General features: G+C 65.6%; 61 protein-coding genes and 1 tRNA gene (2 of these 62 only partly in view). 40 read left to right on the forward strand and 22 right to left on the reverse strand.

Annotation, left to right across the window (positions count from 1 at the left end; all coding sequences use genetic code 11):
- The 6 genes from AZKH_RS03550 to AZKH_RS03580 form a co-directional block, all read right to left on the reverse strand.
- A protein-coding gene (locus AZKH_RS03550) for an error-prone DNA polymerase (RefSeq protein ID WP_015434369.1) crosses the window boundary here: on the reverse strand, positions 1 to 2,088 show its 5' portion. 1,059 nt of this gene lie to the left of the window's left edge; the window shows 2,088 of its 3,147 coding nt (coding positions 1-2,088); the start codon lies at positions 2,086 to 2,088; the stop codon falls past the left edge of the window.
- Positions 2,089 to 2,109: 21 nt separating this feature from the next.
- Positions 2,110 to 3,537 (reverse strand): DNA polymerase Y family protein, encoded by a 1,428-nt coding sequence (locus AZKH_RS03555; RefSeq protein ID WP_015434370.1) that lies wholly within the window; start codon positions 3,535 to 3,537, stop codon positions 2,110 to 2,112.
- 2 nt (positions 3,538 to 3,539) lie between these two features.
- A complete protein-coding gene (gene imuA / locus AZKH_RS03560) occupies positions 3,540 to 4,235 on the reverse strand; it encodes a translesion DNA synthesis-associated protein ImuA (RefSeq protein ID WP_015434371.1) in 696 nt (231 codons plus the stop codon).
- A gap of 105 nt (positions 4,236 to 4,340) precedes the next feature.
- The gene (gene def, locus AZKH_RS03565; protein ID WP_015434372.1) at positions 4,341 to 4,877 is read right to left on the reverse strand and encodes a peptide deformylase; all 537 of its coding nucleotides are present in this window, start codon (positions 4,875 to 4,877) and stop codon (positions 4,341 to 4,343) included.
- A 90-nt stretch (positions 4,878 to 4,967) separates the two neighbouring features.
- Positions 4,968 to 6,167 (reverse strand): CaiB/BaiF CoA-transferase family protein, encoded by a 1,200-nt coding sequence (locus AZKH_RS03570; RefSeq protein ID WP_015434373.1) that lies wholly within the window; start codon positions 6,165 to 6,167, stop codon positions 4,968 to 4,970.
- A gap of 261 nt (positions 6,168 to 6,428) precedes the next feature.
- A tRNA-Met gene (locus tag AZKH_RS03580) sits at positions 6,429 to 6,505 on the reverse strand.
- A 52-nt stretch (positions 6,506 to 6,557) separates the two neighbouring features.
- On the opposite strand from AZKH_RS03580, the gene miaB reads away from it, so the two are divergent.
- From miaB to AZKH_RS03635, 11 genes are all read left to right on the forward strand, one after another.
- Complete coding sequence (gene miaB, locus AZKH_RS03585) at positions 6,558 to 7,895, forward strand: tRNA (N6-isopentenyl adenosine(37)-C2)-methylthiotransferase MiaB (protein ID WP_015434374.1); 1,338 nt, start codon at positions 6,558 to 6,560, stop codon at positions 7,893 to 7,895.
- Positions 7,896 to 8,879 (forward strand): PhoH family protein, encoded by a 984-nt coding sequence (locus tag AZKH_RS03590; protein WP_015434375.1) that lies wholly within the window; start codon positions 7,896 to 7,898, stop codon positions 8,877 to 8,879.
- Complete coding sequence (gene ybeY, locus AZKH_RS03595) at positions 8,876 to 9,352, forward strand: rRNA maturation RNase YbeY (protein ID WP_015434376.1); 477 nt, start codon at positions 8,876 to 8,878, stop codon at positions 9,350 to 9,352. Before AZKH_RS03590 ends, ybeY begins: the two co-directional genes overlap by 4 nt.
- 27 nt (positions 9,353 to 9,379) lie before the next feature.
- Positions 9,380 to 10,225: an HlyC/CorC family transporter gene (locus AZKH_RS03600; protein ID WP_015434377.1), complete on the forward strand. Its 846-nt coding sequence runs from the start codon at positions 9,380 to 9,382 to the stop codon at positions 10,223 to 10,225.
- 74 nt (positions 10,226 to 10,299) lie between these two features.
- Positions 10,300 to 11,757, forward strand: a complete 1,458-nt coding sequence (gene lnt / locus AZKH_RS03605; RefSeq protein ID WP_041656794.1) for an apolipoprotein N-acyltransferase — start codon at positions 10,300 to 10,302, stop codon at positions 11,755 to 11,757.
- A 135-nt stretch (positions 11,758 to 11,892) separates the two neighbouring features.
- Complete coding sequence (gene glyQ / locus AZKH_RS03610; RefSeq protein ID WP_015434379.1) at positions 11,893 to 12,816, forward strand: glycine--tRNA ligase subunit alpha; 924 nt, start codon at positions 11,893 to 11,895, stop codon at positions 12,814 to 12,816.
- Positions 12,813 to 14,903, forward strand: coding sequence for a glycine--tRNA ligase subunit beta (gene glyS, locus AZKH_RS03615; RefSeq protein ID WP_015434380.1), 2,091 nt, complete (start codon positions 12,813 to 12,815; stop codon positions 14,901 to 14,903). The genes glyQ and glyS overlap by 4 nt, the downstream gene beginning before the upstream one ends.
- Positions 14,904 to 14,916: 13 nt before the next feature.
- A complete protein-coding gene (gene gmhB, locus AZKH_RS03620) occupies positions 14,917 to 15,456 on the forward strand; it encodes a D-glycero-beta-D-manno-heptose 1,7-bisphosphate 7-phosphatase (RefSeq protein ID WP_015434381.1) in 540 nt (179 codons plus the stop codon).
- Between the two features lie 8 nt (positions 15,457 to 15,464).
- A complete protein-coding gene (locus AZKH_RS03625; protein WP_015434382.1) occupies positions 15,465 to 16,232 on the forward strand; it encodes a 1-acyl-sn-glycerol-3-phosphate acyltransferase in 768 nt (255 codons plus the stop codon).
- A gap of 54 nt (positions 16,233 to 16,286) precedes the next feature.
- Positions 16,287 to 17,975, forward strand: coding sequence for a sensor histidine kinase (locus tag AZKH_RS03630; RefSeq protein ID WP_015434383.1), 1,689 nt, complete (start codon positions 16,287 to 16,289; stop codon positions 17,973 to 17,975).
- 110 nt (positions 17,976 to 18,085) lie between these two features.
- A complete protein-coding gene (locus tag AZKH_RS03635) occupies positions 18,086 to 19,285 on the forward strand; it encodes a PilT/PilU family type 4a pilus ATPase (RefSeq protein ID WP_015434384.1) in 1,200 nt (399 codons plus the stop codon).
- Between the two features lie 147 nt (positions 19,286 to 19,432).
- Here the strand turns inward: AZKH_RS03635 and AZKH_RS03640 are convergent, their stop codons facing one another.
- From AZKH_RS03640 to AZKH_RS03660, 5 genes are all read right to left on the reverse strand, one after another.
- Positions 19,433 to 19,996, reverse strand: a complete 564-nt coding sequence (locus AZKH_RS03640) for a phasin family protein (RefSeq protein ID WP_015434385.1) — start codon at positions 19,994 to 19,996, stop codon at positions 19,433 to 19,435.
- Between the two features lie 410 nt (positions 19,997 to 20,406).
- Complete coding sequence (locus AZKH_RS03645) at positions 20,407 to 21,183, reverse strand: enoyl-CoA hydratase (protein WP_015434386.1); 777 nt, start codon at positions 21,181 to 21,183, stop codon at positions 20,407 to 20,409.
- 24 nt (positions 21,184 to 21,207) lie between these two features.
- Positions 21,208 to 21,801, reverse strand: coding sequence for a lipopolysaccharide transport periplasmic protein LptA (gene lptA / locus AZKH_RS03650; protein ID WP_015434387.1), 594 nt, complete (start codon positions 21,799 to 21,801; stop codon positions 21,208 to 21,210).
- Positions 21,798 to 22,379, reverse strand: coding sequence for an LPS export ABC transporter periplasmic protein LptC (lptC, locus tag AZKH_RS03655; protein WP_015434388.1), 582 nt, complete (start codon positions 22,377 to 22,379; stop codon positions 21,798 to 21,800). Before lptC ends, lptA begins: the two co-directional genes overlap by 4 nt.
- Positions 22,380 to 22,458: 79 nt before the next feature.
- Positions 22,459 to 23,454, reverse strand: coding sequence for an SIS domain-containing protein (locus AZKH_RS03660; protein ID WP_041655882.1), 996 nt, complete (start codon positions 23,452 to 23,454; stop codon positions 22,459 to 22,461).
- A gap of 152 nt (positions 23,455 to 23,606) precedes the next feature.
- Here AZKH_RS03660 and AZKH_RS03665 point away from each other — a divergent pair, with 152 nt between their 5' ends.
- The 13 genes from AZKH_RS03665 to hisD all read left to right on the forward strand — a co-directional run bounded on the left by AZKH_RS03665 (position 23,607) and on the right by hisD (position 34,784).
- Positions 23,607 to 25,574 carry a monovalent cation:proton antiporter-2 (CPA2) family protein gene (locus tag AZKH_RS03665; RefSeq protein ID WP_015434390.1) on the forward strand — a complete coding sequence of 656 codons (1,968 nt, stop codon included), beginning with the start codon at positions 23,607 to 23,609 and terminating at the stop codon, positions 25,572 to 25,574.
- 96 nt (positions 25,575 to 25,670) lie between these two features.
- The gene (locus tag AZKH_RS03670) at positions 25,671 to 26,522 is read left to right on the forward strand and encodes an ABC transporter ATP-binding protein (RefSeq protein ID WP_051071637.1); all 852 of its coding nucleotides are present in this window, start codon (positions 25,671 to 25,673) and stop codon (positions 26,520 to 26,522) included.
- Entirely contained in the window at positions 26,519 to 27,313 is a 795-nt protein-coding gene (mlaE, locus tag AZKH_RS03675) for a lipid asymmetry maintenance ABC transporter permease subunit MlaE (RefSeq protein ID WP_015434392.1), read from the forward strand. Before AZKH_RS03670 ends, mlaE begins: the two co-directional genes overlap by 4 nt.
- The gene (gene mlaD, locus AZKH_RS03680) at positions 27,310 to 27,792 is read left to right on the forward strand and encodes an outer membrane lipid asymmetry maintenance protein MlaD (protein WP_015434393.1); all 483 of its coding nucleotides are present in this window, start codon (positions 27,310 to 27,312) and stop codon (positions 27,790 to 27,792) included. The genes mlaE and mlaD overlap by 4 nt, the downstream gene beginning before the upstream one ends.
- 9 nt (positions 27,793 to 27,801) lie before the next feature.
- Complete coding sequence (locus AZKH_RS03685) at positions 27,802 to 28,623, forward strand: VacJ family lipoprotein (RefSeq protein WP_015434394.1); 822 nt, start codon at positions 27,802 to 27,804, stop codon at positions 28,621 to 28,623.
- A gap of 28 nt (positions 28,624 to 28,651) precedes the next feature.
- Complete coding sequence (locus AZKH_RS03690) at positions 28,652 to 29,275, forward strand: phospholipid-binding protein MlaC (protein ID WP_015434395.1); 624 nt, start codon at positions 28,652 to 28,654, stop codon at positions 29,273 to 29,275.
- Positions 29,272 to 29,556 (forward strand): lipid asymmetry maintenance protein MlaB, encoded by a 285-nt coding sequence (locus tag AZKH_RS03695; protein ID WP_015434396.1) that lies wholly within the window; start codon positions 29,272 to 29,274, stop codon positions 29,554 to 29,556. The genes AZKH_RS03690 and AZKH_RS03695 overlap by 4 nt, the downstream gene beginning before the upstream one ends.
- Before the next feature lie 15 nt (positions 29,557 to 29,571).
- Positions 29,572 to 30,468 carry an ABC transporter ATP-binding protein gene (locus tag AZKH_RS03700; RefSeq protein ID WP_015434397.1) on the forward strand — a complete coding sequence of 299 codons (897 nt, stop codon included), beginning with the start codon at positions 29,572 to 29,574 and terminating at the stop codon, positions 30,466 to 30,468.
- Positions 30,461 to 31,231: an ABC transporter permease gene (locus tag AZKH_RS03705; RefSeq protein WP_015434398.1), complete on the forward strand. Its 771-nt coding sequence runs from the start codon at positions 30,461 to 30,463 to the stop codon at positions 31,229 to 31,231. Before AZKH_RS03700 ends, AZKH_RS03705 begins: the two co-directional genes overlap by 8 nt.
- Before the next feature lie 10 nt (positions 31,232 to 31,241).
- Positions 31,242 to 31,499: a BolA family protein gene (locus AZKH_RS03710; RefSeq protein WP_015434399.1), complete on the forward strand. Its 258-nt coding sequence runs from the start codon at positions 31,242 to 31,244 to the stop codon at positions 31,497 to 31,499.
- A 10-nt stretch (positions 31,500 to 31,509) separates the two neighbouring features.
- Positions 31,510 to 32,760: a UDP-N-acetylglucosamine 1-carboxyvinyltransferase gene (gene murA / locus AZKH_RS03715; RefSeq protein ID WP_015434400.1), complete on the forward strand. Its 1,251-nt coding sequence runs from the start codon at positions 31,510 to 31,512 to the stop codon at positions 32,758 to 32,760.
- Positions 32,761 to 32,835: 75 nt separating this feature from the next.
- Positions 32,836 to 33,477 (forward strand): ATP phosphoribosyltransferase, encoded by a 642-nt coding sequence (gene hisG, locus AZKH_RS03720; protein WP_015434401.1) that lies wholly within the window; start codon positions 32,836 to 32,838, stop codon positions 33,475 to 33,477.
- Positions 33,474 to 34,784, forward strand: coding sequence for a histidinol dehydrogenase (hisD, locus tag AZKH_RS03725; RefSeq protein ID WP_015434402.1), 1,311 nt, complete (start codon positions 33,474 to 33,476; stop codon positions 34,782 to 34,784). The genes hisG and hisD overlap by 4 nt, the downstream gene beginning before the upstream one ends.
- A 319-nt stretch (positions 34,785 to 35,103) precedes the next feature.
- Here hisD and hisC read toward each other — a convergent pair whose 3' ends face one another.
- Complete coding sequence (gene hisC, locus AZKH_RS03730; protein WP_015434403.1) at positions 35,104 to 36,174, reverse strand: histidinol-phosphate transaminase; 1,071 nt, start codon at positions 36,172 to 36,174, stop codon at positions 35,104 to 35,106.
- A 159-nt stretch (positions 36,175 to 36,333) separates the two neighbouring features.
- On the opposite strand from hisC, the gene hisB reads away from it, so the two are divergent.
- The 10 genes from hisB (at position 36,334) to tatC (ending at position 41,911) form a co-directional block, all read left to right on the forward strand.
- The gene (gene hisB / locus AZKH_RS03735) at positions 36,334 to 36,921 is read left to right on the forward strand and encodes an imidazoleglycerol-phosphate dehydratase HisB (protein WP_015434404.1); all 588 of its coding nucleotides are present in this window, start codon (positions 36,334 to 36,336) and stop codon (positions 36,919 to 36,921) included.
- A gap of 42 nt (positions 36,922 to 36,963) precedes the next feature.
- Complete coding sequence (gene hisH / locus AZKH_RS03740; RefSeq protein WP_015434405.1) at positions 36,964 to 37,602, forward strand: imidazole glycerol phosphate synthase subunit HisH; 639 nt, start codon at positions 36,964 to 36,966, stop codon at positions 37,600 to 37,602.
- Positions 37,603 to 37,666: 64 nt separating this feature from the next.
- Complete coding sequence (hisA, locus tag AZKH_RS03745; RefSeq protein WP_015434406.1) at positions 37,667 to 38,416, forward strand: 1-(5-phosphoribosyl)-5-[(5-phosphoribosylamino)methylideneamino]imidazole-4-carboxamide isomerase; 750 nt, start codon at positions 37,667 to 37,669, stop codon at positions 38,414 to 38,416.
- Positions 38,413 to 39,174, forward strand: coding sequence for an imidazole glycerol phosphate synthase subunit HisF (gene hisF, locus AZKH_RS03750; protein WP_369795111.1), 762 nt, complete (start codon positions 38,413 to 38,415; stop codon positions 39,172 to 39,174). The genes hisA and hisF overlap by 4 nt, the downstream gene beginning before the upstream one ends.
- The gene (gene hisI, locus AZKH_RS03755; protein ID WP_015434408.1) at positions 39,171 to 39,572 is read left to right on the forward strand and encodes a phosphoribosyl-AMP cyclohydrolase; all 402 of its coding nucleotides are present in this window, start codon (positions 39,171 to 39,173) and stop codon (positions 39,570 to 39,572) included. Before hisF ends, hisI begins: the two co-directional genes overlap by 4 nt.
- Complete coding sequence (locus AZKH_RS03760) at positions 39,569 to 39,895, forward strand: phosphoribosyl-ATP diphosphatase (protein ID WP_015434409.1); 327 nt, start codon at positions 39,569 to 39,571, stop codon at positions 39,893 to 39,895. Before hisI ends, AZKH_RS03760 begins: the two co-directional genes overlap by 4 nt.
- A 9-nt stretch (positions 39,896 to 39,904) precedes the next feature.
- Entirely contained in the window at positions 39,905 to 40,252 is a 348-nt protein-coding gene (locus AZKH_RS03765; RefSeq protein WP_015434410.1) for a histidine triad nucleotide-binding protein, read from the forward strand.
- 9 nt (positions 40,253 to 40,261) lie between these two features.
- Positions 40,262 to 40,492, forward strand: coding sequence for a Sec-independent protein translocase subunit TatA (gene tatA / locus AZKH_RS03770; RefSeq protein ID WP_015434411.1), 231 nt, complete (start codon positions 40,262 to 40,264; stop codon positions 40,490 to 40,492).
- 103 nt (positions 40,493 to 40,595) lie between these two features.
- Positions 40,596 to 41,129: a Sec-independent protein translocase protein TatB gene (gene tatB, locus AZKH_RS26135; RefSeq protein ID WP_015434412.1), complete on the forward strand. Its 534-nt coding sequence runs from the start codon at positions 40,596 to 40,598 to the stop codon at positions 41,127 to 41,129.
- Positions 41,126 to 41,911: a twin-arginine translocase subunit TatC gene (gene tatC / locus AZKH_RS03780; protein WP_015434413.1), complete on the forward strand. Its 786-nt coding sequence runs from the start codon at positions 41,126 to 41,128 to the stop codon at positions 41,909 to 41,911. Before tatB ends, tatC begins: the two co-directional genes overlap by 4 nt.
- A gap of 7 nt (positions 41,912 to 41,918) precedes the next feature.
- Here tatC and AZKH_RS03785 read toward each other — a convergent pair whose 3' ends face one another.
- Entirely contained in the window at positions 41,919 to 43,094 is a 1,176-nt protein-coding gene (locus tag AZKH_RS03785) for a Do family serine endopeptidase (protein ID WP_015434414.1), read from the reverse strand.
- Positions 43,095 to 43,167: 73 nt separating this feature from the next.
- Between AZKH_RS03785 and AZKH_RS03790 the strand changes: the two genes are divergently transcribed.
- On the forward strand, positions 43,168 to 43,914 hold the full coding sequence (locus tag AZKH_RS03790) for a Nif3-like dinuclear metal center hexameric protein (RefSeq protein WP_015434415.1): 747 nt from the start codon (positions 43,168 to 43,170) through the stop codon (positions 43,912 to 43,914).
- A 43-nt stretch (positions 43,915 to 43,957) separates the two neighbouring features.
- On the opposite strand, the gene AZKH_RS03795 is transcribed toward AZKH_RS03790, so the two are convergent.
- Entirely contained in the window at positions 43,958 to 45,751 is a 1,794-nt protein-coding gene (locus AZKH_RS03795; RefSeq protein WP_015434416.1) for a FimV family protein, read from the reverse strand.
- 246 nt (positions 45,752 to 45,997) lie between these two features.
- Here AZKH_RS03795 and AZKH_RS03800 point away from each other — a divergent pair, with 246 nt between their 5' ends.
- The 5 genes from AZKH_RS03800 to nifW all read left to right on the forward strand — a co-directional run bounded on the left by AZKH_RS03800 (position 45,998) and on the right by nifW (position 50,598).
- Positions 45,998 to 46,552, forward strand: a complete 555-nt coding sequence (locus AZKH_RS03800) for a DUF2889 domain-containing protein (protein ID WP_041656800.1) — start codon at positions 45,998 to 46,000, stop codon at positions 46,550 to 46,552.
- 262 nt (positions 46,553 to 46,814) lie between these two features.
- Positions 46,815 to 47,975 carry an ADP-forming succinate--CoA ligase subunit beta gene (gene sucC, locus AZKH_RS03805; protein ID WP_015434418.1) on the forward strand — a complete coding sequence of 387 codons (1,161 nt, stop codon included), beginning with the start codon at positions 46,815 to 46,817 and terminating at the stop codon, positions 47,973 to 47,975.
- Between the two features lie 11 nt (positions 47,976 to 47,986).
- Complete coding sequence (sucD, locus tag AZKH_RS03810) at positions 47,987 to 48,880, forward strand: succinate--CoA ligase subunit alpha (protein WP_015434419.1); 894 nt, start codon at positions 47,987 to 47,989, stop codon at positions 48,878 to 48,880.
- 261 nt (positions 48,881 to 49,141) lie between these two features.
- A complete protein-coding gene (gene nifV / locus AZKH_RS03815; protein WP_015434420.1) occupies positions 49,142 to 50,278 on the forward strand; it encodes a homocitrate synthase in 1,137 nt (378 codons plus the stop codon).
- Entirely contained in the window at positions 50,275 to 50,598 is a 324-nt protein-coding gene (gene nifW, locus AZKH_RS03820; RefSeq protein ID WP_015434421.1) for a nitrogenase stabilizing/protective protein NifW, read from the forward strand. The genes nifV and nifW overlap by 4 nt, the downstream gene beginning before the upstream one ends.
- Positions 50,599 to 50,613: 15 nt before the next feature.
- Here nifW and AZKH_RS03825 read toward each other — a convergent pair whose 3' ends face one another.
- From AZKH_RS03825 to nifN, 8 genes are all read right to left on the reverse strand, one after another.
- Positions 50,614 to 51,267, reverse strand: coding sequence for a protocatechuate 3,4-dioxygenase (locus AZKH_RS03825; RefSeq protein ID WP_015434422.1), 654 nt, complete (start codon positions 51,265 to 51,267; stop codon positions 50,614 to 50,616).
- An 81-nt stretch (positions 51,268 to 51,348) separates the two neighbouring features.
- Positions 51,349 to 51,732, reverse strand: a complete 384-nt coding sequence (locus tag AZKH_RS03830) for a NifB/NifX family molybdenum-iron cluster-binding protein (protein ID WP_015434423.1) — start codon at positions 51,730 to 51,732, stop codon at positions 51,349 to 51,351.
- Between the two features lie 37 nt (positions 51,733 to 51,769).
- Positions 51,770 to 52,207, reverse strand: a complete 438-nt coding sequence (locus tag AZKH_RS03835; protein WP_015434424.1) for a nitrogen fixation protein NifQ — start codon at positions 52,205 to 52,207, stop codon at positions 51,770 to 51,772.
- A 1-nt stretch (position 52,208) separates the two neighbouring features.
- Positions 52,209 to 52,508, reverse strand: coding sequence for a ferredoxin III, nif-specific (fdxB, locus tag AZKH_RS03840; protein WP_015434425.1), 300 nt, complete (start codon positions 52,506 to 52,508; stop codon positions 52,209 to 52,211).
- A 29-nt stretch (positions 52,509 to 52,537) separates the two neighbouring features.
- Entirely contained in the window at positions 52,538 to 52,729 is a 192-nt protein-coding gene (locus AZKH_RS03845; RefSeq protein WP_015434426.1) for a CCE_0567 family metalloprotein, read from the reverse strand.
- 8 nt (positions 52,730 to 52,737) lie between these two features.
- On the reverse strand, positions 52,738 to 53,211 hold the full coding sequence (locus tag AZKH_RS03850) for a NifX-associated nitrogen fixation protein (RefSeq protein ID WP_015434427.1): 474 nt from the start codon (positions 53,209 to 53,211) through the stop codon (positions 52,738 to 52,740).
- Positions 53,204 to 53,620 carry a nitrogen fixation protein NifX gene (gene nifX / locus AZKH_RS03855; RefSeq protein ID WP_015434428.1) on the reverse strand — a complete coding sequence of 139 codons (417 nt, stop codon included), beginning with the start codon at positions 53,618 to 53,620 and terminating at the stop codon, positions 53,204 to 53,206. The genes AZKH_RS03850 and nifX overlap by 8 nt, the downstream gene beginning before the upstream one ends.
- A 22-nt stretch (positions 53,621 to 53,642) precedes the next feature.
- A protein-coding gene (gene nifN, locus AZKH_RS03860) for a nitrogenase iron-molybdenum cofactor biosynthesis protein NifN (RefSeq protein ID WP_015434429.1) crosses the window boundary here: on the reverse strand, positions 53,643 to 54,220 show its 3' portion. 805 nt of this gene lie beyond the right edge of the window; 578 of the gene's 1,383 nt are visible here — the last part of the coding sequence; its start codon lies beyond the right edge, outside the window; it ends in the stop codon at positions 53,643 to 53,645.

Below are 54,220 nucleotides of genomic sequence, written 5' to 3' on the forward strand. Positions count from 1 at the left end.
CCGCCACGAGGCCATCGCCCGGCGCAGCTGGTCAGCCTCGCCGGGCGTGAAGCCGGCCGCGGCGACGGCGAGCGCCATCACCTGCTCCTGGAAGATCGGCACGCCCTCGGTGCGTTCGAGCACGGCGCGGATCTCCGGGGGCATGCGGGCCATCTCGCGCCGGGCCCCTTCCGGGTCGGCGCGGCGGGCGAGGTAGGGATGGACCATGTCGCCCTGGATCGGGCCGGGGCGGACGATCGCGACCTGCACGACGAGGTCGTAGAAGCGGCGCGGCTGCAGGCGCGGCAGCATCGCCATCTGGGCGCGCGATTCGACCTGGAACACCCCGATCGAGTCGGCGCAGCACAGGGCCTCGAAGGTGGCTTCGTCCTTCGCGGGGATGTCCGGCAGACCGAAGGGGTTGCCGCGGCGCTGACTGACGAGCTCCAGGCTGCGGCGGATCACGCTCAGCATGCCCAGCGCCAGCACATCCACCTTCAGGAGTCCGAGGATCTCGATGTCCTCCTTGTCCCACTGGATCACCGAGCGCTCGGCCATCGCGGCGTTTTCGACCGGCACGAGGCGCCCCAGCGCCCCGCGCGAAATCACGAAGCCGCCGATGTGCTGCGAAAGGTGGCGGGGGAAGCCGACGAGCATCTCGGTCAGCGCGATCCACTTCGCGACGCGCGGGCTCTCCGGGGCGAGGCCGATCTCGCGCAATCGCTGCGGCAGCGCCTCGCGCTTGTCCCACCACGCGAGCGAGCCGGCGAGCGCGTCGATCTCCTCCCGGCCGAAACCGAGCGCCCGTCCGACGTCGCGCAGCGCGCCCCGGGTGCGATAGCGGATCACTGTCGCGGCAAGCGCGGCGCGTTCGCGCGTGTACTTTGCGTAGATGTACTGGATGACGGTTTCGCGCCGTTCGTGTTCGAAATCGACGTCGATGTCCGGGGGCTCGTTGCGCTCCTTCGAGAGGAAGCGCTCGAAGAGCAGGCTCGCTCGCATCGGGTCGACCTCGGTGATCCCGAGCGCGTAGCACACCGTCGAATTCGCCGCCGAGCCGCGGCCTTGGCACAGGATGCCTTCGCTGCGGGCGAAGCAGACGATGTCGTACACCGTGAGGAAAAAGGGTTCGTAGTCGAGCTCGGCGATCAGCGTGAGCTCCTTCTCGACGCCGGCAAGGATGCCGTCCGGGGCGCCCGCCGGATAGCGTCTGGCGAGTCCGGCGAAGGTTTCCTGGCGCAGGTAGGAGGCGGCGGTAAAGCCCGGCGGGACGATCTCCTCCGGGTACTCGTAGCGCAGTTCCGCCAGCGAAAACTCGCAGCGCCGGGCGATCTCCAGCGTCTCGGCGAGAAGTTCCGGCGGGTAGAGGCGGGCGAGGCGCAGCGGATGGCGCAGGTGTCGCTCGCCGTTCGGGAAGAACGCGTGGCCGGCATCGAACACGGTTGTCCCGAGACGCAGCGCGGTCAGCATGTCCTGCAGCGGACGGCGGCCGCGCGAATGCATATGGACGTCGCCGCTTGCGACAGGAGGCAGGCCGCAGTCCGCCGCGAGTTCGAGCAGCCGATCCAGACGCGTAGCGTCGTCGGGGCCGGCGTGCAGCTCCACCGCGAGCCATGCCCGCCCGGGGAAGCGCGCCGCGATCCAGCGTCCGTCTTCGGCGTCGGAGGCCTCGTCCGGTAGCCACAGCGCGAGGCAGTCCGGCACGGCGCCGCCGGGCGAGGGGGATTCGAGGTCCCCGCGCAGCAGCCGGTAGCTGCCTTTTTCCGAGCGCCGCCGCGCCAACGTGATCAGCGCCGAGAGGTTGCCGTAGCCTGCACGGTTGCAAGCGAGCAGCACCAGGCGCGCGCCGCAGGCAAGGCGAAACTCGGAGCCGTGGATCAGCTTCAGCGTGAAGTCAGAGCCGCTCTGCCGCGCCGCCTCGTCGAGCTGACGCCACGCATCGAAAGCCCGTACAGCGCCGGCCATCGAGCACTCGTCGGTCAGCGCGAGCGCGGCATAACCCAGCTCATGGGCCTGGGCAACCAGTTCCTCGGGGTGCGACGCGCCGCGCAGGAAGCTGTAGTTCGAAAGGCAATGCAGTTCCGCGTAGGCGGGCAGGGGGTGGGCCATGGCGAATTCCGTCGCATGCCTTCAGGCGAAAAGCCCATGCAGCCACCACGACTGTCCGTCGCGGAAGATCCACAGCCATTCGCCCTGCGGGCTCAGCGCGACGAAGTAGTCCCGTTGCACGTCGCCGAGGCCTTCGCCGCCGTCCCACCAGCCGCTTTCGATCCGTTCGGCGCGTGTCAGCAGGCGCAGCCGACCACCGTGGCAGGGAGCGCCGTTCTCCTCCGTGAGCGGTCGTGGCTGGGGTAGCAGCCACAGCGGGCGGGGACCGGCGGGTGGTTCGCCGGGCCGTGCGGCGGCGGGTTCCGCGACTGGACGGCTCGCCTGCTCGGGTCGATGGTCGGCGACCGCCGTGAGTCCATGCACGGCCTCAGGGCCGAGTCGTGCGCGCAGGCGTTCGACGATCGGCGCGAGGCTTGCCGTGCCCCCCTGGCCGAAGAGCACGGCATTCGTGCCGGGCAGGGGATGGGGTTCGGGTGCCTCCAGCCCCAGGCCGACCACCGGGGCGGCGAGCTCCAGTCGCTCGATGCGTTCGCGCAGCACCCGCTGCAGGCGTTCCGGGTCGCGCGTGGGGCTCGCGAAGCCGAGTTCGAGCCGCGACGGCGGCTGTCCTTCGTGGACCAGGATCAGGTGGCAGTACTGGATGCCGGCGCAGCGCACCGCGAGCCATCCCGCCAGGGCGGCGAGCAGGCGGCTCGCGGCGAACAGCAGGCGGGCCGCGTCCTCGACGCGCGCAGGCAATTCCAGTCCGTCCCGGAAGTGCTCGGGAAAGACGAAGGGCGGGCGCAGGTCGGGGACTTCTCCGAGGGCCTGGGCCAGCAGACCGGGCAGCTCGGGGCCGAAGCGGTGGGCGAGGCCCGCGCGGGGCAGCACCATCAGATCCGCGAGCCGCCGCACGCCGAGCGTGGTGAGCCGGCCGGCAGTGCGCTCCGGCACGGCCAGCACGCCGATCGGCAGGGGGGCGATGGTGGCGCGCAGCTTGGTGTCATCGACGAGCGTGGGCGGCATGCCGTCCACCGGCGCACAGCGGGCGAGCCACTGCGCCGCGAGCGGCGTGGGCGCGAGTCCCCACTGGCGGGCGAAGCCCTGCTCGGCGTAGCTCGCGGCGATCCGCGTGAGCAGGGGCGGCAGTCCACCGAAGAGGCGCAGGCAGCCGCCGATCTCGAGCAGCAGTTCGTCCGGCGGGGCGAGGCTCACCTGGGGCGTGAATTCCCCGGCCGCGCAGGCAAGGCGGTTCAGCGCGGCGGCTTCCCCGGCGAGATCGCGTTCGCGTCCGATCAAGCCGGGGACGAGGCCCAGCGCACCCGCGAGCCGCATCCCTTGACGCACGCCGGCGGCGACCGCGGCCTCGTCCGCCACGGCCACCCGGCCGCGCTGCAGGGCGACGGCCGGCGGCGGCAGGGAGAGGGTTTCCACCGCCAGGCGGGGAAAGCGCAGGGCGAGCCAGAGCATGGTCACGAGACCGGCGTGGGGTGGAGGACGGTCGGCGTCATCCGGCGCACCGCGCGCCGTATCGTTCTCACCGGCCGCTTCACCGTCAGGATCAGCGGCGCGGCCAAAGGTGGGCCGCGCCGCTTGAACAGCGTGACGGCGAGCCCGCCGGGAGCAGCGTCGAGGGCGAGGCGCAACGGCGCTGGCGACGCCGTGCCGGCCTGAGCCGCCGGGCGGAACAGGTAGACCGGCCCGGGGTGGGATTCGCTCGCGAGCTGCAGACGCCGCAGTTGTCGGGTGTCGACCTCGGGCAGCCAAGCGAGCAGCCCCGCTAGCGCGCCGCTCGCAAGGAGTTGCTCGCAGGCCCATGCCGCCTCCTGGCCCTCGGCCCGGACTACCAGCAGGCGCTCCAGCGGCAGCCCGGCCGCCTGCCAGGCCGGTGCATGCAGCGGCCAGGGCGGCGACACCGCCGCGACCCAGCCATCCTCCGCGACCAGCCCTGCCAGTGCGGGCAGCAGCAGCGTGAGCTCGCCGATGCCCTGGCGGGCCTGGAAAACCTCGGTCAGCTCACCCCGGGGCCATCCGCCTCCGGGCAGCACCGCGTCCAGTGCTGGAAAACCGCTCGCCACGCCCGACACTGAAGACGTGGCCAGCCGCGCGCCCGACCAGAGGTCCGAGCGCTGAAGACTTTGCAGCAGGGTGGAGGCGGGCAGGGACATGCCGGGAGGCGAAGCGGGTGGTTAATAACTGTAATTTTATACAGTCTTTAAGTCCGCGCAAGACGAATCCGAGGGAGTGAGTTGATGTTGATGTCATTTCTCTGCTCAGTCGTCGCCCTGATCTGCCATCTCCGGAAAGAGCACGTCCGTGAAACCGAAGCGCGTGAAGTCCCGCACCCGCATCGGGAAGAGCACGCCGTTCAGGTGATCGCACTCATGCTGCACGACCCGTGCGTGAAAGCCTTCCGCTTCGCGATCGATCGGATTGCCTGCCGGGTCGAAGCCCTGATAACGAATCCGGCGATGACGGGGCACGACGCCACGCAGCCCCGGGACCGAGAGGCAGCCCTCCCAGCCTTCCTCCTCCGTTTCGTCGAGCACGGTGATGACCGGATTGACGAGGATGGTGCGTGGCACCGGCGGCGCATCCGGGTAGCGCTCGCTGCGCTCGAAGCCGAAGATCACGACCTGCAGCCCCACACCGATCTGCGGCGCGGCGAGCCCCACGCCACCTGCCGCGGCCATCGTGTCGAACATGTCCCCGATCAGCGCGTCGAGGTCCGCCGTGCCGAATTCAACGACCGGCGACGCCGCTTGCAGAAGACGCGAATCGCCCATCTTGAGCAGTGGTCTGACGGCCATCCCCGCTTTCCTCATATGGATCGAACTGAAGATTATCCCGTCTTCCGCGGCTCCGTGTCGGCTGTCCGCGTGTCGGGAGTCACTTGCGTTTCAGATCGCCCCACCCTCCCTGAGCGCCTGGATCGCCGTCGCGTCGTAGCCGAGCGTACCGAGTACCGCGTCGGTGTGCTCGCCCAAGGCCGGGCCGAGTGACTCCGCCGCGCCCGGCGTCACCGAGAGCTTGGGCACGATGCCCGGCATGCGGCACGAGCGCCCGTCGGGCAAGGTCACCGTCTGCAACATCTCGCGCGCGAGGAATTGCGGATCCGCGAACATGTCCGCGACCGAATAGATGCGTGACGCCGGCACCCCGGCCGCGGCGAGCGCCTCCAGCACGGCGGCCTCGTCGTGATCGGCAACCCAGGCATCGATCAGCGCGTAGATCTCCTCGCGCCGCGCGTCCCGCCCCGCGTTGTCCGCAAGCGCGGGGTCTTCGGCGAGATCGTCGCGGCCCATGGTCTGCATCAGCCGGCGGAAGATCGCATCGCCGTTTGCGCCGATCGCCACGTGCTTGCCGTCCTTCGTGGTGTGGGTATTCGACGGCGTGATGCCGGGCATGATGTTGCCGGTGCGCTCGCGCACGAAGCCGAACACGTCGAACTCCGGCACCAGCGACTCCATCATCGCGAACACCGCCTCGTACAACGCCACGTCCACCACCTGCCCGCGGCCGCCATTCACCTCCTTGTGGCGCAGCGCCATCAGCGCACCGAGCGCCCCCCACAGCGCGGCAATCGAATCGCCGATCGAGATGCCGGTCTTGACCGGCGGCCGGTCCGGAAAACCCGTCACATAGCGCAGCCCGCCCATCGACTCTCCGATCGCGCCGAACCCCGGTTGCTGCGCCATCGGCCCGGTCTGACCGAAACCCGACAAGCGCAGCATGACGAGGCCCGGATTGATCGCCGACAGCGCCTCCCAGCCGAGGCCGAGCTTCTCCAGCACGCCGGGGCGAAAATTCTCGACCACGATGTCAGCCCTGGCCACCAGCTTGCGCACCACCTCCACGCCGTCGGGGTGCTTGAGGTTCACCGTCACCGACTTCTTGTTGCGCGACTGCAGGAACCACCACAGCGAGGTCCCTTCGTAGAGCTTGCGCCACTTGCGCAGTGGATCGCCACCGTCGGGCGATTCGATCTTGATCACCTCTGCGCCGAACTCGCCGAGAATTCGCGCCGCGAAGGGGCCGGCGATCAGCGTGCCGAGCTCGACGACCTTGATGCCGGCGAGAGGTTTGGGGGTGGTGCTCATTGCGTGGCGTTCCTCGTTCGTTGGCGGACGGACTTGGCCGGGAGCACGAAGGGTACCGCCATTTCTGGCTTGGCGTGGTGTCCCGCGAAGTGGGGGATGCTGGCCCACGCCGAGGTGTCGGCGAGTGTGGTGCCGAAATCATCGTCGTAGGTGTAATCGTCGTACCAATGCAACGCCGGCGAGTAGAATCGCCCGGTGGCCAGACCTCGACCGAAAAGCAAAAAGCCCAGCCGGTGAGGGCTGGGCTTTCGCTGGAAATCGTGGTGGTGATGGGCAGAATCGAACTGCCGACCTATGGGTTATGAATCCATCGCTCTAACCGTCTGAGCTACATCACCGCCTGAGCCTGCTAATATAGCGGTTCAGGAAACTCTGCGTCAACATGCAACGATGAAGAAACTTTACATCCGCACTTTCGGTTGCCAGATGAACGAGTACGATTCCGACAAGATGGCGGACGTGCTCGGGGCGACCGAGGAACTGGTCAAGACCGACAACCCGGAAGAAGCGGACGTGATCCTCTTCAATACCTGCTCGGTGCGCGAGAAGGCGCAGGAGCGGGTGTTTCACGACCTCGGCCGGGTCAAGCACCTCAAGCAGGCGAATCCGAACCTGATCATCGGCGTTGGAGGCTGTGTCGCGAGCCAGGAGGGTGCGGCGATCGTCGCACGCGCGCCCTACGTCGACGTCGTGTTCGGACCGCAGACCCTGCATCGCCTGCCGCAGTTGATCGCCGAGCGCCGCTACAGCGGCAAGTCGCAGGTCGACATCTCCTTCCCCGAGATCGAAAAATTCGACAACCTGCCACCCGCCCGCGTCGAAGGCTCGAGTGCCTTCGTGTCGATCATGGAAGGCTGCTCGAAGTACTGCACCTACTGCGTCGTGCCCTATACGCGCGGCGAGGAAGTGTCGCGCCCGCTGGAGGATGTCCTGACCGAGGTCGCCGGACTCGCGGACCAGGGCGTCAAGGAAGTCACGCTGCTCGGGCAGAACGTCAATGCCTGGCGCGGGCCCTACACGCGCGACGGTTCGGACATCGGCGACTTCGCCTTCCTGCTCGAATGCGTCTCCGAGATCCCCGGCATCGAGCGCATCCGCTACACGACCTCGCACCCGCGCGAGATGACGCCGCGCATGTTCGAAGCCTACGCGAAGCTCCCGAAGCTCGTGAGCCACCTGCACCTGCCGGTCCAGTCCGGCTCGGACCGCATCCTCGCGGCGATGAAGCGCGGCTATTCGATCCTCGAATTCAAGTCGGTGGTGCGGAAGCTCCGCGCCGCGCGGCCCGATCTGTCGCTGTCCTCGGACTTCATCGTCGGCTTCCCCGGCGAGACCGAGGAGGATTTCGAGAAGACGATGAAGCTGATCGAGGAGGTCGGTTTCGACGCTTCCTTCAGCTTCGTCTTCAGCCCGCGCCCGGGTACGCCAGCGGCCGATCTGGAAGATCCGGTGCCGCAGGAAACCAAGCTGCGCTGGCTCGCGCGCCTGCAGAAGCGCATCGACGAGCAGGCGCAGGCGATCAGCCGCGCGATGGTCGGGCGCGTCGAGCGCGTGCTGGTCGAAGGCACGTCGCGCAAGGACGAGAACGAGCTCGCCGGCCGCACCGACAACAACCGCGTCGTCAATTTCGCCGGCAATCCGCGCCTGATCGGGCAGTTTGTCGACGTGGCGATCACCGCCGCGCTGCCGCATAGCCTGCGCGGTGAGATCGTCACGCGGGAGATCTGAATGGGGCGTCCCCTTGAAGTGGTGCTCGAGCCGCTCGACAACGAGCGCCTGGCGAATCTGTGCGGCGCGCTCGACGACAATCTGCGTCAGATCGAGACCGCCTACGACGTGACCATTGCCCGCCGCGGCGAACGTTTCACGCTGCAGGGCGGGGCGGCGCAGACCCAGCTCGCGGCGAAGGCCTTGCACGAGTTCTACGAACAGGCCGACGAGCACCTGAGCGTGGACGACATCCAGCTCGGCCTGATCGAGCTCGCCAACCGCCGCGCGTCCGACGCGCGCGCGCCTGCGCTGATGACACGCAAGACGGAACTCCACGGCCGCACGCCGCGCCAGGTCGACTACCTGAAGAACATCCAGGCGCACGACATCACCTTCGGCATCGGCCCGGCGGGCACCGGCAAGACCTACCTCGCCGTCGCCAGCGCCGTCGATGCCTTCGAGCGCCAACTCGTCGAGCGCATCATCCTGACGCGCCCCGCGGTCGAAGCGGGCGAACGGCTCGGCTTCCTGCCGGGCGACCTCGCGCAGAAGGTCGACCCCTACCTGCGCCCGCTCTACGACGCGCTCTACGACCTGATGGGCTTCGACCGCGTCGCCAAGCTCTTTGAGCGCGGCAGCATCGAGATCGCGCCGCTCGCCTTCATGCGCGGGCGCACGCTCAACCACGCCTTCATCATCCTCGACGAGGCGCAGAACACGACGCCCGAGCAGATGAAGATGTTCCTCACGCGTATCGGCATCGGCGCGAAGGCGGTCGTCACCGGCGACCTCACGCAGGTCGACCTGCCGCGCGGCCACCGCAGCGGGCTCCTCGAAGCGCGCGAAGTGCTCGCCGCGGTGCGCGGCATCGCCTTCACCGAATTCCAGAAGGAAGACGTCGTGCGCCACCCGCTCGTCGCGCGCATCGTCGAAGCCTACGACAACCAGGCGGCCCGCGCCGCGCAAGCCGCCCTTGCGGCGAAGAAGGAGCAGGGCGCTTGACCTCCGCTACACCGCAGCTCGACCTCACGATCCAGAAAGCCATCGGCAAGGCCAATCGCGACAGCGCACCGTCGTCACACGACATTCGCCGCTGGGCGCTCGCCGCGCTGCAGGGCGACGCCGAAGTCACGGTACGCCTCGTCGGCGCTGTCGAAGGGCGCGAGCTCAACCGCGATTTCCGCGGCAAGGATTACGCCACCAACGTGCTGACCTTCGTCTATGGTGAGGGTGAGGCCCTGCTGCAGGAAGTGGAAATGCCGCTCACCGGCGACCTCGTGCTGTGCGTACCGGTGGTGGTGCGCGAGGCCGCCGAGCAAGGCAAGCCGCTGGAAGCCCACTTTGCCCATCTGGTCGTGCACGGGATGTTGCACCTTCAAGGCTATGATCACGAGGTCGCCGGCGAGGCCGAAGAGATGGAAGCGCTCGAAACCCGTATCCTGGCCACGCTCGGCTATCCTGACCCTTACGCCTGACCGCCGCATTTCCACGCCATCGAATCCATGGACGCCTCGTCACCCCGACCTAGCCTGCTCGAACGCCTTTCCGCCCTGCTGACGCGCGCCCCCGAAGACCGCGAGGAACTCGTCGCGCTGCTGCATTCCGCCTTCGAGCGCGAAGTGCTCGACGCCGATGCGCTGTCGATCATCGAAGGGGCGTTGCAGATGTCCGAACTGCAGGTCGGCGACGTGATGATCCCGCGTTCGCAGATGGACGTGATCCGGATCGACGATCCGATCGAAAGCATCGTCCGTCACGTGATCGACACCGGTCATTCGCGCTTTCCCGTGATCGGCGAAGGCAAGGACGACATCGTCGGCATCTTTCTCGCGAAGGACCTGCTGCGCTACTTCGCCGGCCGCTCCTTCGACCTGCGCGCGGCGCTGCGGCCCGCGGTATTCGTGCCCGAGACCAAGCGCCTGAACGTGCTGCTGCGCGAATTCCGCATCAGTCGCAACCACATGGCGATCGTCGTCGATGAATACGGCAGCATCGCCGGGCTCGCCACCATCGAGGACGTCCTCGAACAGATCGTCGGCGACATCGAGGACGAATACGACGAGTTCGAACCCAGCGGCAACATCGAGCTCGACCAGGACGGCCGCTACCGCGTGCAGGCCGTCACCGAAATTTCCGAATTCAATGCCGCTTTCGGCACCGTGTTCAGCGATGCCGAGGTCGACACCGTGGGCGGGCTCGTCATCCGTGAGCTCGGCCGCGTACCACACCGTGGCGAGGTCGTCCTGCTCGACGGACTGCGCGTCACGGCGCTGCGCGTCGACGGCCGGCGCCTGCAGACCTTGCTCGTGCAGCCGGTCGGGCAGCAGTACGAGGCGGTCGAGGAGTGAGCGGGCCGGCGGTGTTGTCGTCCGGCGAGGCCGGCGTGTCGTCGCGTCCCGGCCTGCTGTACTTCGTCGCCGCGATGCTCGCGGGGGCCGTAGCTACGTTCGCCTTTGCCCCGTTCGACGTCTACGTCCTCGCGCCCGTCGCCCTCGCAGTCCTGGCTGCGATGTCGCGTCGCGTGCAGGGCGCCCGCGCGACGGCCGCGCTCGGCTTCGCGTGGGGGCTCGGCACCTTTCTCGTGGGCGTGTCCTGGCTCTACGTCGCGCTCAACCGTTACGGCGGAATGCCGATGCCCTTCGCGGCGCTGGCGATCCTGCTCCTCTGCGCCTATCTGGCCCTCTTCCCGGCATTGGCACTCGGCCTCTTCGGGCGATTCGCCTCGGGCGGCACCGCGCGCCGCGCCGCGCTGTTCGCGGGGTTGTGGGCCGCGTCGGAGATCCTGCGCGGCTGGCTTTTCACTGGTTTCCCGTGGCTTGCGATCGGGTATTCGCAGACCCCACCGAGTCCGTTTGCGGGCTTCCTGCCCGTCCTCGGCGTATACGGCGTCGGCGCGCTGCTGGCCTTTTGCGCGGCGATGGCCGGGCTCTCCGAGTGGCGCAATGGCCGTTCCGCGGGGCTGACGCTGGCGGTCCTCACGCTGATCGTCGGTGCCGGGACGGGGCTGAGATCCGTCGGGTGGACAGCGCCGACAGGCGAGCCGATCCAGGTCGCGCTCGTGCAGACCAACGTCGAGCAAGGCCTCAAGTGGCGGCCCGAAACCCTCGCCGAGCAACTCGATAGCAACGCACGCCTCGCATTGGCGAAGCGCGCCGACTTGGTCGTGCTGCCCGAGACGACGGTGCCGATGCTCGCCGACCGGCTGCCCCGGGGCTACGTCGAGGAGCTCGCAGCCCAGATCCGTTCCCGCGGCGGTGACCTCGTCCTTGGCGTGTTCCTGCGCGACGCCGGCGAGCACATCTACAACGCCGCCCTCAGCCTTGGCCGCTCCCCTTCGCAGACCTACGCCAAGCAGCACCTCGTACCCTTCGGCGAATACTCCCCGCCCCTCTTCGGCTGGTTCTATCGCCTCGCCGACATCCCGATGTCCGACCAGACTCGCGGCGCGCCGAACCAACCGCCGCTGCGCCTCGGCGATCAGCGCGTCGCGGTCAATATCTGCTACGAGGACCTCTTCGGGCGAGAGCTGATCCGCAGCCTTCCCGAGGCGACGCTGATGCTCAACATGTCGAACCTCGCGTGGTACGGCGACTCCTTCGCGCAGCCGCAGCACCTGCAGATCGCCCGCGTGCGCGCGCTCGAAACGGGGCGTCCGATGCTGCGTTCGACCAACACCGGCATGACTGCCGTCGTGCAACCCGATGGCCGCGTCACCGAAGTCCTGCCCGCGTTCGAGCAAGGCATCCTGAGTGCCTCCGTGCGCGGGTACCAGGGGCTCACGCCCTACGGCCGCTGGGGCGACGCCGCCGCGCTGCTGCTGGCCCTCGCTGCAATTTCCGCGTCGGTGCTGCCGGCGCTGCGTCGGCGCAAAAAGGGGTAGAGCGGGGGTAGGACTCACCCGTTTTCGTCGCAATTTCCGGCGCAAACTTCGCGCCTCCCGAGAATGCCAGTAAAATCGACGCTTTGCGTTCGCCGCGCGGCGCCCTAGTCGTCGCCTCAAGCTGTCCGAGAGACCATGTCCCTGCACAAACCCACCTTCCAGCAAGTCATCCTGACGCTCCAGCAATTCTGGGGCGATCGCGGCTGCGTGCTGCTGCAGCCCTACGACCTCGAAGTCGGCGCCGGCACTTCGCACACCGCGACCTTCCTGCGCGCGATCGGCCCCGAGCCATGGAACGCCGCCTACGTCCAGCCCTCGCGCCGCCCCAAGGACGGCCGCTACGGCGAGAACCCGAACCGCCTGCAGCACTACTACCAGTTCCAGGTCGTCCTGAAGCCCTCGCCGCTGAATATCCAGGAGCTCTACCTCGACTCGCTGCGCGCGCTCGGCATCGACACCAACGCGCACGACATCCGCTTCGTCGAGGACGACTGGGAGAACCCGACACTCGGCGCCTGGGGGCTCGGCTGGGAAGTGTGGCTCGACGGCATGGAAGTCACGCAGTTCACCTACTTCCAACAGGTCGGCGGCCTCGACTGCAAGCCGGTGCTGGGCGAGATCACCTACGGTCTCGAGCGCCTCGCGATGTACCTGCAAGGGGTCGAGAACGTCTATGACCTCATCTGGGCGGTCTATCCGGACGGTCGCAAAGTCACCTACGGCGACGTCTACCACCAGAACGAAGTCGAGCAATCGACCTACAACTTCGAGCACGCCAACGTCGAGTTCTTCTTCTCGCTGTTCAGCAACTACGAATCCGAAGCCAAACGCATGATCGGACTCGGCCTCGCGCTGCCCGCCTACGAACTGGTCCTCAAGGCCGGGCACAGCTTCAACATGCTCGACGCGCGCGGTGCGATCTCGGTCACCGAGCGCGCCGCCTACATCGGGCGCATCCGCAACCTGTCGCGCGCCGTCGCGCAGGCCTATTACGACTCCCGCGAGAGCCTGGGATTCCCGATGCTCAACACCGCCGCAAACAAGACGGAGGCCGCATGATGAACGCCTCCCTGCTCGTTGAACTGCTGACCGAAGAACTCCCGCCGAAGGCGCTGCCGCGACTGGGTGAAACCTTCGCCGCGAAGATCTTTGAAGGCCTCAAGGCGCGTGACCTCCTCGCCGAGGACCGGGGCTTCCGCTGGTTCGCCGCCCCGCGCCGGATCGCGATCACCGTGCCGCACGTGCGTGCCGCAGCGCCCGCGCGCGAAGTCACAGAGAAGATCATGCCGGTGCAGGTCGCCCTCGACGCCGAAGGCCGCCCGACCCCCGCGCTGCTGAAGAAGCTCGAAGCCAAGGGCATCGGCGCCGACGCCGTGGCGAGCTTCGAGCGCCGCCCGGACGGCAAGGCCGAAGCGCTGTTCTACACCCGCACTGAAGACGGCGCCGCACTCGACGCCGTGCTCGCCGGGATCGTCCAGGATGCCGTCAAGGCGCTGCCGATCCCCAAGCTGATGCGCTGGGGCTCGGGCGACGCGCAGTTCGTGCGCCCGGTCCATAAGCTCACGATGCTGCATGGCGAGCGCGTCGTGCCGGGCCGCGTGCTCGACCTCGACTCCGACCGCGTCACCCGCGGCCACCGCTTCATGAGCCGCGGCGACATCGCGCTCGCGACGGCCGAAGCCTACGAGCCGACGCTGCTCGCCGAAGGCAAGGTGATCCCCGACTTCGCCGAACGCCGCGCCGACATCGAGCGCCAGCTCGTTGCGACCGCCGCGGAGCAGGGCGCGAGCCTCGGCGAATACGCCGACCTCCTCGACGAAGTCACCGCGCTCGTCGAGCACCCGACCGTTTACGTCGGCGAATTCGAGGCCGAATTCCTCGCCGTGCCGCAGGAGTGCCTGATCCTGACGATGCGCGCGAACCAGAAGTACTTCCCGCTCTTCGATGCCGCCGGCAAGCTGCTGAACCGCTTCCTGATCGTGTCGAACATGCGCATGGCCGACGCGTCGAACATCATCACCGGCAACCAGCGCGTCGTGCGCCCGCGTCTGTCGGACGCGCGCTTCTTCTTCGAGCAGGACCGCAAGCACACCCTCGAAAGCCGCCTGCCGCGCCTCGCGCCCGTCGTCTATCACAACAAGCTCGGCAGCCAGCTCGAGCGCGTCGAGCGTCTCGAACGCCTCGCCGCCCGCATCGCGACGCGCCTGCATGGCGACGCGACTGCCGCCGGCCGCGCCGCCCGCCTCGCGAAGGCCGATCTCGTCACCGACATGGTCGGCGAGTTCCCCGAGCTGCAAGGCATCATGGGGCGCTACTACGCGCTCAACGACAAGGAAGGCGAGGTCGTCGCCGACGCGATCCAGTCGCACTACCAGCCGCGCTTCGCGGGCGATGCGCTGCCCGCCGGCAACGTCGCCTGCGCCGTCGCACTCGCCGACAAGCTCGACGCGCTCGTCGGCTTCTTCGGCATCGGCCAGCTTCCGACCGGCGACAAGGACCCCTTCGGCCTGCGCCGTGCCGCCCTCGGCGTGCTGCGCATCCTGATCGAGACGCCGCTGCCGCTCGACCTCGCCGAGCTCATCGATGATGCCGCCGCCGGCTTCAAGCCCGGTCTGCTGACCGCTGCCGGCTTCGAAGCGCAGCTCCTCGACTTCATGTTCGAGCGCCTGAAAAACCTGCTGCGCGACGCCGGCCACGCGGTCGACGTCATCGACGCCGTGCTCGCGCTGCGCCCGATGCGCATGGACCTCGTCCCCGCCAAGCTCGACGCCGTGCGCACCTTCCGCGCGCTGCCGGAAGCCGAAGCGCTCGCGGCCGCCAACAAGCGCATCGTCAACATCCTCAAGAAGGTCGAGGGCGAACTACCCGAGCCGGACGTCGCGCTGCTGCAGGAAGACGCCGAGAAGGCGCTCTTCCACCGCGTCGTCGAGGTCGCGCCGCTCGTGCGCTCGCACATGGCGAACGAGGACTACACCGACGCGCTGTGCGTGCTCGCCGGCCTACGCACCGCCGTCGATACCTTCTTTGACGATGTTATGGTGATGGCCGAGGAGCCGATGACGCGCCAGAATCGCCTGGCACTCCTGCGCCAGCTCGCCGGCCTGATGAACCAGGTCGCCGACCTGTCGCGCCTGTCCGCCTCCTGACGGGAACCATGCCATGCCGCAGAAACTGATCATCCTGGACCGCGACGGCGTCATCAACTTCGACTCCGAGCAGTTCATCAAGTCACCCGACGAGTGGAAGCCGCTCCCCGGCTCGCTCGAAGCGATCGCGCGCCTCAACCAGTGGGGCTGGCGCGTGGTTGTCGCATCGAACCAGTCGGGCGTCGGGCGCGGCCTCTTCGGCATGGATACCCTCAACGCGATCAACGAGAAGATGGTGAAGAGCCTCGCCCAGGTCGGCGGTCGGCTCGACGCGATCTTCTTCTGCCCGCACGCCGCCGACTCGACCTGCGACTGCCGCAAGCCCAAGCCCGGGCTCTTCCTGCAGATCGCCGAGCGCTTCAATGTCGTGCTCGATAACGTCCCCTGCGTCGGCGACAGCCTGCGCGACCTGCAGGCGGGCGTCGCAGTCGGCTGCAAGCCCTATCTTGTCCTGACGGGCAAGGGGCAGAAGACCCGCGAAGACCCGGCGCTGCCCGAAGGCACGCTCATCTATCCCGATCTGGCGGCCGTCGTCGCCGATCTTACTGCCTGAAGGATATCGTGGTCCTCCTGCGTTCCCTGCTGTTCGCGATCGTCCTTGCGATCGTCACGCCGCCGTACGCGATCTTCGGCTGGCTCGCCTTCCCGTTCCCGCCCCGGGTGCGCCACCGCATCATCACTTCCTGGGTGCCGCTCGTGATGTGGTTCGTGTGGCACCTGCTCGGTATCCGTTTCAAGGTCATCGGGCGCGAGAACATCCCTACCGTGCCCTCGGTGATCCTCTCCAAGCACCAGTCCGCCTGGGAAACCATGGCGCTGCAGGTGATCTTTCCGCCGCTGTGTTTCGTGCTCAAGCGCGAACTGCTGAGAGTGCCGTTCTTCGGCTGGGCGCTTGCACAGATCCCCGGCATCGCGATCGATCGCGCTGCCGGCAAGAACGCGCTGTCGATGGTGGTCAAGCAGGGCAAGGCGCGCCTGTCGGAAGGTTTCTGGGTCGTCGTGTTCCCGGAAGGGACCCGGACGGCGCCGGGCACCTCGCGGCGCTACAAGCCCGGCGGAGCCGTGCTCGCGAGACAGGCCCGCGTGCCGGTGGTGCCCGTTGCCCACAATGCCGGCGAATTCTGGCGCCGCAACGCCTTCCTGAAATATCCCGGTGAGATTACAGTAAGCATAGGGCCGGTCATCGACACTACCGGCCTCGACGCCGGCACGATCAACTCGCGGGCGTCGCAGTGGATCGAAGGCGAGATGCGCCGGCTCTTCCCGCAGCATTATGTCGGCGCGCCGGACATCGCCGAGGCGCCGGACGGCAGCCAGGAAAGCGTCTGACGGACGTGCCTCGCGGGCCGGTCGGCAAGAAACATGTCATCGGAGGGCTCGCAGATGATGGACCGCAGGGGCAAGGTTTCGCGGCAGGCACAGGACGCCCAGCAGCAGGCTTCCCGCGTCGGCCGCTTTCGCCTGCTGCGCTACTTCACGCTGACGAGCCTGGTGGCGTTCGCCATCGTCGGCATGGTCCTTTTCTTCCTGCAGCGCGGTGAAGAATCGTTCTTTGCCGATGTGCAGCGCGAGCAGGCCGTCTTCCTTGCCCAAGCGCAGGCCGATCTTGCCGACAAGCAGGAGCGGAGCGCGCGCGAGAACCTGCTCGCGGTGCACGAAGGAAGCCACGTCGCGCTGACGCGTATCGTGGCCAACGTGCTCTGGAAATCCGACATCGGGCCGCTCATGGCGCGTGCCCGGGAACTCCCGATCGACGGCTGCCGCAGCCTGCCTGCGGCCGGCGCGAGCGGTGACGGTGGGGCGCGCCGTGAATGTTTCGCAGAGCTCGGCCGCCGGATCGCCGCACTGCCGGGCTTTGCAGAACTCGATACCAAGGCCTTCGTGGCGATGCACGCGAGCAACGTCTTCAAGATCAAGGTCTTCGACCTGCGCGGCATCACCATCTATTCGTCCGAGCGCGCCCAGGTCGGCGAAGACAAGGCCGACAACCGCGGCTGGCAACTCGCGATGTCCGGCCAACCGGCAAGCGAGCTCACGCACCGCGACCGCTTCAGCTCCTTCGAAGGCGTGGTCGAGAACCGCGATCTGATCTCCAGCTACGTGCCGGTGCGCGAAGCGGACAGCCACAAGGTCGTCGGTGTCTTCGAGATCTACTCGGACGCCACCGCCTTCGTCGACCGCATCAAAACCGTGTCCGGAGAGATATCCGAACTCGCCTCGGCCAACCAGAAGAGCCTCGCCGGGCGTTCGGCCGAGAACCAGGAGAAGGTGTCCCGCAGTTCCGATCGCTTCCTGCTGGTCGTTGGCGCCCTGCTCGCGCTGCTCTATGCCGCCCTGCTGCTGATCGTGCGCTACGGCCAGCGCGTCATCGACCTGCAGGTGCGTGCGCAAGAGCGCGCGACCGAACGCGAGGACCGGTGGCACCGTGAGAAGATGGCCGCGCTCGCGACGATGGCGGCGAACGTCTCGCACGAAGTCGGCAACCCGCTGGCGACGATCTCGATGATGGCGCAGGAGATCCAGCGGCAGAGGGACAAGAACGAATGCACGACCTGCCAGCCGGCGGAAATCCTCGAACAGACACGCCGCATTGCCGGCATGACGCGCCATATCTCCGATTTCGCTGCTGCTCATCGCGAAAACCGCGAACTCGTCGACATCAACCAGATGGTCAAGGCAGTTCTGGACTTTCTCAGCTTCGACCGCCGCTTCCGCTCGATCGAAGTCGAATTCCGCCCGGCCGAGGACCTTCCGGCGCTGACGGTGATTCCTGACTATCTCAACGAAGTCCTCATGAACGTGCTGCAGGCCTGCACCGAATGTCCGGCCGGTCCCGGCGTGCGCACCGGCCGTATCTTGGTCGAAACGCTGGGGCGCGACACCTCGGCCGTCATCCGCATCAGCTGCGAATGCACCCAGCCGGGCGTTTGCGCCGAACACGATCCCTTCCAGGACACGCGTTTCGAGGTCGTGCGCCGGCGCGTGAGTGGAATGGGCGGCAGTGTCGCGCAGGTCGGGGCTTCGGTCGAAATCACGCTTCCCTTCGCCTCCTCCTGCACGGCGTCGACCTGATACGGGGATCCGGTTTCCGCCCGCCGCTGTGTCTGCCGTAAAATCATCGTTTTGCCGATAGCGCCGGACGTTTCGATCCGGTGCGTTTGCCATCCCATCGAGGAATTCAGATGTCGTCCGGACTGAGCAACGAAGACGCCCGCAACTACATGCACAAACTGCTCAAGGCGATGCACCAGATGGGCGGTTCGGACCTCTTCATCTCAGTCGATTTTCCGCCCAGCATGAAGGCGCACGGCACCATGAAGGCGCTCAGTCAGCAACGCCTGACGTCCGACGTGACGCGCTCGCTCGCTTACAGCCTGATGAACGAACGCCAGCGCACCGAATTCGACGCGGAGTTCGAATGCAACTTCGCGATTTCGCTGCCCGATGTCTGCCGCTTCCGCGTCAACGTGTTCATCCAGCAACAGAACGTGGGCATGGTGATCCGGACGATCGCTTCCGAGATCCCGAGCATCGACAAGCTCGGCCTGCCGAACGTGCTGCGCGAGATCATCATGACCAAGCGCGGGCTGGTGTTGGTGGTCGGTGGTACCGGCTCCGGCAAGTCGACGACGCTTGCGGCGATGATCGATCACCGCAACAGCAATTCGCCCGGCCACATCATCACGGTCGAGGATCCGGTCGAGTACGTGCACAAGAACAAGCAATGCCTGATCACGCACCGCGAGGTGGGCGTCGACACGCACTCGTGGGAGCACGCCCTGAAGAACACGCTGCGCCAGGCGCCGGACGTGATCCTGATCGGCGAGATCCGCGACCGCGAAACGATGGAGCACGCGATCGCCTTCGCCGAAACCGGCCACCTGTGCCTCGGCACGCTGCACGCGAATAACGCCAACCAGACGATCGACCGCATCGTCAATTTCTTCCCCGAAGAGCGGCGCAACCAGCTGTTGATGGACTTGTCCTCGAACCTGCGGGCGATCGTGTCACAGCGCCTGATTCGGACCGAAGACGGCAACGGGCGCAAGGCCGCGATCGAAGTGCTGCTCAATACCCCGACGATCTCCGAGATGATCTTCAAGGGCCAGTTCCAGTCGATCAAGGAGATCATGGCCAAATCGCGCGAACTCGGCATGTGCACCTTCGACCAGGCGCTCTTCGACCTTTATAACGCCGGATTCATCAGCTACGAGGAGGCGATCCGCAATGCCGATTCGGCCAACGAGCTGCGATTGCAGATCAAGCTCAAGGCCGATCGCGCGCAACCGACCGTCGAATCATCCGGCGGGCTGAGCCTTTCGATCGAGGAAGAGAAGCCGGACGAGGACGAGGAGGGTGCGCCGGACAAGGCGGCGGTCTAGAATAAAAGCGAATAAGGGCGCGAGGAGACGGAAAAGGGGGCTGCACGCGCCATTCGGCCCCCGCAAAAGCAAAAAGCCCCGCAGGTGATCCTGCGGGGCTTTTTATTGCTGTGGCTACCGGTGACTGGCACCGGCAGATCACATCAATCAGGCAGCCTTCTTGCCGCCAGCGGCCTTGGTCGAGGCGGTCACGGCCTTGACGGTCGCGTTGGTCGCGGCAGCGACGTTGGCTTCGGCGATTTCGGCGACTTGCTTGGCAGCCTTGCTGACGCTGTCGTAGGCGCTATTGGCGGCGGCGATGGCCGACTTGACGGCGGCGACCGCGACGTCCGAACCGGCGGGAGCCGACTTGGCAGCCTTGTCGAGAGCGGAGGCGATGGCCTTGTTCAGCTCGGCGACTTGAGCTTCAACGACCTTCGAGACTTCTTCCTGGCTCTGCGAAGCGATTTCGTAGACGCTACGGTTGTAGGCAACGGCCTTCTCGACCAGCGGCTGGACCAGCGCGGTCTGGAGGCTCAGCAGTTCCTGGACGTCCTTGGCACCCAGCAGGGCCTTGGAGTTGGCCAGGCCGTCTTCGAGCAGCGAACGGGCCGTGTTCAGGTTCAGGGCGGCGAAACGCTCAGCGCTGGCGAAGGCATTGTTGGCCAGGGTCAGCAGAGTTTCGACGTTGGTTTTGTTGGCTGCGGCGAACTGCTCAGGGGTAGCAAACATATTTCATCTCCTGATGAATGGTGTGGCAAAGGTACTTTGCTTCGCTATGCTCATCTTGCATGATGCGTCGCAACATGAGCTCGATTATAGGTGGACCGGATTCCTTGTCAAGATATTTGTTTGTGCGCTGCAGCAATCCGGTTGCCCAAATGGAGCCGTGCCGTGAAGCATTTCCTACCGGCCTGTTTTTGTTGTGTTTCCGAATGCAACGAAATGCAATTCGGGACCGCCGTAGTTTTGCGAACTGCATGTTCTCCGGCGGCCATGATGCCGGACGCCGGTTACGCGAAAATTACAACGGGAAGGATTGCCGGGCCCCGCTTTGCGGCTTTGCAGCAGAATGTTGCTGCGCCCAGTGGGGCGGGGCGGTGAGGCGGGCCGAGCCCGCCTGAGGGATGGCGCCGCGTGGCTCAGCGGTGCTTGAATTCCGGCTTGCGCTTCTCGACGAAGGCTGCCATGCCTTCGCGCTGGTCCTCGAGGCCGAAGGCCGAATGGAAGACGCGACGCTCGAAGAGCAGGCCTTCGTTGAGGCTGCTTTCGAAGGCGCGATTGACCGATTCCTTGATCATCATGACGACTGGCAGGGAGTAGCCGGCGATGACCGTGGCGGCCTCGACGGCTTCGTCGAGCAGGCGCTCGGCGGGCACGACGCGCGCAACCAGACCGGCACGTTCCGCTTCGGCCGCGTCCATCATGCGCGCGGTGAGGCACATGTCCATCGCCTTGGCCTTACCGACCGCGCGGGGCAGGCGCTGGGTGCCGCCGGCGCCAGGCAGGATGCCCAGCTTCACCTCGGGCTGGCCGAACTTCGCGGTGTCGGCGGCGAAGATCATGTCGCACATCATCGCCAGTTCGCAGCCGCCGCCCAGTGCGAAGCCTGCGACCGCGGCGATCACGGGCTTGCGGCAGGTCTTGATCCGTTCCCAGTTACGCGTGATGTAATCGCCCTTGTAGGCGTCCATGTGCGAGAAATTCGCCATCGCGCCGATGTCGGCGCCGGCCGCAAAGGCCTTCTCTGACCCGGTGATGACGATCGCGCCGAAATTTTCGTCGGCCTCGAAGTGGTCGAGCGCATCCCAGAGCTCGTCCACCAGCTGGTCGTTCAGTGCGTTGAGGGCCTTAGGGCGATTGAGGGTGATCAGACCGACCCGTCCACGCGTCTCGACCAGGATGTTTGCGTATTCCATGCGTTCTCCTCTTGCAGTGACCGGCTATTGCTTGCCGGGATTCTTCGATTTCTCGCCGCTGGCTTCGTTCTTGTCGTCACCGGAATTCTTCGGCTGGATCACTGCACGCACACGGCCCTCGGGCGCCGCGCCGCGCGTGTTCGCCGCGCTGCCGGGCTGGTTTGTGACGAAGTAGTTCTCGGTCATCGAGTCGTATTCGATGTACTGGCCGCGGACTTCGTCGCCGCCCGACTTGACCCACGCGCGGTTGTACAGCCGGGCACGTTCTGCGCGGCTGTCGTACTCGATGCGTTCGGCTTCGCCTTCGATGTATTCGTCGCTGTTGTCGCGTTTCTGGCGGAAGGTCGCCGGCTGTTTCTCCGTCCCGGTCGCCACGCCGGACTGGAAGCCATCGGCGCCTTGCGTCACGACGAGCTTCTGCCCCTTGATGACGAGCGTGCCCTGGGTCAGGACGACGTTGCCCTCAAAGACGTGGACCTTGTTGCGATCATCGACCGACCCGCGGCTCGCCTCGATATTGACGGGTTGCGAGCGGTCGGCCCGCTCGGCATGCGCCGCATGCATGGCGAAACCGAAGACAGCCAGTAGCGGAAGGTTCAGGAGAAGAGAGCGCTTCATGGTGTGGTCCGGGTTGAGCGTGCGATGTTCATGCGGGCGTTGCCGATCAGGTCCAGGGTACCGTAGAGGTTGTCGGCCTTCATCGCGTCGCCCTGGGCGGTGCTGTTGCCTTGGGTGAGGGTGACCGGATCGTTGGTCTGCGCCTTCTCGTCGTCGGGCCAGACGGTCAGCGTGGCCGAGGCGAGCGTGAGTTCGGGGCTGCCTGGGATGGCCGCACGGCGCGCATGGACGTTGCCTGACATACGCACTTCGTTGCCTTCGTTGAGCACGTCCGCGTGTTGTGCGGTGATGTTCAGCTCGCGGCCCGATATATCGTAGCGCAAGCGCGGGTTTTGGAGTTCGGTCAGGCTCGTCTGCGGGTGATGAATGACGCGATCGGCGAAGAGTTCAAAGTGCTGACGACCGGTCTTGTCGAAATTGATCATTCGCACCTGGTCGGCCGTGAAGTCGGGTTCGGTCCGCACCTGGCCGGCCGAACGCGTATCGTCGCCACCGGTGATGCGTTCGAGCCACAGGGTTGCCCCGCTAACGACGAGCAAAGCGATGATTGGATAGAGTTTGTGGAATGACTGTCGCACAGCGCAGCTTACGCGAGGTGGGGGTTCAGTAGGACCTGCAGGCGGTCCGGGGCCGCAGCGAATGCCAGCAGTTCAGGCATCAGATCACCTTCGCGAGCATCAGGTCGTGGGTGGTCAATGCGCCGACCAGTCCGCCGTCGTCGTCGAGCACGAGCAACTGGCTGATGCGCTGACGTTCCATCACTTCGGCCGCCTCGACGGCAAGCGCATGCGGCCCGATGCTGCGCGGGCTGCGCGTCATGACTTCACCCAGCTTCGCCGTGCGGGCGTCGCAGCCGCGCTCCAGCGCGCGCCGCAGGTCCCCGTCGGTGAAGATGCCGACGATCCGGTCGCCCGCGTCGACCACAGCGGTCATGCCCATGCCGCCGCGCGACATTTCAAGCAGGCCACCGGTGAGCGGGGCGTCTTCGTGGATGCGCGGCACTCGGTCGGCGGCGCGCATGACGTCGCTGACGTGCGTGAGCAGGCGGCGGCCGAGGCTGCCGCCGGGGTGCGAGCGCGCGAAGTCCTCGGCGCCGAAGCCGCGGGCGTCGAGCAGCGCGACGGCGAGCGCGTCGCCGAGCGCGAGGGCCGCCGTGGTGCTGGCGGTGGGGGCCAGGTTGAGCGGGCAGGCTTCCTCGCTGACGCCGGAGTCGAGGTGGACGTCGGCTTCGCGTCCGAGCGGTGAGTCGGGATTGCCCGTCATCGCGATCAGCTTTGCGCCTTGGCGCTTCACGAGCGGGACGATGGTGAGCAGTTCGTCGCTTGCGCCGGAGTTGGACAACGCGATTACGACGTCTTCCGGCGTGATCATGCCGAGGTCGCCGTGGGCCGCTTCGGCCGCGTGCACGAAATAGGCCGGCGTGCCGGTGCTCGCCAGCGTCGCGGCCAGCTTGCGTGCGACGTGGCCGGACTTGCCGATGCCCGTGACGATGACGCGGCCGTGCCGTCCGAGGATCATGTCGACTGCCGCCCCGAATTCGCTGCCGATGCGCTCGGCGAGGGCGGCGACGGCGTCGGCCTCGATGCGGAGCACCCGACGTGCCATCGCGATGGCGTCGGTCTTGCGTGCGGGTTTCGGCTGTGATGCGTTCATGGCGTTCGATGCGGTTAAACTGTGCGGTGTCGTGCCGCGCGCCATGAACCCTGAATATGGCAGGGATAATGCCGCCGGCGAAGTCGGACGAGTATATCAGACGGGTGCGCCCGCCCGGTTCTGAGCGCGCCGCAACCCACGCCCGGAGCCCCATGCCGAATACCCTGGAATTGGTCCTGCTGTTGCTGGCGGCGGCGGTTGTCATGGTGGCGATCTTCCGCAGCCTGAACCTGCCGCCAGTGATCGGCTACCTGCTGGTCGGGACCGTCGTCGGCCCGCATGCGCTCGGCCTCGTGCCGGCTTCGGAAGGGGCAAGGCATCTCGCCGAATTCGGCGTCGTCTTCCTGATGTTCTCGATCGGCCTGGAGTTCTCGTTGCCACGTTTGATGGCGATGAAGCGGATCGTGTTCGGACTCGGATCGGCTCAGGTGCTGGGCTGCATCGGACTGGTGATGCTGGTGGGCAGGACCTTCGGGCTAGGGTGGGGCGGAAGTCTCGCGCTCGGTGGCGCGCTTGCCATGTCATCGACGGCAATCCTGTCGAAGCTGCTCGCGGACCGAATGGAACTTGATAGCCGGCACGGCCGCGAGACCATCGGCGTGCTGCTGTTTCAGGACATCGCGGTGGTGCCGCTGCTCATCCTGATCCCCGCCTTGTCGCGCCCGGCGCCGGAAATGGCGAGCACCCTGGGTCTGGCCGGACTGAAGGCGGCGGGCTTGCTAACGCTGGTGCTGGTCTTCGGGCAGCGCCTGATGCGGATATGGGTGACGGTTGTCGCGCGGCGCCGTTCGGGCGAGCTCTTCATGCTGAATGTGCTGCTGATCACCCTTGGGCTCGCGTGGCTGTCGGAGGAGGTGGGGCTTTCGCTCGCGCTGGGGGCGTTTCTCGCGGGCATGCTGATCTCCGAGACGGAATTCCGCTACCAGGTGGAGGAGGACATCAAGCCGTTCCGCGACGTGCTGCTGGGCCTCTTTTTCGTCACCGTCGGCATGTTCCTCGATTTTCGGCTCATTGCCGCCAACCTGCCGGCCGTGCTCGGCATGGTCGCGGGCCTGCTGCTGATCAAATGTGCGATCGTGGTGGCGGCGTCGCGGGCATTCGGCTCCTCGCCCGGGACCGCGCTCCGCACCGGCCTATGGCTGTGTGCGGGCGGAGAGTTCGGCTTCGTGATCGTGTCGTACGTCGATGGCCTGGCGCTGCTGCCGCCCGAATTGCTGCAAGTGACCGTCGCGACGCTGGTCCTGTCGATGCTGCTCGCGCCCTTCGTCGTGCAGGCGAGCGATCGCATCGTGATGCGCTTCGTGGCGTCCGAATGGCTGTTGAGGTCGATGGAACTGACGCGGGTTGCGGCCCAGGCGATGAACACGTCCCGCCACATGATCATCTGCGGCTACGGACGCAGTGGTCAGTACATGGCGCGGTTCCTTGAGCAGGAGGGCATCGGCTACGTCGCCCTCGACCTCGATCCGGAAAGAGTGGGCGAGGCTGGCACGGCCGGCGATACGGTCGTCTACGGCGACGCGTCGCGCCACGAAACATTGATGGCGGCAGGTATCATGCGCGCCAGTGCGCTCGTGATCTCGTTTTCCGACGTCGATGCAGCGCTGCGGGTGCTGCATCGCGCGCTTTCGCTGCGGCCGGATCTGCCGATCGTCGCGCGTGCCGGCGACGAAAAAGACATGGAGCGGCTGGAGCAGGCCGGGGCCGCAGAGGTCGTTCCCGAAGCCTTCGAGGGCAGCATCATGCTCGCCTCGCACGCCATGGCGTTGATCGGCGTCCCGCTTAATCGCGTGGTCCGCCGCATCCGCGACGTCAGGAACCAGCGCTACGCGCTGATGCGCGGCTTCTTTCACGGTGCTTCCGACGCGGTCGATGGGCCGGATGCCGGCCAGATGCGCCTGCATACCGTGACGCTGCCGGCCGGGGCTCATGCGGTCGGAAAGACGATCGGGGCGCTTGGGCTGGAGGAGTTTCGCGTGACCGTCTCTGCGGTGCGGCGCCGCAACATTCGCGGCGTATTGCCGGGGGTCGAGACGCAGATGCTGGCGGGCGACGTCGTGGTCCTGCTCGGCGTTCCTGCCGATCTCGAGCTGGCGGAAGCGCGCCTGCTCAACGGCTGACGATGGGGAGGCGCGGGGGAATCCTCGTGCGTGCCTCTTGCAACGCCGACATTTGCCCAACGGTGGCAGATTGCTGCACTGCGTCTGCTAAACTTAATGGTTTGTGAGTTTCCGCGAGGGCGTCCGGACTTGGTCTCCGAAACCGAAAATCTGCTGGTAAGCCTGAAGGATGTCCGCTTTGCCTACGGCGAGCGCGAGGTCCTGCGCGGAATCGACCTGAAAGTGCCGCGAGGCAAGGTCGTTGCGATCATGGGGGGGAGCGGTTGCGGCAAGACTACGCTGCTGCGCCTGATCGGCGGCCAATTGCGCGCGACTGCGGGCACGGTCGAAGTCGCCGGCCGCAACGTCTCGTCGCTGTCGACGGCCGAACTCTACGCGCTGCGCCGGCGCATGGGGATGCTGTTCCAGTTCGGTGCGCTCTTTACCGATATGTCGGTGTTCGAGAATGTCGCGTTTCCGCTGCGCGAACACACCGACCTGCCCTCGAGCCTGATCCGCGACATGGTGCTGATGAAACTGAATGCAGTCGGGCTGCGAGGCGCGGCGCAGCTCAAGCCGGCTGAGCTGTCAGGCGGCATGGCGCGTCGCGTCGCACTGGCCCGTACGATCGCGCTCGATCCGATGCTGATCATGTACGACGAGCCTTTCGCCGGCCTGGATCCGATTTCGCTCGGGGTGATCGGCCAGTTGATTCGCAAGCTCAACGACGCCCTTGGCGCGACGACCATCATGGTGACGCACGACATCATGGAGTCGCTGCAGATCGTCGATTACATCTACTTCGTCTCCGACGGCAGCATCGTCGCAGAGGGGACTCCCGACGAGCTCCGCGCGTCGAAGGACCCGTGGGTGTACCAGTTCATCCATGCCGAACCCGACGGTCCGGTGCCCTTTCACTACCCGGCGGAGCCGCTGGCAGAGAGCCTGATCGGCGGGAGGGGGGCATGAACGGCATACTGAATGTCGTGCGTCGTCTCGGTAACATGGTCACCGAGGCGGTGTGGCGAATCGGATTCGGGGCGCGTTTCTTCATGCTGCTGCTGCGTCATTCCGGGCAGTCGCTGACGCGCGTGCACCTGACGGTGCGCGAGATCTACTTTTCGGGGGTGCTGTCGCTCCTGATCATCGTTGTCTCGGGGCTGTTCGTCGGGATGGTGCTCGGCCTCCAGGGGTACGAGACGCTGCAGCGCTACGGTTCGGGCGATGCGCTCGGCGTGCTCGTCGCGCTGTCGTTGACGCGCGAACTCGGCCCGGTTGTGGCCGGGCTGTTGTTCGCTAGCCGGGCAGGCCTCGCGGTCACCGCCGAGATCGGGCTGATGAAGACAACCGAGCAGCTCGAGGCCATGGACATGATGGCGGTCAATCCGATCGCCCGCGTCGTGGCGCCGCGCTTCTGGGGGGGCGTGATCTCGATGCCGCTCCTCGCGGCGCTGTTCTCCGCGATGGGGGTCTTCGGCGGCTGGCTGATCGGCGTCGTCTTCATCGGCGTCGATGACGGCGCGTTTTGGTCGCAGATGCAGGCGGCGGTGGATTTTCGCTTCGACATCATGAACGGCGTGATCAAGAGCTTCGTCTTTGGTGCCACCGTTGCGCTGATCGCCGTGTTCGAAGGCTACGATTGCACGCCGACCGCGGAAGGCCTGTCCCGCGCGATCACCCGCACCGTCGTGACCTCCGCGCTGGCAATCCTGGCGCTCGATTTCGTGCTTACATCTCTTATGTTCCGAGGGCAGTCATGAGCCGTACAACGCTCGACCTGTGGGTCGGTTTCTTCGTCGTCATCGGTATGGCCGCGGTGATGTTCCTTGCGCTCAAGGTCGGCAATCTTGGCACGGCCAATAGCGCGCAGACCTACCAGATAACCGGCCAATTCGACAACATCGGCGGTCTCAAGATCCGGGCGCCGGTGAAGAGCGCCGGCGTGGTCGTCGGGCGCGTTACCGAAATCCGCTTCGACACCAAGAGTTACCGCGCGGTGGTGGGCCTCTCGATCGATTCGCGTTATCAGTTTCCGCGTGACACGATTGCGACTATCCTGACGTCCGGGCTCCTCGGCGAGCAATACGTCGGGCTCGAACCTGGCGGCGACGAAGAGCCGCTGAAGTCCGGCGATGCGGTGCAGATCACCCAGTCGGCGGTTGTCCTGGAAAAGCTGATCGGCCAGTTCCTGTTCAGCAAGGCGTCCGAAACGCCTGCGGCGAACGGGGCAGCCCACTAAAGAACAAGAATGAGCAAGAAATCCTCCCCCAACCGGATCCTGACGGCCGCGCTTTCCGCCTGCGTGCTGCTGCTGGGCGCGTGCTCCGTGAAGTTCGCGAACCCGGACGACCCGCTGGAAAGCTACAACCGCGCGATGTTCGGTTTCAACGAAAAGGTCGACGAGGCCGTGCTGAGACCGGTCGCGCAGGCCTACGAGACCGCCACGCCGCTGCCCGTGCGCACCGGGATCGGCAATTTCTTCGGGAATGTCGGCGATCTGTGGATTGGCGGCAATAATCTGTTGCAAGGCAAGGTGGTCGACGCCCTGAGCGATTGGGGGCGTTTCGTGGTTAACTCGACGGTCGGCATCCTCGGCATGTTTGACGTCGCGACCGAAGTCGGTCTCGACAAGCACGACGAGGATTTCGGCCAGACGCTCGGGCGCTGGGGGGTCGGAGAGGGCGCGTATTTCATCGTGCCTTTCTTCGGGCCGCGGACGATCCGTGATGCGGCCGTGTTGCCGGTCGATGTGACTTTTGGCGACAACGTTTGGGCCATCAAGGACATCGCGCTGCGGAACAGCCTGACCGCCTTGCGGCTCGTCAACGCGCGCGCGAACCTTCTGGGCATCGACAAGACGCTCGAGGAAGGGACGCTGGACAAGTATTCATACGCGCGCGACTTCTATCTGCAGCAGCGTCGCTACCGCGTCTATGACGGCAATCCACCGGCCGAGGATTTCGATTCGAACGGGGGCGCCGCCTTGCCGCCGGGCTACGCCACCGATGTCGGCGTGCAGGCCGCGCTGGGTGATCTTGAATTGGTGAAGTTGGGCGAGCGCCGCGACTGATATCGCGCCGCCCCTTGAGGTGATAAGGATGAAAAGGTTTTTCCTGCTGCTTTCCACGTTGTTCTTCCTGGCGCCTGCCGTGCATGCGGCCGATGCCGCGAAGGCGCCCGATGCGCTGGTGCGCGAAGTCAGCGACGACGTGCTGACGATCGTCCGCAAGGACCGCTCGATCCAGTCGGGCGACACGCGCAAGGTCATCAACCTGGTCGAAGACAAGGTGCTGCCGCACTTCAACTTCCGCCGCATGACGATGCTGGCGGTGGGCAAGGACTGGCGCAGTGCGACGCCCGAGCAGCAGGACAAGCTGGTCGATGCCTTCCGCACCCTGCTCGTGCGCACCTATTCCAACGCGCTGACGCAGTATCGCGACCAGACGATCCAGTACAAGCCGCTGAAATTCGCGGAGACCGACAGTTCGGTGCGCGTGCAGACGGAAGTCCGCCAAGCCGGTTCCCAGCCGATCGGCATCGACTACTCGCTGGAAAAGACTCCCGACGGCTGGAAGGTGTTCGACGTCGTCGTGGCCGGCGTCAGCCTCGTCACCAACTATCGTGGCACCTTCGCCCAGGAAATCCGCGTGGGCGGCGTCGACGGGCTGATCCGCTCGCTCGAGCAGAAGAACCGCGACCTGGAGGCCGTGTCGCGTTCATGAGCCCGGCCGATGCCCAAGTGCTGGCCCTGCAGGGGCCGTTGACGATTGCCAGTGTCGGCGAATGGCGCGAGCGCGGGCGCGAGTTGGCACGCAAGGGCGATCTCACGATCGATCTTTCCGCCGTTACCGAGGCCGACTCGGCTGCACTCGCGGTCCTTATCGACTGGTTGCGTACCGCGCGGGGCGCGGGCCACACCCTGACGCAACGGGGGATGCCAGGCGGGCTTTGCAGTCTCGCCGCCCTGTACGGCGTCGATGAACTCATTCCGGCCCAGGCCTGAAAGCGATCCGGATCGATGACGCTTCCCGCGATCCGTATCGTTTCGGTTACCAAACATTACGGTACCCTGAAGGCACTGGCCGGCGTCGACCTCGAAGTCGCGCAGGGGGAATTCTTCGGCTTGCTCGGCCCCAACGGCGCGGGCAAGACCACGCTGATCTCTGCGCTATCCGGCCTCGTCCGTCCGGACAGCGGCATCCTCGAAGTGATGGGGCACAACGTCGTCACGGATTACCGCAATGCGCGGCGCAATCTCGGCGTCGTGCCGCAGGAGTTGGTGTTCGATCCCTTCTTCTCGGTGCGCGAACTGCTGCGGATCCAGTCCGGGTATTTCGGCATCCGCGGCAACGACGACTGGATCGACGAGATCCTGACGAACCTGGATCTCACCGCCAAGGCGGGCGCCAACATGCGCACCTTGTCGGGCGGCATGAAGCGGCGCGTGTTGGTTGCCCAGGCGCTGGTGCATCGTCCGCCGGTGATCGTGCTCGACGAGCCGACCGCCGGCGTGGACGTCGAGTTACGCCAGGGCTTGTGGCAGTTCATCCGCAAGCTCAACCGTGACGGCCATACGATCGTCCTGACCACGCACTACCTCGAAGAGGCCGAAGCCTTGTGTGGCCGCATCGCGATGCTGAAGGCGGGACGCGTCGTCGCACTCGACACCACCGACAACCTGTTGCGTCGCTTTGCCACGCACAGCCTCGGCCTGCGGCTCGACCGCCCCGAGCTCGCTGTGGCGCTGGGAGCGAACGGCGCCGGCAATGGCTGGATGGAGTTCCCGCTGGAGCGTTTCGAGGATGTTGAACCGCTGCTTGCGCGCGTACGCGAAGCCGGCGCGAGCATCCTCGAGATGCGGCTCGGCGACGCGGACCTCGAGCGTGTCTTCATGGAGGTCATGAGCCATGCATGAGGCGCGCCTGCTCGGGTTCCGTACGCTGCTTTACAAGGAAGTGCTGCGCTTCTGGAAGGTCAGCTTCCAGACGGTCGGCGCGCCGGTGCTCAATGCGATCCTGTACCTGCTGATTTTCTCGCATGTCCTCGAGCGTCATGTCACGGTCTACGGCGAGATCGCCTACACCACCTTTCTCGTACCGGGGCTCGTGATGATGTCGCTGTTGCAGAATTCGTTCGCGAACAGCTCGTCGTCGCTGATCCAGAGCAAGATCACCGGCAACATCATCTTCGTGCTGCTGCCGCCGCTGTCCCACCGCGAGTTCTATGCCGCCTACGTGATCGCCTCGGTCGCGCGCGGCCTCTTCGTCGGCTGCGGCGTGCTGCTGGTGTCGCTACCTTTTGTCGCGCTGCCGATCTCGTCGCCCGGCTGGATCGTCGCCTTCGCGGTCCTCGGCGGGGGTATCCTGGGTTCATTGGGCGTGATCGCCGGCATCTGGGCCGACAAGTTCGACCAGCTCGCGGCCTTCCAGAACTTCCTGATCATGCCGCTGACGATGTTGTCCGGCGTCTTCTATTCGATCCATACCCTGCCGCAGGTCTGGCAGGAGGTCTCGCACATCAATCCGTTCTTCTTCATGATCGACGGTTTCCGCTACGGCTTCTTCGGCCAGTCCGACGTGTCGCCGTGGCTGAGCCTGACGGTCGTGAGCGTCAGTTTCGTGTTACTCGCGGTGCTGACCCTGGCGATGCTCGCCCGGGGTTACAAACTGCGGGCTTGAGGGAATCAACATGTTCGAAGCAGCAGAAATCAAGCGTCTCATCGAGCAGGGCATGGCCTGCGAATTCGTGGCAATCGAAGGCGACGATGGTGTGCATTTCACCGGCATCGTCGTCAGCGCCGAGTTCGAAGGCAAGCCGAAGGTGCGCCAGCACCAGGCCGTGTATGCGACGCTCGGCAAGCTCATGGGCAACGAAATCCACGCCTTGCAGCTGCAGACCTACACGCCGGGCAAGTGGGCCGAAGTCCGGACCGACCTCGGATTCTGAGCCGCGCGCGATGGACAAGCTTCTGATTGAAGGCGGCGCTCGCCTGTCGGGCGAGATCGCCATTTCCGGCGCGAAGAATGCTGCGCTGCCCATCCTCTGTGCCGCGCTGCTGACGCGCGAGCCGATCACGTTCACGAACGTGCCGCAGTTGAAGGACATCGGCACGTTGCTGAAGCTCCTCGGGCAGATGGGCGTGAAGGTGGCGCGGGAAGGCGATACGGTCACGCTCGACGCCTCCGCGCTCGACAACCCGGTCGCGCCGTATGAGATGGTCAAGACCATGCGTGCGTCGATCCTCGTGCTCGGACCGCTGGTCGCGCGCTGCGGCGAGGCCCGCGTGAGCCTGCCCGGCGGCTGCGCGATCGGCGCCCGTCCGGTCGACCAGCACATCAAGGGTCTGCAGGCGATGGGCGCACAGGTCACGGTCGAGCACGGCTATGTGCATGCGCAGGTACCGCGGCTGAAAGGCGCACGGCTTTTCACCGACATGGTGACGGTGACCGGCACCGAGAACCTGATGATGGCTGCCTGTCTCGCCGACGGCGAAACGATCATCGAGAACGCCGCGCGCGAGCCCGAAGTGGTGGACCTCGCGAACTGTCTCGTCGCAATGGGCGCCCGCATTTCGGGCGCCGGCACCGACGTGATCCGCATCCGCGGCGTCGACCACCTTTCCGGCACGACGCACCGCATCATGCCGGACCGCATCGAAACCGGCACCTACTTGTGTGCGGCAGCCGCGACGGGTGGCGAAATCCGCCTCACCGGCACCTCATCGTGCTACCTCGATTCCGTCGTCGACAAGCTGATGGATGCCGGTTGCGACATTGTCAGCGAGCGCGACGCGATCCGCCTCAAGGCACCTGAGCGGCTTACCTCGGTGAGCATTCGTACGGCTCCTTACCCGGCGTTCCCGACTGACATGCAGGCCCAGTTCATGGCGATCAACGCCGTCGCGGGCGGCACGGCCGTGATCCGCGAGACGATCTTCGAGAACCGCTTCATGCACGCGGTCGAACTGCAGCGCCTCGGCGCCGACATCCGCATCGACGGCAACACCGCGGTCGTGCAAGGCGTTGGCCAACTGCAGGGGGCCACGGTGATGGCAACCGACCTGCGCGCTTCGGCCAGCCTCGTGATCGCCGGCCTCATCGCCGAAGGCGAGACGATCATCGAGCGCATCTATCACCTCGACCGCGGCTACGAGCGGCTCGAAGAGAAGCTCGCGGCGCTCGGCGCCCGCGTGCGCCGCCTGGCGTAACCTCACGGGCGGCGCGCCAGCCGAGGCGCCGCGCCGGGTTACAATACCGATCCGAATTTTCCCGAGGCACCTTCCGTGTCCAGCATCACCCTCGCCCTGTCCAAGGGCCGCATCTTCGAGGAAACGCTGCCCTTGCTCGCGGCAGCCGGCATCACGCCGACCGACAACCCGGAAACCTCGCGCAAGCTCATCATCGGCACGAACCGGCCGGACGTGCGGCTCGTCATCGTGCGCGCCACCGACACCCCGACCTATGTGCAATACGGCGCCGCGGACCTCGGTATCGCCGGCAAGGACGTGCTGCTCGAACATGGCGGGGCAGGGCTGTACCAGCCGCTCGACCTGAACATTGCAAAGTGCCGCCTGTGCGTCGCGACGCAGAAGGGCTTCGACTATGCGGCGGCGACGCGCCCGGGCGGACGTATCCGCGTCGCGACCAAGTACATCAACAGCGCCAAGGCGCACTTCGCCGAGAAGGGCGTGCACGTCGACCTGATCAAGCTGTACGGCTCGATGGAGCTTGCGCCGCTGGTGGGCCTCGCCGACGCGATCGTCGACCTCGTATCGAGCGGTGGCACGCTGCGCGCCAACAACCTCGAGGAAGTCGAGGAGATCATGCCGATCAGCTCGCGCCTGATCGTCAATCAGGCCTCCCTCAAGCTCAAGCGCGAACTGATCCAGCCGGTGCTGGATGCCTTTGCCGGAGCCGTGAAATGACTGCTGCCGCCACGATCCGCCGCCTCGACGCGCGCGACCCCGACTTCCTCCCGACCCTCGACGCCCTGCTGGCCTTCGAAGGTTCGGCCGATGCGCGCATCGATAGCGCCGTCACCGAGATCCTGGGCGCGGTGCGCACGACCGGCGACGCGGCAGTCATCGAATACACGCGCCGCTTCGACCGCCTCGACGTGAGCTCGATGGCCGAGCTCGAACTGCCGAAGTCCGAGCTGAAGGCCGCGCTCGACAGCCTGACCGTCGAGCAGCGCGAAGCGCTGCGGATCGCGGCCGACCGCGTGCGCATCTACCACGAGCGCCAGCGCGCCGAGTCGTGGGATTACACCGAGGCCGACGGTACGCGTCTCGGCCAGAAGGTCACGCCGCTCGATCGCGTGGGCCTGTATGTGCCGGGAGGTCGGGCGTCCTACCCGAGTTCGGTGCTGATGAACGCCATTCCCGCCAAGGTCGCGGGTGTGGGCGAACTGATCATGGTGGTGCCGACGCCGAACGGCGAGAAGAATCCGCTCGTGCTGGCGGCCGCCGCGATCACCGGCGTTGACCGCGTCTTCACGATCGGCGGCGCGCAGGCCGTCGCTGCGCTCGCCTACGGCACGCAGACGCTGCCGCAGGTCGACAAGATCGTCGGCCCGGGCAACGCTTACGTCGCCGAAGCCAAGCGCCGCGTGTTCGGTACGGTCGGCATCGACATGGTGGCGGGCCCGTCCGAAGTGCTGGTCATCTCCGACGGCAGCGGCCACGCCGACTGGGTCGCGATGGACCTCTTCGCGCAGGCGGAGCACGACGAGCTCGCGCAGTCGATCCTGCTGTGCTCGGACGCCGGTTTCATCGACGCGGTCGCCGCGTCGATCGAGCGCCTGCTGCCGACGATGCCGCGTCGCGAGACGATCGCCGCGTCGCTCGCGAACCGAGGCGCGCTAATCCACGTCGAGAGTCTGGAGCAGGCCTGCGCGATCGCCAACCGCATCGCGCCGGAGCACCTCGAGCTGTCGATGGACAACGCGGAAGCGTGGATCGACAAGATCCGTCACGCGGGCGCGATCTTCGTCGGCCACTGGTCGGTTGAGGCGTTGGGTGACTACTGCGCCGGCCCGAACCACGTGCTGCCGACGATGCGCAGTGCTCGTTTCTCTTCGCCGCTGGGGGTTTATGATTTCCAGAAGCGGACCAGCATCATCCAGATTTCGGAAGCGGGGGCACAGACTTTGGGGCGCGTTGCCTCGACACTGGCTCATGGCGAGGGGCTGCAGGCGCACGCCCGTTCTGCCGAGATGCGGTTGCGAGGGTAAAGCGCGGGTAAGAGGCTTGTCCGGCAGCTAAACCGCGCCCGCCGCGGTGGCTTCCGGTGCTCGTTGGCGCAAGCGGACGCCTCGCCCCGAAAGCCACCACGACGGGCGCTACCTTCGTTCAGGGTTTGTGCGATTGAAGTTGTAACGCGCGCCCAATTCAAAAATGCGCGTGCAAATTGCCGTGAGGCTGCCGCCTCAACCCGCGCCTAGCCCCTTTGCCGGGGTATTTCGTGGCGAGGCGTCCGCTTGCGCCAACGAGCCGCGGAATACTCCGGTAAAGGGGCGGGTCGACGCCACAACATCCGATCCAAATTAACCCTTACCCCAGAATCTCCCTCAACGCCCCGATCAGCGCCTTGCACTGATCGTCCGTCCCCACCGTGATCCGCAGGAACTGCTCGATCCGCGGCTGACGGAAGTGCCGCACGATGATCGCCCGCTTGCGCAATTCCGCCGCAAGCTCCGCTGCATCACGCGTCGGATGCGTCGCGAACACGAAGTTCGCCGTCGACGGCAGGACTTCGAAACCCACCGATGCGAGGTCCGCGACGAGCTGTTCGCGCGTCGCCATCACTGCATGGCGAGTCCGCTCGAAATACTCCTCGTCCTCGATCGCCGCCACGGCGCCTACGATCGCCAGACGATCGAGCGGATACGAATTGAAGCTGTCCTTGACGCGGTCGAGCGCCTCGATGAGGTCGGGATGTCCGATCGCAAAGCCGACCCGCAGGCCCGCCAGCGAGCGCGACTTCGAGAAAGTCTGTACGACGAGCAGATTCGGATAACGGGCGACAAGCGGAATCGCCGATTCGCCGCCGAAGTCGACATAGGCCTCGTCGATCACCACCACGCATTGCGGGTTCGCGGCGACGATGCGCTCGATCTCGGCGAGCGGCAACGCGCGGCCGGTCGGCGCGTTCGGATTCGGGAAGATGATCCCGCCCGCAGCACCGTTGTCCTCCGGTAGGTAGTCTTCGGTGCGAATCGCCAGGTTTTCGTCGAGTGCGACGGTCTCGAAATCGATGCCGTACAGCCCGCAATACACGGGATAAAAGCTGTACGAAATGTCCGGGAAGCGCAGCGGACGGTCGTGCTTGAGCAATGCCATGAAGGCGTGGGCCAGCACCTCGTCCGAGCCGTTGCCGACGAACACCTGCTTCGCCGTCACGCCATAGCGGGCGGCGAGGGCGAGCTTCAGCCGTTCGGCAGTCGGGTCCGGGTACAAGCGCAGCGTATCCGACGCCTCCGCCCGAATCGCCTCGATTGCACGCGGCGACGGCCCGTAGGGATGTTCGTTGGTGTTGAGCTTGATCAGGTTGGCAATCTTGGGCTGTTCACCGGGAACATAGGGGGTCAGGCCGTGGACCACGGCACTCCAGTATTGGCTCATCGTCGGATCGGTTGCGAGTGGATGTCGGAGGAGGCGTCGCCGCTGTCCGGTCGTAACGGTCGATGACCGCCATTGCAGCGCCGCACGCAGCCGATGGTATCATGCTGCGAGAGCGGTGCCCGCCGGGCGTCCCTGTTCAACTTTTCTCGTCAGATTCTCATGCGGCAAGCCGAAGTCACACGCGACACCCTGGAAACCCGGATCACCGTCCGCATCGACCTGGACGGCAGCGGCAAGGCCAGTCTCGCCACCGGCGTGCCGTTCTTCGATCACATGCTCGACCAGATCGCCCGCCATGGCGCGATCGACCTCGACATCAAGGCCGAGGGCGACACCCATATCGACGACCACCACACCGTCGAAGATGTCGGCATCACGTTGGGTCAGGCCTTCGCCAAGGCGCTCGGCGACAAGAAAGGCATTCGCCGCTACGGCCACTCCTACGTGCCGCTCGACGAGGCGCTTTCCCGTGTCGTCGTCGACTTCTCGGGCCGCCCCGGGCTGCACTACTTCGTCGAGTACACGCGTGCACGCATCGGCAACTTCGACGTCGATCTTGCGCGCGAATTCTTCCAGGGTTTCGTCAATCATGCCGGTGTGACCGTGCATATCGACAACCTGCGTGGCGACAACGCGCATCACCAGTGCGAAACGATCTTCAAGGCCTTCGGCCGCGCGCTTCGCATGGCTGCCGAGCGCGACGAGCGCGTCGCCGGCGTGATCCCCTCGACCAAGGGCGCGCTCTGAGCTCCTACTGATTCCTTCGAACCACTTACGAGCGATTCCGCGATGAGCGACGTAGCCATCATCGACTACGGCATGGGCAATCTGCGTTCGGTTGCCAAGGCGGTCGAACATGTTGCACCCGGCAAGGAGATCGTCGTGACCTCCGATCCAGCGGTCGTTGCCGCGGCCGGACGCGTGGTCTTTCCCGGCCAGGGCGCGATGCCCGACTGCATGCACGAACTCGAACTGCGCGGCCTGCGCGCGGCCGTGCTCGATGCAGCGGCCTCCAAGCCCTTCCTCGGCATCTGCATCGGCCAGCAGATGCTGTTCGAGCACAGTGAGGAAGGCGACGTGCCGGGTCTGGGCATCCTGCCCGGCCGCGTCGTGCGCTTCCCCGACGCGAAGATGTTCGCGCCCGACGGTGCACGCCTGAAAGTGCCTCACATGGGCTGGAACGAGGTGCGCCAGCGCGGAGAGCATCCGCTCTGGGCGGGGATCCCGGACGGAGAGCGCTTCTACTTCGTGCACAGCTATTTCGTCGTGCCCGAGCAATCTGCCCTCACCGCGGCCCAAACCGAATATGGATTGATGTTTACCAGTGCAGTGGCACGGGATAACATCTTCGCGGTTCAGTTCCACCCAGAAAAGAGCGCGCATGCTGGCCTGCGATTGCTGGCGAACTTCATGTCCTGGGCGCCGTGACCTGCCTTCGGGCGAAGGTCTGCGGCGAACCCCTTTCCATACCTGACTTTCATCTTTTCCCCGTATGCTGCTCATTCCCGCTATCGATCTCAAGGACGGCCATTGCGTGCGCCTCAAGCAGGGCGAAATGGACGATGCCACCGTGTTCTCGGACGACCCGGCCGCCATGGCGCGGCACTGGATCGGCCTCGGCGCACGACGCCTGCACCTCGTGGACCTGAACGGCGCGTTCGCCGGCAAGCCCAAGAATGGGGCCGCGATCCGTTCCATCGTGGATGAAGTCGGCGACGACATCCCGGTTCAGCTCGGCGGCGGGATCCGCGATCTCGACACCATCGAGCACTACCTCGACAATGGCATCTCTTACGTCATCATCGGCACTGCCGCGGTGAAGAATCCCGGCTTTCTCCATGACGCCTGCGGTGCCTTCCCCGGCCACATCATCGTCGGGCTGGACGCGAAGGACGGCAAGGTCGCCGTCGATGGCTGGTCGAAGATGACCGGGCACGATGTCGTCGATCTCGCGAAGAAATACGAGGATTACGGCGTCGAGGCGGTGATCTACACCGATATCGGCCGCGACGGCATGCTGTCGGGCGTGAACGTCGAAGCCACCGTACGCCTTGCGCGCGCGCTGCGCATCCCGGTCATCGCGAGCGGCGGCATTGCGAGCCTGACGGACATCGACGCGCTGTGCGCGGTCGAATCCGAAGGCGTCACCGGCGCGATCACCGGTCGCGCCATCTACGAAGGCACGCTCGATTTCGCAGCCGCGCAGGCGCGCGCCGACGAACTCAGCGGCGAAACTGCCTGATGCTTGCCAAGCGGATCATCCCCTGCCTCGACGTCAACGCCGGACGGGTCGTCAAGGGCGTCAATTTCGTCGAACTGCGCGATGCCGGGGACCCCGTCGAAATCGCCCGTCGCTACGACGAGCAGGGGGCCGACGAGATCACCTTTCTCGACATCACCGCCAGTTCGGATGCGCGTGACACGATTTTCCACGTCGTCGAGCAGGTTGCCGAGCAGGTCTTCATTCCGCTGACCGTGGGCGGGGGCGTGCGCACCGTGGAAGACGTGCGCCGGCTCCTCAACGCGGGCGCCGACAAGGTCAGCATCAATACCGCGGCCGTCAATAACCCGCAGGTCGTCGCCGATGCGTCGGGCAAGGTCGGCAGCCAGTGCATCGTCGTCGCGATCGACGCGAAGCAGACCGCGCCGGGCAAATGGCAGGTCTTTACGCACGGCGGGCGCAACAACACCGGGCTGGATGCGATCGAGTGGGCGAAGAAGGTCGCCGCGCTCGGCGCCGGCGAAATTCTGCTGACCAGCATGGACCGGGACGGCACCAAGATCGGCTTCGATCTCGCGCTGACGCGTGCCGTTTCCGACGCCGTGTCGATCCCGGTGATCGCCAGCGGCGGGGTCGGCAACCTCGAGCACCTGGTCGAAGGGGTGTCCGAAGGGCGTGCCGATGCGGTGCTGGCCGCCAGCATCTTCCATTTCGGGCAGCACACGGTGCGTGAGGCGAAGGAACTCATGCGCAGCCGTGGGATCGAGGTCAGGCTATGATTGCGCCGCACTCGCCGCGCTGGCTCAACGACATTCGCTGGGACGACCAGGGGCTGGTGCCGGTCATCGCCCAGGAGGCTGCCTCCGGCGACGTGTTGATGTTCGCGTGGATGAACCGCGAAGCGCTGCAGCGCACAGCCGAATCCGGCGAGGCGATCTACTGGTCGCGCTCGCGCCGCAAGCTGTGGCACAAGGGCGAGGAGTCCGGCCACGTCCAGAAGGTGCTGGAGATCCGCATCGACTGCGATAACGACGTGGTGCTGCTGAAGGTCGAACAGATTGGCGGAATCGCCTGTCACACCGGCCGGCACAGCTGCTTTTTCCAGCGTTACCTGGCCGACGGCTCCTGGGAGGCCGTCGATCCCGTGGTGAAAGATCCGAAGGATATCTACAAATGATCGATATCGAAGTGCTGCACCGCGTCGCCGCCACGCTCGCCGAGCGCAAGAAGGCGAGTCCCGACTCGTCCTACGTGTCCAGCCTGTATGCGAAGGGGACCGACGCGATCTGCAAGAAGGTCGCCGAGGAGGCCGCCGAGACCATCATGGCGGCCAAGGACAAGGACATGCTGCATGTCGTCTGGGAAGTGACCGACCTGTGGTTCCATTCGATGGTACTGCTGTCGCATTTCGGCCTGTCGGTCGACGACGTCCTGGCCGAATTCCGGCGCCGCGAAGGGGTGTCGGGGATCGACGAGAAGAAATCCCGTACGACGGCTTGAGGTGAGGCCATGAGCGACTGTATCTTCTGCAAGATTGCCGCCGGCGAAATCCCCGCCAAGAAGATCTACGAAGACGATCTCGTCGTCGCCTTCCACGACATCCGCCCGGTAGCTCCGGTCCATTTTCTCGTGATTCCCAAGCTGCACATCCCGTCGATGGCGGAATTGCAGCCCGAGCACGCCGAGGTGATGGGGCGGGTCATGACGGTCGCGGCGCAGGTCGCGCGTGAAACTGGTTGCGCAAACGGGTATCGAATGATTATCAACACCGGCAAGGTGGGGCGGCAGGAGGTGTATCATCTGCACGTCCACGTCGTGGGTGGTCCGGAGGTGCTTCCGGCCATGGTGAAGTATTAAGGAGGCAGTATGGGTTCATTCAGCATCTGGCACTGGCTGATCGTCCTGGTCATCGTCGTGCTGGTGTTCGGTACGAAGAAGCTTCGCAATATCGGCCAGGATCTGGGCGGTGCAGTGAAGGGCTTCAAGGAAGGCATGCGCGAAGCGGATCGGCCCGCGGGCGATAATCCGCAGAAGATCGCTGGCGGGGAAACCCTCGAAGGTCAGGCGCGCGAAAAGTCCGACAAGGTCAATTCCTGATTCCTGCTCGGCCGATACTAGTCACAGGGGGCGCCGGGCGTGCGCCCCTTCGTTTTGGTAGCGTCCGCGCCATCACGTCTTTGCCTGCACAGGCACCCAATCCATGTTCGATCTTGGTTTTTCCGAAATCGTAGTCATCGCCGTCGTGACACTGATCGTCGTCGGGCCCGAGCGCTTGCCGAAGGTCGCGCGCACCGTCGGCCACCTGCTTGGTCGCTTCCAGCGCTACGTGTCCGACGTCAAATCCGACATCCAGCGTGAAATGCAGCTCGAGGAGTTGAAGAAGCTGCAGCAGCAGGTCGAACAGCAGGCCCGTGAGCTCGAGTCCTCCTTCCGGGAGGGCGTCGACAAGGTCGAGACCGATCTGGGCAAGGTGGCCGCAGCGGCGACCGCACCGGTCGCGGCCGCGCTCGACGAGGCCGCGGCGCCGAACCCCCAGACTTCCAGCACACCCTTGCCCGGCGAGGCAACGGCGACGGCGACCGCCGATACTCCGCCCGAGGCTCCATCGGCCGTGCCCGCAACGCCTGAGTCTGCTCCCGCGGCCGAGCAACCTGAAGTCGATAGCAGGCAAATGGATTTCGGCTTCGAGTCCGACGCCGCTCCCGCGCCCACTCAGCCCAAGGAAAAGGCATGAGCGAGATGCAGGAAACCTTCATTTCGCACCTCGTCGAGTTGCGGGATCGCTTGCTGCGCGCCATCGTCGCGGTAGTCGTGGTGTTCGTGTGCCTGATGCCCTGGGCGAGCGACATCTACGACCTGCTCGCCCTGCCGATGATGCGGACCCTGCCCGAGGGCACGCACATGATCGCGACCGGCGTCGTCACGCCGTTCTTCGTTCCGGTCAAGGTCACGATGCTGGTCGCCTTTGTGGCGGCGCTGCCTGTCGTGCTGTATCAGGTATGGGCCTTCGTTGCTCCCGGGCTTTATGCCCACGAGCGGCGCTTTGCGTTGCCGCTGGTGTTTGGTTCGACGATTCTGTTCATGCTCGGGATGGCGTTCTGCTACTTCTTCGTTTTCGGGACGGTCTTCAAGTTCATTGCGAACTTCGCTCCGAAGAGCATCGTTCCCGCGCCGGACATCGAGCAATATCTGTCGTTCGTGATGACGATGTTCATCGCCTTCGGGCTGACCTTCGAGGTCCCGGTGGCCGTCATCCTGCTCGTGAAGACCGGCGTCGTCGGCATTGCCAAACTGGTCGAGGCGCGTCCCTACGTGATCGTCGGAGCCTTCATCATCGCGGCGGTGGTAACCCCGCCCGACGTCGTATCGCAGTGCCTGCTGGCCATCCCGATGTGCCTGCTGTATGAGCTCGGGATCGTGATCTCACGCTTTGTCGCCAAGGACAAAGCGTCGGAGATCGAAGGCGACGAGGCGCCGCTCGAGCGGATCGGCAATACGGGGCCGGACGCGAGCTGACCGAGGGTCAGCGTTCGGCCGTCGGCGACGGAGCCGGCGCCGGTCGGCGGCCGATCTCCACGGCCAGATCCAGTTCGGCTTCGGCGCGGCGCAGATGGAACTGCGCGTTGCGCCCCGGCCGCAGATTGGCCACCATTTCCAGCATGCCGCGTGGATCCTGGATCGCGCGGCCCTCGACGGCAGTCAGCACGTCGCCCGGCCGGATGCCGGCGCGCTCCGCCGGACTGTCGCGCAGCACGCCCGCGATCAGCGCGCCATGAGTGCCGGCAATTCCGAAGGATTCCGCAAGCTCGGGCGTGATCTCCTGGATTTCGACGCCGATCCAGCCGCGGGTGACCTGCCCGTTGGCGACCAACTGCTCAAGGACGTTGCGCGCGATCGAAACCGGGATCGCGAAGCCGATTCCGAGCGAGCCGCCCGAGCGCGAGTAGATCGCGGTATTGATCCCGACAAGGTTGCCGTGATTGTCGACCAGCGCTCCGCCGGAATTGCCGGGGTTGATCGCCGCGTCGGTCTGGATGTAGTTCTCGAAGGTGTTGATCCCGAGTTGGCTGCGCCCGAGGGCCGACACGATGCCCATCGTCACGGTCTGTCCGACGCCGAACGGATTGCCGATCGCGAGCACGACATCGCCGACTTCGAGTGCGTCCTGCGCGGCGAAGGTGATCGTCGGGAGCGCGCCGGGCCCTTTGAGCTTGAGCACGGCGAGGTCGGTTTCCGGGTCGCGGCCGACGAGCGTCGCCGGGAATTTCCTGCCGTCGTTGAGCGCGACCTCGATCTCGTCCGCGCCGTCGATCACGTGGTTGTTGGTCAGCACGAAGCCTTCGCTGCTCGCGATGACGCCCGAGCCGAGTCCGGCGGCGCGCTGGGTCGGTCCGTTATCTTGGCGGTCGCCAAAGAAATGCCGGAAAACGGGATCATCGAGCAGTGGATGACGGGGGCGCGCGACGTCCTTGGACGTGTAGATGTGGACGACGGCGGGCATCGAGCGTCGCGCCGCTTCGGCATATGAGCCCTGGGCGGCGACCTCGTGTTCGGACGTGAAGGGCGGCGCCTGCAGTATCTCGACTACGGACGAAGGCGCATTGCTGCGCAGCCATTCCGGCTTCAGCGTCGTGAGGACGAACAGGACCGCGACGCTGATCGTCACGGCCTGTGCAAAGATGAGCCAGAGGCGGCGCATAATGTTGCTCGATCGGGGCGGGCCGCCGTTGCGGATTTCGCCGACAGCCTTCGTATTTTGTGGTGGAGTCCCTATGCAACTCGTCGAGCTGGTAGCTCATCTGGATGAACTGCTGGAGGTCGCACGGTATCGGGATTATTCCCCAAACGGTCTGCAAGTGGAAGGACGGCCGGAAGTGCAGCGCGTCCTATGCGGGGTGACGGCCAGTCAGCAACTGCTCGACCTGGCGGTCGCCGGCGCCTATGACGCAGTGCTGGTTCATCACGGTTATTTCTGGCGCGGCGAAGACGGGCGTGTGACAGGCGTCCGCAAGCGTAGGCTCGCTGCGCTGCTGAATCATGATATCAGCCTCATCGCCTATCACTTGCCGCTCGACGCCCATCCGACGTTGGGAAACAACGCACAACTGGGTGTGCTTGCCGGCTGGACCGGGGAAGGGCGTTTCGGTGAGCAGGATCTCGGATGGATCGGCCGGCCGGCCAATATGGAACCGGCGGGGCTCGTCGCGCGGGCGCTCGCGGCACGCCTCGGACGCGAGCCGCTTCTCGTCGGTGACATTGACCGGATGGTACGGCGTGTCGCGTGGTGTACGGGTGGGGCGCAGGGCTACTTCGAGCAGGCCATTGCCGCCGGCGCCGATCTGTACGTCTCAGGCGAGATTTCGGAACAGACGGTGCATCTGGCGCGCGAATCCGGGGTGCCCTTCGTGGCCGCCGGACATCACGCCACCGAACGCTACGGTATCCGTGCGGTCGCGGCTTATCTCGTACGGACGTTCGGCTTGGCGGCCGAATTCGTCGATCTCGACAATCCGGTCTGAGCGCGCCGCGGACACGCGCGGCTGTCGCCGCGAATCGCCGTGCTCAGGCGGCGTCCTGGGCCGAGTGCCCGTCGGCGTCCCACTGGTCGGAGTTCTGGACGTCCGTGCTTTCGGGGCGATAGGGGCCGAGCTGATCTTCGAGCACGGAGGCGAGCATCAGGATCTCGTCGATGACGCTGAGCGGAAAGCCTTCGCGTTTGCCATCGCGGTTGTCGCGCAGCAGTTTCTCAAGATAGGCCTGACATTCTTCGGTGCCCCAGATCCGCTGCACCTTGCTCGAAATGTGGCCCATCTGTTCCATTGAGTGCCGCGATTGCTTCGCTTCCTCGAAGGTATCCCAGGTGACGGCCTTGACGTTGAATGTCTTGTTGAGCTGTTGGGCGAGGGCGTCGAATTCCTGACGGAGATCGGCCGCGCGATAGACCTCGAGCAGCTTCAGCCACGGCGTGACGGCCCGCTTCGGGTTTGAGGCGATGAATTCGGCGAGGGTCTCGGCCGCGCCCTGGATGCGCCCGAAGCCCATCATGATCTCGGCCAACTCGATGGCCGATTCGTGCTCCTCGGCCGTCTCGTCGAAGGTTTCGATCGGTTGGACGGGGGCGAGTGGTTCGGCGGATTCGGGGGCGCTTGCAACGGTTTCCCAGCCCAGCGGAGCGCGCTCGGCCGGTCGTGGCATTTCCTCGTTGAGATCGATATCCGGTGCCGTGAACTGGGACGGCAGCTCAGGCGCCTCGTGCGCGGCGGCGGCCGTACGTTTCGGTAGCGGAGCAATGTAGGGCTCGATCGCGGCTTCGTCCTCCGTTTCGACGCCCGACGCCGGAGTGCTGTTGCGACGTCGCAGCCACAGCAGGCCAGCCGCCAGCGCGGTGGACAGCGCGATGAATCCGGCTGTTGGCACGATCCAGGACGACGCCCGTGCGACGGTCTTCTCCGCGAGGGGCGGAGCGGCGGGCGCAGGCACGGCAGGCAGGCTTTCAGCCTTCCGTTCGAGGGCCGCCATGTTGGCCTGGATTTCTTCGAGCCTGCGGATGCGGTCGTTGAGTTCGAGCTGGGCGACGATGGTGCGATCGATCTCCATCACCACCGCTTGTTCGCGTCGAAGTTCGTCGCGTTCCTGATCCGTGATCTTGCCCAGGCGACTCAGGCTGTCGAGTTGCCGGCTGAGGCGTAGTTCACCTCCTCCAGGTTCCCCGACGCCGCCGCCGAGGACGAGCCGATCCTGATCACGTCCGGGCGGGGGTTTGTCGTGCTCGCTGGCTTGGGGCGTTTCCTGGGCAGGGCTCGCGGTCTGCCGAGCGGTCGATCTTCTCGGTGGACGTCCTTCTGATGCGGCGCCGGCTGAATCGCGGGCGGTTTGCCTGTGCGCGGGTTTGGCAAGGGGCGGTTCCGAACGCGATTGTTCGGAGACAGCCGCGACGCCCAAGGGTTCGTGGACCGCTTCGGCTGTCGGGAAGGACAGCAGCAGGGTGTAGTCGCGCCGCAGGTGCGCGTCGCAGGTGTCTTCGATCGCGAGTCGCAGGACGGGTTCGAAGACGGCGTCCGGATGCGTGATTACCAGATGCGTGGTCTTGCCGCGGGTAGCGATGCTCAGGCGCCCGTTCTTGACCCAGGGCAGGCCGTCGCTTCCCTTTTCCGACACCAGGCGGAGGCATTCGCCGGCGTTGGACAGGTCGCCTCCGAGCAGCGGCAGCTCGACGTGCAAGGGGCGTCCGACTTCCGAAACGACGGCCGGCTCGCCCAATGCGATGGCCTTCGTCTCGGACGAAAGAAGCATCAGCGATGCGGTCAGTGCCAGCGATGCGGCGTGGGCGGGATTCAGGCGCAGCTTTGGGTTCATTGTCCGCTCATTGGGCGGGGAGGGGCGATTGAGCCCGCATCTTGTATCAAATAATTGCAGGATTATAACGAATTTGCATGTCTCTAGCGCATGAGGCCGTGAAACCAAAGGATTTTACGCTCGCACATCTGCGTGCGGGACAGGTTCGGCCGGAGAGTGTGCCCGGTCAGTGAAATTCCGTTTCTGATGCGTGTCAAGGTCGATTCGCGTTACCATTTTGCCGGTTCCATACGCTGGCGTACGTCCATGCCGCTTTCTCCTCCCAAATGTGCGCGCCAGAAGGTGCATGTCCGCCAGATCTCCGTCGAGGGTTATCGCCGGGAGGACGGGATGCTGGAGCTCGATGCCTGTCTTACGGACACGAAGGAAGCCGATTACATGCTGGCTTCCGGCATCCGCAAGGCAGGCGATCCGGTGCATCAGATGCGCGTGCGCGTCACGCTCGATGCCGACTTCACGATTGTCGACGCCGAGGCCTGTTCCGACTGGGTGCCGTACGTCGGGGGCTGCGACACGATCGGGCCCGATTACCGGCGCCTGATCGGCTTGAACCTGGTGCGCGGCTTCCGGCGCACGGTCGGGGAAATGTTCGCCGACGTCCGGGGCTGTTCGCACCTGACCGAGTTGTTGTCGAGCCTGCCGACCGCGGCGATCCAGACCTTCGCGACTTTCCGGCGCGACAACGAGGACTCCGGCGAGAAGCCGTTCCAGCTCGACCGCTGCCACGCGCTCGACTGCACCGGCGAAACGGTGCGCCTCTATTATCCGAAGTGGCATCGCGCCGCGCCGCGGGAAGAGTGACTGCGGTTCGGCGCAAAGGGCATTCGTTCCGCCTGGTTCAGCGATTCTGCTTTGCACAAATCCGGTTATAATCGCGCGATCTTGCGGCTGCTGCGCCCGATTCGGGGGCGAGTCGCGAGACGGGGCCGGTCGCCACACGATCGGTCGGCAGCGGTGTGCGTCGGTCGAGGGAGACGGCGTATGTCGTGGAGCGAAGCTCCGAAGCGTCCCATCAACCTGTCCGCGGCGGCCAACACGTCGCGACTTCGATCGAAGGGCAACCATGAAGATTCATGAGTATCAGGCAAAAGAACTACTAAGGAAGTATGGCGTCGTGACGCCGCGCGGTTTCCACACCGTGTCGGTGGATGGGGCAGTCAAGGCGGCTGAAGAGCTGGGCGGCAAGATCTGGGTCGTGAAGGCGCAGATCCACGCCGGTGGCCGCGGCAAGGGCGGCGGCGTGAAGCTCGCGCGCTCGCTGGACGAAGTGCGCCAGCACGCCAACGACATCCTCGGCATGCAGCTGATCACCCACCAGACCGGCCCGGAAGGCCAGAAGGTGCGGAACCTGCTGATCGAGGAAGGCGCCGACATCAAGAAGGAATACTACGTTGCTGCGCTGACCGACCGCGCCACGCAGAAGGTCGCGATGATGGCCTCCTCCGAAGGCGGCATGGACATCGAGGAAGTCGCGCACAGCACGCCTGAGAAGATCCTGAAGGAATTCGTGGATCCGCTGGTTGGCCTGACCGACGCGCAAGCCGAAAACCTGGCGCGCGGTATCGGCGTGCCGGAAGCCTCGGTCGCGAAGGCGGTCGATGCGCTGAAGCGCCTGTACACCTGCTATATGGAAACCGATGCCTCGCTGGCGGAAATCAACCCGCTGATCCTCGAAGGCAACGGCAACATCAAGGCGCTCGACGCCAAGTTCAACTTCGACTCGAACGCGCTCTACCGTCACCCGGAAATCGTCGATTTCCGTGACTTCGACGAAGAAGACGCCGACGAAATCGAAGCCTCGAAGTTCGACCTGGCCTACATCTCGCTCGACGGCAACATCGGCTGCCTGGTGAACGGCGCGGGCCTCGCGATGGCCACGATGGACACGATCAAGCTGTTCGGCGCCGAGCCGGCCAACTTCCTCGACGTCGGCGGCGGCGCGACGACCGAGAAGGTCACCGAAGCGTTCAAGATCATGCTCAAGAACCCCAAGGTCAAGGGCATCCTGGTCAACATCTTCGGCGGCATCATGAAGTGCGACACCATCGCCACCGGCGTGGTCGCTGCTGCGAAGGAAGTGAACCTCTCCGTCCCGCTCGTGGTGCGCATGAAGGGCACCAACGAAGACCTCGGCAAGAAGATCCTCGCCGAGTCGGGCCTGCCGATCATCTCCGCCGACACGATGGCGGAAGCTGCGACCAAGATCGTCGCGGCGGTCAAGTAAGGAGAGTGTGAATGTCCATCCTGATCAACAAAGACACCAAGGTCATCACCCAGGGCATCACGGGTAAGACCGGCCAGTTCCACACCGAGAAGTGCCAGGAATACGCGAACGGCAAGAACTGCTTCGTTGCCGGCGTGAATCCGAAGAAGGCGGGCGAGAAGATTTTCGACATCCCCATCTACGCTTCGGTGAAGGAAGCCGCCGCTGAAACCGGCGCGACCGTGTCGGTGATCTACGTGCCGCCGGCAGGTGCCGCCGACGCGATCTGGGAAGCCTGCGAGGCGAACCTGGATCTGGCGATCTGCATCACCGAAGGCATCCCGGTCCGCGACATGCTGGTCGTGCGCAACAAGATGAAAGAGAAGGTTGCCAAGGGCGGCAAGGAAACCCTGCTGCTGGGACCGAACTGCCCGGGTCTGATCACGCCGGACGAGATCAAGATCGGCATCATGCCGGGTCACATCCACCGCAAGGGCCGCATCGGCGTCGTGTCGCGTTCGGGCACGCTGACCTATGAAGCCGTCGCTCAGCTGACCGAAATCGGTCTGGGCCAGTCGTCGGCAGTCGGTATCGGCGGCGACCCGATCAACGGTCTGAAGCACATCGACGTGATGCGCATGTTCAACGACGATCCGGACACCGACGCGGTGATCATGATCGGCGAGATCGGCGGTCCGGACGAAGCGGAAGCCGCGCAGTGGTGCAAGGCCAACATGAAGAAGCCGATCGTCGGCTTCATCGCCGGTGTGACCGCGCCGGCCGGCAAGCGCATGGGCCACGCCGGTGCGCTGATCTCCGGCGGTGCCGACACCGCTGACGCCAAGCTCGCCATCATGGAAGAGTGCGGCTTCAAGGTGACGCGCAACCCGTCCGAGATGGGCAAGCTGCTGAAGGCGATGCTGTAAGCGTCGTCCCTTCCGCACTACGAAAAAGCGCCGGCTGGTCCGGCGCTTTTTTTTTGTCCGAGTGTTCGCAACGGGACGAGATGGTTTGTCGCGTTTCGGCCAATTGTCGAGGCGTTGTCGGGAGCGACGACCTGCCTTGGATCGCCGCGGTAGTGACGACTCCTTGATCTGACGGCCGTTCGAGGTCGTTGCTGCAATGCAGCGGCACCTGGCATCGTCCTTGCACTGATGAATGCATTGCCCATTCATTGGTGACGCGTCATGGTCATGATCAACGATACGACGCTGCGCGACGGCGAGCAGACCGCCGGGGTCGCGTTCACGGCGGACGAGAAGCTGGCGATCGCCCAAGCCCTGGTGGCTGCCGGAGTGCGCGAGATGGAGATCGGCGTGCCGGCGATGGGCGAGGCTGAGCGCGAGGTGATCCGCGCAATCGTTGCTTTGAAGTTGCCGGCTCGGCTGATGGTGTGGTGCCGCTTGTGCGTGCCGGATCTCGACGCCGCGGCCGCTTGCGGCGCGGACATCGTCCATCTGGCGCTGCCGGTGTCGGATCAGCAGATCCTGAAGAAGCTCGGGCGAGACCGCGACTGGGCGCTCAAGCAGTTGCGCGAGACGGTGGCCGTGGCGCGTGAGCGCGGGCTCACGGTGTCGATCGGCGGCGAGGATGCGTCGCGGGCGGATCCGGACTTTCTGTGCCGGGTGCTGGAGGTCGCGCAGGCAGCCGGTGCAGTGCGTTTTCGCTACGCGGACACCTTGGGTGTGCTCGATCCTTTCACGACCTTCGAGGCAATCGCACGACTGCGCGCGGCGAGCGACCTCGACGTCGAGATGCACGCCCACGACGACTTGGGCCTGGCGACGGCCAACACGCTCGCGGCGGTGCGGGCCGGTGCGACGCACATCAGCACGACCGTCAACGGACTCGGCGAGCGGGCCGGCAACGCGGCGCTCGAGGAGGCGGTGATGGCCTTGCGCCATCTGCATGGGATCGACATCGGCATCGACTCACGCCAGTTGCCGGTAATCTCGGAGTTGGTCGCGGAGGCCTCTGGGCGGCCGGTGGCGGCGAACAAGCCGATCGTCGGCGGCTGGGTGTTTACGCACGAGGCGGGCATCCATGTGGACGGCCTGGTCAAGGACGCCAGCAACTACCAGAGTTTCGATCCGGCCGAAGTCGGCAGGAGTCATCGCTTGGTGCTGGGGAAGCATTCCGGCGCTGCGGCGGTGGTCAACGCGTGCCGTGAACTGGGCATCGCCGTCGATGCGGAATGCGCGCGTCTGATCCTCGAACGTGTGCGTGACTTCGCGATCCGTACCAAACGCAATCCCGATATCCGCGACCTGATGCGATTCCATCGCGAGTGTCAGGCGCCCAATTCCGAAGGAGCCGTGCAATGAGCGCGCTGATCGACGACATGAAGGCGCTCGAGAGCGCCGAAGACTTTTTCGCGTATTTCTCTGTGCCCTATGATGCGGCGGTCGTGCATGTGAGTCGTCTGCACATCCTGAAGCGCTTCTACCAGTACCTCGCGCAGCGGGGTGGCCTGGAGGGCTTGCCGGCGGCCGAGGCACAGACGGCGTGCCGTGAGATGCTGGCGCGGGCGTACGAGGATTTCGTGGCGTCCTGCGGCGTCGAGCAGAAGGTGTTCAAGGTGTTCCAGACCGCGCGCGGCGAGCATCGCGTGGCGGTCGGTGGGCTGCGACGGGCAGCCGGCTGACTTCGGATCGCCGCGTCAGGCGCCGGCAAGCGTGAGGTCGAAGCGTGCCGCGAGGGTGATCTGGCCGGCGTCTTCCTGTCCGACGAGGTCGATCGTCAGCGCTTCGCGCTCGGGCGGCGTGTAGCCGTTGCCCTCGCGGTTGTTGCCGCGGAAGTACATCTGGGTGACGAATTCCGGGTGCCCCGGGCGGGCGACGCGGAAATGGATATGCGGAGGGCGCGTTCCGTAATTGCCGGGCAGGATGGTGAGGAAGGCGTAGCGGCCTTGCGCATCCGTCAGTACCCGGCCGTAGCCTTGGAATGCGGGGTCGCGGGAGCGCGGATCGACGCCGGGATGGCGATAGCGACCGTGTGCGTCCGCCTGCCAAATCTCGACTGTGGCGCCGACGATAGGTCGGCCGCCGGTGTCGCGAACCACGCCGCTGACGCGCAGGCGCTTGCCTTCGGCGGGCGCGTTCGAGTTGCTGGCAAGCCGGGTCAGATCGCCGTCGATGTCGCCGCTCCAATCGGGAGGGTAGAAGGGGCCGAGATCGTCCTCGGGGGTCGGCCGAATTGCGGCATGCGCCGGATGCGGCGTCGCCACACCGCCCGCAAGGGGCAGCAGCGGCAGGCCGACGAGTCCGCGGGCGAGCCGCCGGCGCAAGTAGTTGTACTGCGCGCGCTGATCCATCGTTTTCTCCTCGGGTGACAAGAATTCGATGCGCGGCGTCGCTACTGGTTCCGATGCGCGTTCAGGTGCTGGACGCTGGCGTCAGTGGCGCGAGAAGAGATCGCGCAGCTTGCACAGCAGCAGCGACACGTCCCAGCGCGGGTCGGGCAGCGCTTCGCCGGCGAGGACTTTGTGCAGTGCCTGGTCGGCGTCGGTTTCGCTCGTGAGCAATACGTTCACCCCGCGCTTCTGCATGCGCCGCAGGAAGCCGTCGCCGGCGCTGCGGGCGACGATGATCTCGACGGCGTCGAGCGGATGTTGCGCCTCGGATTCCCAGTGATGAAAGACTTGGCGGCGTTCGAGCTCGACGCGTTGGGCTGCCGGCACGGACCCGCCTGGTTGGCAGTCATAGAGCAGCCATTGGCGCGCTTGGCCGGCGTGACCTGAGACCTGGGCGAAGTCGTCGGTGGCGATGGCGATTTTCATGCGTGCATCCTGGAGAATGAAGAGAGTGATGCGTCGCTTACGCCGCGACAGCAACGCCGAACAGCGGTTTTTCCTCGTTGCCGAAGCATTCGCCGTAATGCGCGCACACGCCGCAGGACGGCGCGCGGCAGACCTTGATGCCGGCTTGTTCGCACAGTTGCTTGTAGAAGAACTTCTTCCAGCGCATGCCATGGACGTTGAGCAACGCGAGGCGGCTGAAGTGTTCATGCAGCAGGCTGGACAGTTCCGCGCGCGAGGGCAGGCCGAGGTCGTGCCACAGGTGGTCCTCGCCCATGCAGGCGCGCGCGATACATTCGGCGAGCGCGACGAGGTCGTTGCTGCGTTCGACCGCGCCGTCGAGCAGCAGGCAGCGCACGTCCTGGTATTCGTCGTGGCGCTCGCCCGGCTCGGCCATGCTGCCGCCGGGCTTCCAGCGCGCGTCGATCATCGCGAGATAGGCGGCAGCGGGGCGCATGTCACATCTCCTTCGGCGCGTAAGAGATGCAGCGCCGCGTACAGTTGTTGTTGCACGATTCGCAGCCGACGCAGTTCTCCGGGTGCGCGACGTGCATCACCTTCTTTTCGTATTCGTCGTCGTCCTCGTCTTCGATCGCGAACATCTCGCCCTCGTCGTCGACGGCCATCAGTTGCAGCACTTCGCGCGCACAGGTCTTGAAGCAGCGTCCGCAGCCGATGCACTTTTCCTGGTTGATCGCAGCGATGAAATTGGGCGTCCAGGCGACGCCGGAGGGCAGGGTGACGGTGAAGTAAGCCATGGAGTGCTCCGTGAAAGAATCGTCGGCGCTCAGCCCGCGGCGGCGAGCTGTTTGCGCGCCTCGGCGAGCTTCGCGTAGGCGTCGAAGGTCTTCTGCGCCTGCTCGGGAATGCGCTCCCAGCCGATGGGCAGTTCCTCGGAAAGGTCGTGCAGGTCCATCTTGGCCTGGGTCGCCTGGGCGTTGAGTTTCTTCACTGACGCCTTGAGTTCGTCTGGGGTCATGATCCGCCTCAGCCGAAGTTCGCGACGTCGGGAAAGCGCGCGACCATCGCGGCGGCGTCCTCGATGATGCGGTCGCCGGCTTCGCCCAGCGCCTGCAGCGTGTCGAAGCCGAAGCGGTGCACGTCGCGGTGGTATTTCGAGTAGACGATCAGCCGGCCCGCGGAGAGGATCGCCCGGCCGAAGCCTTCGTGGTTGATCTTGATCATTGGCGAGGCGATGAAGCTCGTGCGGCGTTCGATGGCGATGCCGATGGCGTTGTAGAACAGCTCGAGCCGCCACAGCACTTCGGGATCCGGGTCGTCGATGATCGGGATCAGCTTGCGCGCGGCCTTGTCGACGACGAAGGGGGCGAGCACTTCGGCGTCGGTCTTGCCGTCCCAGCTGCCGTAAATGTCCTGGGCGCGCATCATCTTGACGAGTTCGCCCAGGAAGGGCGATGCGGCGATGATCGCGGAGGCGTCGGGAGCCAGGGTCTCAGACATGTTCGGCCTCGCTCTCCACATCAAAGTCGAAGTTGCGTTCCTTGCCCTTCATCAGCACCTTGCGCAGCCACGGCGGCGGCGTGCCCTTGAGGACTTCCTGCAGGCGTTCGATGATCGTCGCGATGGCCTGCGGGGTCGGGACTTTCACCGGATGCACGCGCAGGTTCACCACCTTCGCTGCGGCCGAACCGCCGATCGCGGCCACGTACAGCATCGCGCAGTCGCGCACCGCGTCGAGCTTGGGCAGGAGCTTGTCCTCGGTACCGTCCTCGGCGAGATCGCCGGCGAACTCGACGACTTCCACGAGCCGGCTCGAGTCCGGCTGCACTTCGTAGATCGCGATCTTCTTGGCCCAGCCGAAATGGGCATCGACGTCGATCAGGTTTTCGGTTGCAAAGGCGACTTTCATGCCGAAATCTCCCAAGGAGGAATCAGTGACCAGCGCCAGCCGGCGCATCCATGGCCGGCGCGGCGACTGTGGAGTGAGACCCGAGGCTGGCGGGGGTGATGTGTTGTTCATGCGCGTGCAGTTGCTCCATGAAGACATTGCCCACCTCGAAGATGAGATCGCGCGTGCCGCGATAGCCGACGGTCACCTTGTGCGCGACGCCGAGTCGGTCGAAGGTCGGCAATCCGGCGCGCCAGAAGGGGATGCCGAGCCGTGCGGTCGCCTGGCGGCCGTGCGAGTGGGTGACCAGCAGGTCGCTGCCGGCGGCGTGCTGCTCGAAGTCGCCGAGATCGCCGATGCGCACGGTGTCGGCCGCGACGCGTGCGAGCACCGGGGCGTCCTGCGGCGCGATCGCGCAGGCGACGGTCGCGCCCATGTCGGCGAAGAAGTGGGATAGCGAGAAGAGCAGGTCGGGCTCGGCGGCGATCGCGACCTTCTGCTCGCCGAAGTAGAAATGACCATCGAGCATCGCGTCCTGCAGCTGGCTGCGCTGGCGGCGGTACTTGGCCGGCACCTCGCATTCCGAGAGGTCCGCGAGCAGCGCGATGAAGGCGTCGCAGG

Source organism: Azoarcus sp. KH32C (genome assembly GCF_000349945.1).
Lineage (GTDB): Bacteria > Pseudomonadota > Gammaproteobacteria > Burkholderiales > Rhodocyclaceae > Aromatoleum.

Bases quoted from the DNA above. Each gene is read 5' to 3' on its own strand.
- AZKH_RS03790 (WP_015434415.1), top strand. From the start codon at position 43,168: ATGCAACTCGTCGAGCTGGTAGCTCATCTGGATGAACTGCTGGAGGTC.
- hisA (WP_015434406.1), top strand. From the start codon at position 37,667: ATGCTGCTCATTCCCGCTATCGATCTCAAGGACGGCCATTGCGTGCGC.
- hisD (WP_015434402.1), top strand. From the start codon at position 33,474: ATGACTGCTGCCGCCACGATCCGCCGCCTCGACGCGCGCGACCCCGAC.
- hisH (WP_015434405.1), top strand. From the start codon at position 36,964: ATGAGCGACGTAGCCATCATCGACTACGGCATGGGCAATCTGCGTTCG.
- mlaD (WP_015434393.1), top strand. From the start codon at position 27,310: ATGAGCCGTACAACGCTCGACCTGTGGGTCGGTTTCTTCGTCGTCATC.
- AZKH_RS03660 (WP_041655882.1), bottom strand. From the start codon at position 23,454: ATGAACGCATCACAGCCGAAACCCGCACGCAAGACCGACGCCATCGCG.
- AZKH_RS03685 (WP_015434394.1), top strand. From the start codon at position 27,802: ATGAGCAAGAAATCCTCCCCCAACCGGATCCTGACGGCCGCGCTTTCC.
- AZKH_RS03630 (WP_015434383.1), top strand. From the start codon at position 16,287: ATGATGGACCGCAGGGGCAAGGTTTCGCGGCAGGCACAGGACGCCCAG.
- tatC (WP_015434413.1), top strand. From the start codon at position 41,126: ATGAGCGAGATGCAGGAAACCTTCATTTCGCACCTCGTCGAGTTGCGG.
- AZKH_RS03670 (WP_051071637.1), top strand. From the start codon at position 25,671: ATGGTTTGTGAGTTTCCGCGAGGGCGTCCGGACTTGGTCTCCGAAACC.
- nifX (WP_015434428.1), bottom strand. From the start codon at position 53,620: ATGAAAGTCGCCTTTGCAACCGAAAACCTGATCGACGTCGATGCCCAT.
- def (WP_015434372.1), bottom strand. From the start codon at position 4,877: ATGGCCGTCAGACCACTGCTCAAGATGGGCGATTCGCGTCTTCTGCAA.
- AZKH_RS03765 (WP_015434410.1), top strand. From the start codon at position 39,905: ATGAGCGACTGTATCTTCTGCAAGATTGCCGCCGGCGAAATCCCCGCC.
- AZKH_RS03785 (WP_015434414.1), bottom strand. From the start codon at position 43,094: ATGCGCCGCCTCTGGCTCATCTTTGCACAGGCCGTGACGATCAGCGTC.
- gmhB (WP_015434381.1), top strand. From the start codon at position 14,917: ATGCCGCAGAAACTGATCATCCTGGACCGCGACGGCGTCATCAACTTC.
- AZKH_RS03570 (WP_015434373.1), bottom strand. From the start codon at position 6,167: ATGAGCACCACCCCCAAACCTCTCGCCGGCATCAAGGTCGTCGAGCTC.
- lnt (WP_041656794.1), top strand. From the start codon at position 10,300: ATGCTCGCGGGGGCCGTAGCTACGTTCGCCTTTGCCCCGTTCGACGTC.
- hisI (WP_015434408.1), top strand. From the start codon at position 39,171: ATGATTGCGCCGCACTCGCCGCGCTGGCTCAACGACATTCGCTGGGAC.
- AZKH_RS03835 (WP_015434424.1), bottom strand. From the start codon at position 52,207: ATGCGCCCCGCTGCCGCCTATCTCGCGATGATCGACGCGCGCTGGAAG.
- AZKH_RS03635 (WP_015434384.1), top strand. From the start codon at position 18,086: ATGTCGTCCGGACTGAGCAACGAAGACGCCCGCAACTACATGCACAAA.
- AZKH_RS03695 (WP_015434396.1), top strand. From the start codon at position 29,272: ATGAGCCCGGCCGATGCCCAAGTGCTGGCCCTGCAGGGGCCGTTGACG.
- sucC (WP_015434418.1), top strand. From the start codon at position 46,815: ATGAAGATTCATGAGTATCAGGCAAAAGAACTACTAAGGAAGTATGGC.
- AZKH_RS03845 (WP_015434426.1), bottom strand. From the start codon at position 52,729: ATGACCCCAGACGAACTCAAGGCGTCAGTGAAGAAACTCAACGCCCAG.
- AZKH_RS03665 (WP_015434390.1), top strand. From the start codon at position 23,607: ATGCCGAATACCCTGGAATTGGTCCTGCTGTTGCTGGCGGCGGCGGTT.
- tatA (WP_015434411.1), top strand. From the start codon at position 40,262: ATGGGTTCATTCAGCATCTGGCACTGGCTGATCGTCCTGGTCATCGTC.
- tatB (WP_015434412.1), top strand. From the start codon at position 40,596: ATGTTCGATCTTGGTTTTTCCGAAATCGTAGTCATCGCCGTCGTGACA.
- hisC (WP_015434403.1), bottom strand. From the start codon at position 36,174: ATGAGCCAATACTGGAGTGCCGTGGTCCACGGCCTGACCCCCTATGTT.
- miaB (WP_015434374.1), top strand. From the start codon at position 6,558: ATGAAGAAACTTTACATCCGCACTTTCGGTTGCCAGATGAACGAGTAC.
- nifW (WP_015434421.1), top strand. From the start codon at position 50,275: ATGAGCGCGCTGATCGACGACATGAAGGCGCTCGAGAGCGCCGAAGAC.
- AZKH_RS03830 (WP_015434423.1), bottom strand. From the start codon at position 51,732: ATGAAAATCGCCATCGCCACCGACGACTTCGCCCAGGTCTCAGGTCAC.
- murA (WP_015434400.1), top strand. From the start codon at position 31,510: ATGGACAAGCTTCTGATTGAAGGCGGCGCTCGCCTGTCGGGCGAGATC.
- glyQ (WP_015434379.1), top strand. From the start codon at position 11,893: ATGTCCCTGCACAAACCCACCTTCCAGCAAGTCATCCTGACGCTCCAG.
- AZKH_RS03555 (WP_015434370.1), bottom strand. From the start codon at position 3,537: ATGCTCTGGCTCGCCCTGCGCTTTCCCCGCCTGGCGGTGGAAACCCTC.
- AZKH_RS03705 (WP_015434398.1), top strand. From the start codon at position 30,461: ATGCATGAGGCGCGCCTGCTCGGGTTCCGTACGCTGCTTTACAAGGAA.
- mlaE (WP_015434392.1), top strand. From the start codon at position 26,519: ATGAACGGCATACTGAATGTCGTGCGTCGTCTCGGTAACATGGTCACC.
- AZKH_RS03710 (WP_015434399.1), top strand. From the start codon at position 31,242: ATGTTCGAAGCAGCAGAAATCAAGCGTCTCATCGAGCAGGGCATGGCC.
- sucD (WP_015434419.1), top strand. From the start codon at position 47,987: ATGTCCATCCTGATCAACAAAGACACCAAGGTCATCACCCAGGGCATC.
- AZKH_RS03690 (WP_015434395.1), top strand. From the start codon at position 28,652: ATGAAAAGGTTTTTCCTGCTGCTTTCCACGTTGTTCTTCCTGGCGCCT.
- nifV (WP_015434420.1), top strand. From the start codon at position 49,142: ATGGTCATGATCAACGATACGACGCTGCGCGACGGCGAGCAGACCGCC.
- AZKH_RS03590 (WP_015434375.1), top strand. From the start codon at position 7,896: ATGGGGCGTCCCCTTGAAGTGGTGCTCGAGCCGCTCGACAACGAGCGC.
- hisB (WP_015434404.1), top strand. From the start codon at position 36,334: ATGCGGCAAGCCGAAGTCACACGCGACACCCTGGAAACCCGGATCACC.
- AZKH_RS03760 (WP_015434409.1), top strand. From the start codon at position 39,569: ATGATCGATATCGAAGTGCTGCACCGCGTCGCCGCCACGCTCGCCGAG.
- AZKH_RS03800 (WP_041656800.1), top strand. From the start codon at position 45,998: ATGCCGCTTTCTCCTCCCAAATGTGCGCGCCAGAAGGTGCATGTCCGC.
- AZKH_RS03795 (WP_015434416.1), bottom strand. From the start codon at position 45,751: ATGAACCCAAAGCTGCGCCTGAATCCCGCCCACGCCGCATCGCTGGCA.
- fdxB (WP_015434425.1), bottom strand. From the start codon at position 52,508: ATGGCTTACTTCACCGTCACCCTGCCCTCCGGCGTCGCCTGGACGCCC.
- AZKH_RS03850 (WP_015434427.1), bottom strand. From the start codon at position 53,211: ATGTCTGAGACCCTGGCTCCCGACGCCTCCGCGATCATCGCCGCATCG.
- AZKH_RS03640 (WP_015434385.1), bottom strand. From the start codon at position 19,996: ATGTTTGCTACCCCTGAGCAGTTCGCCGCAGCCAACAAAACCAACGTC.
- lptA (WP_015434387.1), bottom strand. From the start codon at position 21,801: ATGAAGCGCTCTCTTCTCCTGAACCTTCCGCTACTGGCTGTCTTCGGT.
- imuA (WP_015434371.1), bottom strand. From the start codon at position 4,235: ATGTCCCTGCCCGCCTCCACCCTGCTGCAAAGTCTTCAGCGCTCGGAC.
- glyS (WP_015434380.1), top strand. From the start codon at position 12,813: ATGATGAACGCCTCCCTGCTCGTTGAACTGCTGACCGAAGAACTCCCG.
- AZKH_RS03645 (WP_015434386.1), bottom strand. From the start codon at position 21,183: ATGGAATACGCAAACATCCTGGTCGAGACGCGTGGACGGGTCGGTCTG.
- AZKH_RS03600 (WP_015434377.1), top strand. From the start codon at position 9,380: ATGGACGCCTCGTCACCCCGACCTAGCCTGCTCGAACGCCTTTCCGCC.
- AZKH_RS03825 (WP_015434422.1), bottom strand. From the start codon at position 51,267: ATGGATCAGCGCGCGCAGTACAACTACTTGCGCCGGCGGCTCGCCCGC.
- AZKH_RS03700 (WP_015434397.1), top strand. From the start codon at position 29,572: ATGACGCTTCCCGCGATCCGTATCGTTTCGGTTACCAAACATTACGGT.